Source organism: Sphaerisporangium sp. NPDC088356, assembly GCF_040685555.1.
In the GTDB taxonomy this organism is placed as follows: Bacteria; Actinomycetota; Actinomycetes; order Streptosporangiales; family Streptosporangiaceae; genus Sphaerisporangium.
In genome coordinates, this window is sequence record NZ_JBFBIK010000011.1 from 55,534 (window position 1) to 96,252 (window position 40,719).

General features: G+C 69.7%; 38 protein-coding genes (1 of these 38 only partly in view). 21 read left to right on the top strand and 17 right to left on the bottom strand.

Going from position 1 to position 40,719, the window contains the following annotated elements:
* Positions 1-53, bottom strand: the 5' end (the start) of a protein-coding gene (locus AB0O34_RS06985; protein WP_363913494.1) for a phosphotransferase. 937 nt of this gene lie to the left of the window's left edge; the window shows 53 of its 990 coding nt (coding positions 1-53); its start codon is at positions 51-53; its stop codon lies off the left edge, out of view.
* A gap of 71 nt (positions 54-124) precedes the next feature.
* On the opposite strand from AB0O34_RS06985, the gene AB0O34_RS06990 reads away from it, so the two are divergent.
* Positions 125-2,554, top strand: a complete 2,430-nt coding sequence (locus AB0O34_RS06990; protein ID WP_363913496.1) for an FAD-dependent oxidoreductase — start codon at positions 125-127, stop codon at positions 2,552-2,554.
* 202 nt (positions 2,555-2,756) lie between these two features.
* Complete coding sequence (locus tag AB0O34_RS06995; protein WP_363913498.1) at positions 2,757-4,064, top strand: cytochrome P450; 1,308 nt, start codon at positions 2,757-2,759, stop codon at positions 4,062-4,064.
* Positions 4,065-4,170: 106 nt separating this feature from the next.
* On the opposite strand, the gene AB0O34_RS07000 is transcribed toward AB0O34_RS06995, so the two are convergent.
* The 3 genes from AB0O34_RS07000 to AB0O34_RS07010 all read right to left on the bottom strand — a co-directional run bounded on the left by AB0O34_RS07000 (position 4,171) and on the right by AB0O34_RS07010 (position 6,726).
* Positions 4,171-5,058 carry a sugar kinase gene (locus AB0O34_RS07000; RefSeq protein ID WP_363913500.1) on the bottom strand — a complete coding sequence of 296 codons (888 nt, stop codon included), beginning with the start codon at positions 5,056-5,058 and terminating at the stop codon, positions 4,171-4,173.
* A 133-nt stretch (positions 5,059-5,191) separates the two neighbouring features.
* A complete protein-coding gene (locus AB0O34_RS07005; RefSeq protein ID WP_363913502.1) occupies positions 5,192-5,737 on the bottom strand; it encodes a type 1 glutamine amidotransferase domain-containing protein in 546 nt (181 codons plus the stop codon).
* A gap of 83 nt (positions 5,738-5,820) precedes the next feature.
* A complete protein-coding gene (locus AB0O34_RS07010; RefSeq protein WP_363913504.1) occupies positions 5,821-6,726 on the bottom strand; it encodes a helix-turn-helix transcriptional regulator in 906 nt (301 codons plus the stop codon).
* 259 nt (positions 6,727-6,985) lie between these two features.
* On the opposite strand from AB0O34_RS07010, the gene AB0O34_RS07015 reads away from it, so the two are divergent.
* A complete protein-coding gene (locus AB0O34_RS07015) occupies positions 6,986-7,486 on the top strand; it encodes an ATP-binding protein (protein WP_363913506.1) in 501 nt (166 codons plus the stop codon).
* A gap of 45 nt (positions 7,487-7,531) precedes the next feature.
* Here the strand turns inward: AB0O34_RS07015 and AB0O34_RS07020 are convergent, their stop codons facing one another.
* The 3 genes from AB0O34_RS07020 to AB0O34_RS07030 form a co-directional block, all read right to left on the bottom strand.
* Positions 7,532-8,395: a serine hydrolase gene (locus AB0O34_RS07020; protein WP_363913508.1), complete on the bottom strand. Its 864-nt coding sequence runs from the start codon at positions 8,393-8,395 to the stop codon at positions 7,532-7,534.
* On the bottom strand, positions 8,392-8,526 hold the full coding sequence (locus tag AB0O34_RS07025; RefSeq protein WP_363913510.1) for a hypothetical protein: 135 nt from the start codon (positions 8,524-8,526) through the stop codon (positions 8,392-8,394). Before AB0O34_RS07025 ends, AB0O34_RS07020 begins: the two co-directional genes overlap by 4 nt.
* A gap of 82 nt (positions 8,527-8,608) precedes the next feature.
* The gene (locus AB0O34_RS07030) at positions 8,609-11,485 is read right to left on the bottom strand and encodes an AAA family ATPase (RefSeq protein ID WP_363913512.1); all 2,877 of its coding nucleotides are present in this window, start codon (positions 11,483-11,485) and stop codon (positions 8,609-8,611) included.
* 408 nt (positions 11,486-11,893) lie between these two features.
* On the opposite strand from AB0O34_RS07030, the gene dnaK reads away from it, so the two are divergent.
* From dnaK to AB0O34_RS07075, 9 genes are all read left to right on the top strand, one after another.
* Entirely contained in the window at positions 11,894-13,804 is a 1,911-nt protein-coding gene (dnaK, locus tag AB0O34_RS07035; RefSeq protein WP_363913514.1) for a molecular chaperone DnaK, read from the top strand.
* A 1-nt stretch (position 13,805) separates the two neighbouring features.
* Positions 13,806-14,417, top strand: a complete 612-nt coding sequence (locus tag AB0O34_RS07040; protein WP_363913516.1) for a nucleotide exchange factor GrpE — start codon at positions 13,806-13,808, stop codon at positions 14,415-14,417.
* A 9-nt stretch (positions 14,418-14,426) separates the two neighbouring features.
* On the top strand, positions 14,427-15,437 hold the full coding sequence (locus tag AB0O34_RS07045; RefSeq protein ID WP_363913518.1) for a DnaJ C-terminal domain-containing protein: 1,011 nt from the start codon (positions 14,427-14,429) through the stop codon (positions 15,435-15,437).
* A gap of 98 nt (positions 15,438-15,535) precedes the next feature.
* Positions 15,536-15,856 carry a chaperone modulator CbpM gene (locus tag AB0O34_RS07050; RefSeq protein ID WP_363913520.1) on the top strand — a complete coding sequence of 107 codons (321 nt, stop codon included), beginning with the start codon at positions 15,536-15,538 and terminating at the stop codon, positions 15,854-15,856.
* On the top strand, positions 15,838-18,468 hold the full coding sequence (clpB, locus tag AB0O34_RS07055) for an ATP-dependent chaperone ClpB (RefSeq protein ID WP_363913522.1): 2,631 nt from the start codon (positions 15,838-15,840) through the stop codon (positions 18,466-18,468). The genes AB0O34_RS07050 and clpB overlap by 19 nt, the downstream gene beginning before the upstream one ends.
* A gap of 40 nt (positions 18,469-18,508) precedes the next feature.
* A complete protein-coding gene (gene trxA / locus AB0O34_RS07060) occupies positions 18,509-18,943 on the top strand; it encodes a thioredoxin (RefSeq protein WP_363913524.1) in 435 nt (144 codons plus the stop codon).
* Positions 18,944-18,998: 55 nt separating this feature from the next.
* Complete coding sequence (locus AB0O34_RS07065; RefSeq protein WP_363913526.1) at positions 18,999-20,678, top strand: FAD-dependent oxidoreductase; 1,680 nt, start codon at positions 18,999-19,001, stop codon at positions 20,676-20,678.
* A 720-nt stretch (positions 20,679-21,398) separates the two neighbouring features.
* Positions 21,399-21,965 (top strand): ATP-dependent Clp protease proteolytic subunit, encoded by a 567-nt coding sequence (locus AB0O34_RS07070; protein WP_363913528.1) that lies wholly within the window; start codon positions 21,399-21,401, stop codon positions 21,963-21,965.
* Between the two features lie 41 nt (positions 21,966-22,006).
* Positions 22,007-22,681 (top strand): ATP-dependent Clp protease proteolytic subunit, encoded by a 675-nt coding sequence (locus AB0O34_RS07075; RefSeq protein WP_363913530.1) that lies wholly within the window; start codon positions 22,007-22,009, stop codon positions 22,679-22,681.
* A gap of 94 nt (positions 22,682-22,775) precedes the next feature.
* Here the strand turns inward: AB0O34_RS07075 and glnII are convergent, their stop codons facing one another.
* Positions 22,776-23,807, bottom strand: a complete 1,032-nt coding sequence (gene glnII / locus AB0O34_RS07080) for a glutamine synthetase (protein ID WP_363913532.1) — start codon at positions 23,805-23,807, stop codon at positions 22,776-22,778.
* A 307-nt stretch (positions 23,808-24,114) separates the two neighbouring features.
* On the opposite strand from glnII, the gene AB0O34_RS07085 reads away from it, so the two are divergent.
* Positions 24,115-24,951, top strand: coding sequence for an NAD(P)H-binding protein (locus AB0O34_RS07085; protein WP_363913534.1), 837 nt, complete (start codon positions 24,115-24,117; stop codon positions 24,949-24,951).
* An 88-nt stretch (positions 24,952-25,039) separates the two neighbouring features.
* Here AB0O34_RS07085 and AB0O34_RS07090 read toward each other — a convergent pair whose 3' ends face one another.
* From AB0O34_RS07090 to AB0O34_RS07110, 5 genes are all read right to left on the bottom strand, one after another.
* Positions 25,040-26,029 carry a DNA polymerase ligase N-terminal domain-containing protein gene (locus AB0O34_RS07090; RefSeq protein WP_363913536.1) on the bottom strand — a complete coding sequence of 330 codons (990 nt, stop codon included), beginning with the start codon at positions 26,027-26,029 and terminating at the stop codon, positions 25,040-25,042.
* Positions 26,030-26,116: 87 nt separating this feature from the next.
* Positions 26,117-26,557, bottom strand: a complete 441-nt coding sequence (locus AB0O34_RS07095; protein WP_363913538.1) for a DUF6114 domain-containing protein — start codon at positions 26,555-26,557, stop codon at positions 26,117-26,119.
* Between the two features lie 79 nt (positions 26,558-26,636).
* The gene (locus tag AB0O34_RS07100; RefSeq protein WP_363913540.1) at positions 26,637-27,233 is read right to left on the bottom strand and encodes a DUF6230 family protein; all 597 of its coding nucleotides are present in this window, start codon (positions 27,231-27,233) and stop codon (positions 26,637-26,639) included.
* A 182-nt stretch (positions 27,234-27,415) separates the two neighbouring features.
* Positions 27,416-28,501, bottom strand: a complete 1,086-nt coding sequence (locus tag AB0O34_RS07105; RefSeq protein WP_363913542.1) for a Gfo/Idh/MocA family oxidoreductase — start codon at positions 28,499-28,501, stop codon at positions 27,416-27,418.
* 227 nt (positions 28,502-28,728) lie between these two features.
* A complete protein-coding gene (locus AB0O34_RS07110) occupies positions 28,729-29,670 on the bottom strand; it encodes an SMP-30/gluconolactonase/LRE family protein (RefSeq protein WP_363913544.1) in 942 nt (313 codons plus the stop codon).
* Positions 29,671-29,735: 65 nt separating this feature from the next.
* On the opposite strand from AB0O34_RS07110, the gene AB0O34_RS07115 reads away from it, so the two are divergent.
* Positions 29,736-30,194 (top strand): Lrp/AsnC family transcriptional regulator, encoded by a 459-nt coding sequence (locus AB0O34_RS07115; protein ID WP_363913546.1) that lies wholly within the window; start codon positions 29,736-29,738, stop codon positions 30,192-30,194.
* A 238-nt stretch (positions 30,195-30,432) separates the two neighbouring features.
* On the opposite strand, the gene AB0O34_RS07120 is transcribed toward AB0O34_RS07115, so the two are convergent.
* Entirely contained in the window at positions 30,433-31,053 is a 621-nt protein-coding gene (locus AB0O34_RS07120) for a DUF6879 family protein (protein WP_363913548.1), read from the bottom strand.
* Positions 31,046-31,315 (bottom strand): hypothetical protein, encoded by a 270-nt coding sequence (locus AB0O34_RS07125; RefSeq protein WP_363913550.1) that lies wholly within the window; start codon positions 31,313-31,315, stop codon positions 31,046-31,048. Before AB0O34_RS07125 ends, AB0O34_RS07120 begins: the two co-directional genes overlap by 8 nt.
* A 290-nt stretch (positions 31,316-31,605) precedes the next feature.
* Between AB0O34_RS07125 and AB0O34_RS07130 the strand changes: the two genes are divergently transcribed.
* The 6 genes from AB0O34_RS07130 to AB0O34_RS07155 are packed head-to-tail and all read left to right on the top strand — an operon-like array spanning position 31,606 to position 37,559.
* Positions 31,606-32,301 (top strand): response regulator transcription factor, encoded by a 696-nt coding sequence (locus AB0O34_RS07130; protein ID WP_363913552.1) that lies wholly within the window; start codon positions 31,606-31,608, stop codon positions 32,299-32,301.
* Positions 32,302-32,339: 38 nt separating this feature from the next.
* Entirely contained in the window at positions 32,340-33,893 is a 1,554-nt protein-coding gene (locus AB0O34_RS07135) for an ATP-binding protein (protein WP_363913554.1), read from the top strand.
* A 40-nt stretch (positions 33,894-33,933) separates the two neighbouring features.
* Positions 33,934-34,485: a hypothetical protein gene (locus tag AB0O34_RS07140; RefSeq protein WP_363913556.1), complete on the top strand. Its 552-nt coding sequence runs from the start codon at positions 33,934-33,936 to the stop codon at positions 34,483-34,485.
* Positions 34,486-34,508: 23 nt separating this feature from the next.
* Positions 34,509-35,594, top strand: a complete 1,086-nt coding sequence (locus AB0O34_RS07145; protein ID WP_363913558.1) for a peptidoglycan-binding protein — start codon at positions 34,509-34,511, stop codon at positions 35,592-35,594.
* Positions 35,594-36,277, top strand: coding sequence for an ABC transporter ATP-binding protein (locus AB0O34_RS07150; protein WP_363913568.1), 684 nt, complete (start codon positions 35,594-35,596; stop codon positions 36,275-36,277). Before AB0O34_RS07145 ends, AB0O34_RS07150 begins: the two co-directional genes overlap by 1 nt.
* 58 nt (positions 36,278-36,335) lie before the next feature.
* The gene (locus tag AB0O34_RS07155; protein ID WP_363913560.1) at positions 36,336-37,559 is read left to right on the top strand and encodes an ABC transporter permease; all 1,224 of its coding nucleotides are present in this window, start codon (positions 36,336-36,338) and stop codon (positions 37,557-37,559) included.
* Between the two features lie 61 nt (positions 37,560-37,620).
* Here AB0O34_RS07155 and AB0O34_RS07160 read toward each other — a convergent pair whose 3' ends face one another.
* The gene (locus AB0O34_RS07160; protein ID WP_363913570.1) at positions 37,621-38,604 is read right to left on the bottom strand and encodes a pyruvate kinase; all 984 of its coding nucleotides are present in this window, start codon (positions 38,602-38,604) and stop codon (positions 37,621-37,623) included.
* On the opposite strand from AB0O34_RS07160, the gene AB0O34_RS07165 reads away from it, so the two are divergent.
* Positions 38,548-39,687, top strand: a complete 1,140-nt coding sequence (locus tag AB0O34_RS07165) for an epoxide hydrolase family protein (RefSeq protein ID WP_363913562.1) — start codon at positions 38,548-38,550, stop codon at positions 39,685-39,687. The two genes, AB0O34_RS07160 and AB0O34_RS07165, sit on opposite strands and share 57 nt — an antisense overlap.
* Positions 39,688-39,988: 301 nt before the next feature.
* Here the strand turns inward: AB0O34_RS07165 and AB0O34_RS07170 are convergent, their stop codons facing one another.
* A complete protein-coding gene (locus AB0O34_RS07170; RefSeq protein WP_363913564.1) occupies positions 39,989-40,609 on the bottom strand; it encodes an L-threonylcarbamoyladenylate synthase in 621 nt (206 codons plus the stop codon).
* Positions 40,610-40,719: the final 110 nt, after the last annotated feature.

The following is a 40,719-nucleotide window of genomic DNA, read 5'->3' on the forward strand; positions in this document are numbered from 1 at the left end:
CGGCCGGCCCAGGCCGTGACGAGTTCGAGTGCCGAGCTGAGGACATCTGGCACGCGGGCCTCCTTTGGTCTACCTTCAGACCATTGATCCGATTCTGCGGGTTGGGTGTTACACGGGGGTACCGATGGTGAAACTTCCCGCCGAGGCGCAGGCCGTGGTCGTCGGCGGCGGCGTCGCCGGATGCAGTGTCGCCTACCACCTGGCACGACTCGGCTGGACCGATGTCATCCTGCTCGAACAGCACGAGCTGACGGAAGGGACCACGTGGCACTCGGCCGGATTCGTCGGCCAGCTCAGGTCCACCGTCACCCAGACCCGCATGATCATGTACTCGGCCGGACTGTATCCCGAGCTCAGTGAGCTGACCGGGCTCGACCCCGGCTGGCACGGCGCGGGCGGCCTGCGGCTCGCCACCACCCCCGAGCGGTACGAGGAGCTGCTCCGCCAGGCCGGCGCCGCCGAGACGTACGGGCTCGACATGGACGTCCTGTCGGCAGCCGACGCGCGGGACATGCTGCCGCTGATGGAGGTCGGCGACGTGCGCGCGGCCCTGTGGCTGCCGGGCGACGGCTGGCTCGACCCGGCGAGCCTCGCGCGAGCCCTCGCGGCCGGCGCGGAGAAGCTCGGGGTGCGCATCGTGACCGGCGTCCAGGTGACCGGGCTCGACGTCCAGGACGGGCGGGTACGCGGCGTCCGGGTGGGCGAGCAGGTCATCGCCACCGAGACCGTGGTCAACGCGGCGGGGGCGGCGGCCGGGAAGGTCGGGCGGCTGGCGGGGGTCGACATCCCGATCGTGCCGATCAAGCACCAGTACGTCGTGACGCGGCCGTTCGGGGTGCCGGCGACCACGCCGACCGTGCGCGACCCGGACAACATCGTGTACTTCAGGGAGGAGGGCGGCGGCATCCTGGTGGGCGGTTACATCCGGACCCCGGAGATCTGGGAGGCGGCGACGCCGCTGGCCGAGCCACGCACCCTCTTCGAGCCCAATATGCCGAAATTTCGTGAATCGTGGGAGTCGGCGGGCCGGCGCCTTCCGGACCTGGCCCGGATGGAGACCGGCGACGGGCAGGACGCCGCCGCCTTCGCCAAGGTCGTCCACGGGCCCGAGGCGTTCACCCCCGACGGGGAGTTCCTGCTAGGGGAGACCACGGTGGCCGGGCTGTGGGTCGCCGCCGGGTTCTGCGTCCACGGGCTCGCGGCGGCGGGCGGCGTCGGCAAGGTCATGGCCGAATGGATCGTCGACGGCTCGCCGGAGTACGACGTCTTCGGCATGGACATCCGCAGGTTCGGCTCCCACGCGCGCGGCTCCCGGTGGGCGCGCGCCAAGGCACTGGACTCCTACAGCAAGTACTACGACGTGGTGTACCCGGGCGAGGAGCGTACGGCCGCTCGCCCGCTCCGCCGCTCGCCCGCTTGGGCGCGGCACGTCGAGCTCGGCGCCGAGTTCGGCGAGAAGGCCGGCTGGGAACGGGTCAACTGGTTCGCCCCCGGCGACGCGCGCGAGGGCGAGGAGTTCCGGCCCGCCGGATGGGCCGGGAGGTTCTGGTCGCCCGCGATCCGCGCCGAGTGCCTGGCGACCCGCGACACCGCCGGGCTGTTCGACCAGACCTCGTTCTCCAAGCTGGAGATCACCGGGCTGGCCGGCCTCCAGCGGCTCTGCGCCAACGACATCGACCGGCCCGTCGGCACGGTCGTCTACACCCAGATGCTGAACGAGCGCGGGGGCATCGAGGCGGACGTGACCGTGACCCGGCTGTCCGGCGATCGATTCCGCATGGTCACCGGCACGGTCTTCGGCGTGCACGACGCGGGCTGGCTGCGTCGTCACGGGCTCGACGTGCGGGACGTCACCTCCGCGTACGCCTGCTACTGCCTGTGGGGGCCGAAGGCGCTCGACATCCTCGGCGAGCTCACCGACGACGACCTCACCTTCGGCTACATGCGGGCGCGGGAGATCAGCGTCGGGCTCGTGCCGGTGCTGGCCCAGCGCGTCACCTTCGCCGGGGAGTTCGGGTGGGAGCTCTACTGTCCTGCCGAGTACGGGCTCACCTTGTGGGACGCGCTGATGGAGGCGGGCCTGCCGCACGGCATGCGCCCCGCCGGCTACCGGGCCCTGGACTCCCTGCGGCTGGAGAAGGGCTACCGCGTCTGGGGGCTCGACATCACGCCGGAGACGACGCCCATCGAGGCCGGACTGGGCTTCGCCGTCCACGGGGACAAGGACTTCATCGGCCGTGACGCGCTGGGCGCGCCCCGGTACTCGCTGTGCTGCCTCGTGCTCGCCGACCCCCGGCAGATCTGCCTCGGCGGCGAGCCGGTGCGGGTCGGAGGCGTCCCGGCGTCCCGGGTGACCAGCGGCGGGTACGGGCACCGCGTCGACCGCTCGATCGCCTACGCGTACCTGCCGGTCGACGAGCCCGGCGCGACGAGCGCGGAGCTCAGCGGCCGGGTGGAGGTCGGCGTCAACGGCGGGTGGGTCACCGCCGAGATCACCGGCGGGCCGCTCTACGACCCGAGCGACAAGCGGGTCCGCCGCCTCCCCGGATCCTAGGGGCCGGCCGGGCATCGCCATGGGGCTACATCGGTTCGACAGTTCCGGTGAAGCAGGGTTGAGACATGCCAGGAACGCGCATGGCTCTACGCGGTCCTCTCGGCCGCACGGCGCACCTCCACGGGGGAGTCGAGCGCCGCGGAGCCGGAACCAGGAGGGAATCACCGGCGGATACATCACCCAACGCCCGAGGAGGGCAAGCATGGGCACTTCGGCCGACCAAAGCACGGCCAGCACAGGCACACGCGGTAGCGCGGGCTCCTCCACCATGGCCGCCACGGTCAACATGATGGACCTGGAGCTGATGAGGGACCCCTTCGGCGGCTACTCCCGGATGCGCGAGCAGGCACCCCTCGTACGGGGCTCCTTCTTCGGGCAGGGCACGCCGATCTGGCTGGTCACCAGGTACGACGACGTCAAGATGGTGCTGGGAGACACCCGGTTCGTGAACAACCCGGCCAGCGTGCCGGGGCTCGCCATCGAGAACATCCGCGAGAAGGAGATCGAGGCCCGGGGCATCCCCAAGGAGTACGCGCAGTACGTGCTGGACAGCGTCCTCGACGCCGACGGCGCCGACCACATCCGGCTGCGCAAGCTGGTGTCACGCACGTTCACCGCCCGCCGGGTCGCGGAGCTCCGGCCGCGGGTGGAGGAGATCACCGAAGATCTGCTCGACCGGCTCGCCGGTACGGCCGAGGGCGGTGTCGTGGAGCTGATGGAGCACTTCGCCTACCCCTTGCCGATCACCGTCATCTGCGAGCTGGTGGGGATCCCGGAAGAGGACCGCACGCAGTGGCGGGAATGGGGCAAGGCGCTCGTCACGCTGCAGTCGGGAGGCATGGCGACCGCCCTGCGGGACATGATCACGCACATCCACGAGCTGATCGAACGGCGCCGCGTGGCCCCCACCGACGATCTGCTCACCGGCCTCATCCGAACGCACGACGAGGACGGCGACAGGCTCGGCGACACCGAGATGGTCACGCTGGTCCTGACCCTCGTACTGGCGGGGCACGAGACCACGGCCCATCTCATCGGGAACGGGACCGCCGCCCTGCTCACCCATCCCGACCAGCTCGACCTGCTCAGGAAGGACCCGGGGCAGCTGCCCAGGGCGGTCCACGAGCTCATGCGCTGGTGCGGCCCGGTCCAGGCGACCCGCCTGCGCTACGCCGCCGAGGACGTCGAGATCGGCGGCATGCCGGTGCGCAAGGGCGAGGCGGTGCTGGCGGTGCTGGTCGGAGCCAACTACGACCCGAGGGAGTTCGACCACCCAGAAAGGCTCGACATCACCCGCGAGCCGGACGGGCGCCGGGAGAACCACGTGGGGTTCGGGCACGGCCTGCACTACTGCCTGGGCGCGGCTCTCGCCCGCCAGGAGGGCGAGGTCGCGTTCGGCGCGCTGCTCCGGCGCTTCCCCGGCCTGGCCCTGGGCGTCGACCCGTCCGAGCTGCGACGCCAGCCGATGCCCGGCTCATGGCGGCTGGCCACGCTGCCGCTGAGACTCTGACCCACCGGGCGGAACCGGGTTGGCGAGGGATCCGGCTCCACAGGTGGTCGCGCATGGCCCGCCCGTCGCCCGGGGGACGCCATTCCCGGGCGACGGGCCGGGGTTCTCAGAACGTGAGCGGTGGAAGCTCGGTGCGGGTGGGGAGGCCCTGCCAGGGGCTGGCGCTCGCCACCGCGAAGGCGGCCAGCGCGCACCCGCGGCGCAGCCGGTCGGTCGGGTGCAACTCCTCCAGGAGCCCGCTGAGATACCCGGCGGCGAACGCGCCTCCGGCTCCCACAGGGTCCACGACGGTCACGGGGGCCGCCTGCGCGTCGTACCGCATGCCGTTGATCGTCGCGCTCGCGCCCTTGGCGCCCCGGGTGACCACGAGCTCGCGGATCGTTCCAATCACCGGCTCGATGAGCTGCAGCTCATCTTGATTGGCGAACAGGACGTCGGCTCCCGTCGCCAGCTCGTTGAGGGCCTCGACGGCCTCCTGGCGGTCGATCCAGAGCTGCGGCCGGTAGTTGACGTCGACCGAGACGGCCGTGCCGGAGTCTCTGGCGAGCTTGATCGCGTGGTGGGCGGCGCTCCAGGCGGTGCCGCTCAGCGCCGGGGTGATGCCGGTGATGTGCAGGACCTTGGCGGACTGCAGGGCCCGCGGGGGGACGTCGCCCGGCCCGAGCCTGGACCCGGCCGACCCGCCGCGGTAATGGACGACGTGACCGACCCGGCCGATGCGCCGCTGCCTGATCGCCAGACCGGTGGGCGCGCCGGGGTCGGACTGCACGTGGGAGACGTCGACCCCCTCGCCACGCAGCACCGTGACGACCCGGGCGCCCAGCTCGTCGGCGCCGACCCGCCCCAGCCAGGTCACGGTGTGACCCAGCCGGGCGAGTCCGACGGCGGCGGTCAGCTCGGCTCCGGCGACGTCGAGACGTACGTCGGTGTCGTGGCGGAGACGGTCGGCGGAGACGACGCCCAGCGCCTCTCCAAGCGTGAAGACCTCGGTCATGTCAGGATCTTTCGTGCCATGCGGGAGCGCCTACCTGCCGCTGATGGCCGAAAGCATGGCAGAGACCGATGTCACTCACAATGTGATGACCACTTCGGCATCTCATGCGGCGTGGCCGCCGGTTCCCGAAGGCTCAGCCGCCGAAGGCTTCGACGGCGGCCTGACAGAAGGCCTTGAGGTCGTCGGGCTTGCGGCTGGTGATGAGCGTGTTCGGGCCGTTCGTGCAGATCATCACTTCCTGGTCGACCCAGGACGCTCCCGCGTTGTGCAGGTCGGTCTTGAGGCTGGGCCAGGAGGTCATCGCGCGGTCTCCCACGACGCCCGCCTCGATGAGCGTCCACGGCGCGTGGCAGATCGCCGCCACCGGCTTGCCGGCGTCGAAGAACGCGCCCGCGAACCGCACGGCGTTCTCGTTGAGCCGCAGGTTGTCGGGGTTGGCGACGCCGCCGGGCAGCACGAGGCCGTCGAAGTCGTCGGCGCTCACCTCCTCGACGGTGGCGTCGATGTCGAACGAGTCCGCCTTGTCGAGGTGGTTGAAGGCCTGCGCCTTGCCGTGCCGGGTGGAGATCAGCCGGGGGGTTCCTCCGGCCTGCTCCACCGCCTTCCACGGCTCGGTGAGCTCGATCTGCTCGATCCCCTCTGGGGCCACCAGAAAGGCGATCGTCTTGCCCTGAAGCATGTTGACTCCTTCTGAGCTGCGTTTCCTTCCTCGCTAGCCCGTGCCCGGCATTTTCCGGTGTATGCGCCGGAGCCTTCGGAGCCTCACATCTCCTTGAGGAGCGTCTCCAGGAACCGCCTCGACTCGGCGACCGTGGAGGCCTCGACGCACAGGCGGTCCATGACCTTCATGTACGGGTCGGTCTCCTCGCGCTTGTCGAGGTACAGGGCGCTGGTGAGCTGCTCCATGTAGACGACGTCGGGGATCTCGCGCTCGTCGAACCGCAGGATGGTGAACGGCCCGCCCGCCGCCGCGTGCCCGCCCTGGCCGAACGGGACGACCTGGAGGGTGATGGTGGGCGACGCGGTCAGCTCAAGGAGACGCTCGACCTGCGCGCGCATGACCTTCGAGCCGCCGAGCGGGCGCCGGAGCGCCGCCTCGTCCAGCAGGCCCCAGAACCTCGGGCCGTCCGAGGAGGTGAGGCGCTGCTGCCGGGCCATCCTCAGCGAGATGCGGCGGTCGATCTCGTCCTTGGGCGCGTCCGAGTGGCCGAGCACGATGACCGCGCGGGCGTAGTCCTCCGTCTGCGTGAGACCGGGGACGAACTGGATCTCGTACGTGCGGATGACCGAGGCGGCCTCCTCCAGCCCGACGTAGAGCTCGAACCACGTGGGGAGCAGGTCGCTGTACTTGTGCCACCAGCCCGGCGCGTTGGCCTGCTCGGCGAGCCTGAGGAACGTGGCGCGCTCGGCCGACTCGCCCACGCCGTACATGGTGAGCAGGTCGGCGACGTCGCGGGTCTTGAAGCCGACCCGGCCGAGCTCCAGACGGCTGATCTTGGCGTGGGAGGCGCGGATGGCGTCACCCGCCTGCTCGCGCGTGATGCCCTTGGCCGTGCGCAGCCGGCGTAGCTGGGAGCCGAGGAGGATGCGGAGGGCGGTGGGACCGCCTCGTGAGGGGGCGGCGGTATGACCGTCAGCGGATTCGTCAGAGCCCAGCGCCGAGATCATGCGAGCTCCCAGGAAGCCTCGGATGAATGGGCCGACAGTGTCTCATCCCGGGGCGCCGCCCGTATACCGCGTCTCACCCCGTGGGTCTTCTGGCACGGGTCCCGAAGGACCCCTGATTTAAGTGAATGTCACAGTTCCGTGGGAAAAGAGCAATCTGCACGTGCATCTGTTCTTGCATCCGTACGGCACGTGAAGAAAGATTGACTGTCCCACGTCATGTCCCGACCGCGTGAACGGCCCAAACGTAGTGAGGACCTTGATGACCGCACACCACCTGGCACGCCGGCAATCCGTTGTACGGGGCGAGGCTCCCTGGTGGCTGCTATCCGCTATGGAGGGCAACCTCTGGGAGCCGGTCGCGGAGCTGCGGGCCCTCGGGGGGCATACGAGCACGTCGGTCAAGACGGCACGGGACTTCACAGTAGCGACCCTGAACAACTGGGGGCTCGACGAGCTGACCTGCGACGCCCGCCTGGTCGTCTCCGAGCTGGTCAGCAACGCCGTGCGGCACGCCGGGGAGCCGACCAGGCTCCGCCTGCTCCACCGCGCGTCCCACGTGGTGTGCGCCGTCTCCGACCCCGAGGACCGGCCGCCGGTCGTCACGGAGGCCGACTACTTCGCCGAGAGCGGCCGTGGCCTGTGGCTGGTCGAGAGCCTGAGCTGCTCGTGGGGCTGGCGGCTCCAGGAGGGGCACGGAAAGCTGGTGTGGGCCGCCTTCACCGCTCCCTTCGCGATCGGCCGCGACCGCACCTCCGCCTGAAGCAGGCTCGCCGGGGCGTCCGACCTGCCCCGGCCTGCGCCGAGGTCAGTCGCGCCGCAGGGCCAGCGCGCCGATCCTCAGCCCGGCCTGCCGTACGGCCTTGACCAGGTCGTGCTCGCGGCCCGCCGGTCCACTGGCCAGCACGGCGTAGCCGACGGCGCGGGCTCCGACCAGCACGCCCACATCGGTCCGGACGCCGGTGTCGGTGCCGGTCTTGTTCGCCGCCCACACGGTGCCGGGCGGCGCCGCCGAGGGGACGTCGCGGTCCTCCGGCTCGTGGGGGAGAAGGGCGGGCACCAGGCTCCGGTCGGTGTTGTGCGCCATCCAGCCCAGCAGCAGCGGCTTCCACGGCGCGTCGTCACCCCGCGCGTCGTCACCCCGCGCGTCGTCACCCCGCGCGTCGTCACCCCGCGCGTCCGTTCCCCGGCCGGCTGCGAGCAGGAGGGTGGCGAACCCGGACAGCTCGGCGGCCGTGCCCACGGCGAACGCGGGCGGGTGCTCCGGCAGGCGGGGCTCGCGGATCAGGTCGAGGATGCGGGTGCGGGCGAACCCGAGATCGCCGGCCCTCTCGTTGACCCGGTCGAGCCCGAGCCGCCGCAGCAGCGCGTTGGTCGCCGTGTTGTCGCTCACCGCCGCCGTGAGCAGGGCGAGATCGGCCACGGTCCACCGGCGGGCCGACAGGCCGCCCAGCAGGCCCGACCCGCCCCTGTAGTCGCCGTCCAGCAGCGTCACCGGCTCGGCGGGGTCGAGCGACCCCGAGGCGACGCTCCTGGCCACCTCGGCGAGCAGCAGGAGCTTCCCGGCGCTGGCCAGCGGCAGCTCGACGTCCTCGTTCAGGGCGAGCAGGCCGGGCACGCAGACGGCGAGCGTCCCCGGGCACTCGTCTCCCAGGGATTCGAGGTCGATCATGTGGTGAGCACCGTTCCCGGGCGGGCGGTGGTCCGGGTGCCATCCCTGACCACGATCTGCCCGCCGACGATCACGGCGCCGATCCCGGCGGGAGGCAGGAGCGGCTCGCCGAAGGTGGCGCGGTCGGCCACTGTCGCGGTGTCGAATACTACGAGGTCGGCGTGGGCGCCGTCACGGGTCTCCGCCTCTACCCCTGAGCCTTGCCCAAAGCGGTCAGCGGTGGTCGAGTCCGCCGGGACGTTCCAGGTCGCGGCCCTGCTCGACGGCGAGGCGGGTCAGCTCGACGCGGGAGGCGATCCCCAGCTTGCGGAAGATCTGGCGCAGGTGGAACGCCACCGTGTGCACGCTGATGAACATCTGGTCGGCGACCTGGCGGTTGGTCCATCCCTGGGTGACCAGGAGCGAGACCGCGCACTCGGTGTCGGTCAGGCTGGCCCAGCCGGAGATCGGCCGCTCCGCGGTCGCCCAGTGCCGGTGGCGTACGCCCATCCTGCGCAGTCTGCGGCGCAGGCGGGCGGCGTCCCTGGTCGACCCGATCTCCTCGTAGCCGGAGAGCGCCTGGTCAAGGCTGCGGACGGCCTCCTGGCGGTCGCCGGACGAGGCCAGGACCACGCCGAGGTCCTCGGCGGCCGAGGCGCGCGCCCACGCGTCCGTCCCCTCCTTGGCGGCCAGGCCCAGCGCTTCGGCGTCTCCTTCGAGCAGCCCGCGGGCGTGCGTGGCGGCGGCGCGGAGCGTACGGAAGCCCGGGTTGCCGCCCGCGAGGCTCTCGGCGGCCGTGACCGCGAGCTCGGCACTGGCGCGGTCGCCCGCGGCGAGGGCGACGCGGACCAGCCAGGGGGCGCAGGCCGGGTCGCCCACGAGGACCTGGCACTGCTCACGAAGCTCGGGATACAGGTGCCCGACCAGCTTCATCGCGTCCACGGGGCCGTCGCGCGCCTCCGCGACCTGGGCGGTGAGCATCGCGCACCGCACGGGAGTGGTGGCGGCGGCGTGGCGGGACAGCCGGTCGCGGTCGGCCTCCATGTGCTGGGCGGCCGTACGCAGGTCCCCTCGCCGCAGCGCCACGGTGCCGAGCACGGACGCCGCCAGCGAGCTGAACAGGTGCGTGCCGAGGGTTCCCGCCAAATCGAGACCCACCTGGGCCTCCGCCACGGAGTCGTCCAGCCGCCCGGCCACCAGTTCCACGCGCGCGCGGAGCACGGCGGGGGCGGAGGCCCAGGCGCTGTGGCCGAGGGTTTCCACCTCTTCCCTGGCCTCCCTGACGACGATCTCCGCCTCGTCGAGCACGCGGATGTCGGTCAGCATCGACGCCAGCGCCAGCCGTGGGTGGGCGCGGCGTACCGCCACCGAGCCGCCCTGCGCCCGGCGCACGGCGTCGCGGACCAGCCGGAGCCCGTCGCCGAGCCGGCCGGAGTTCCACCGGATCATCCCGAGGACCACCATGGCGCCGACGACCACCGCCTCCCCGTGGCGCTCGGGGGCCGTCAGGACCGCCTCGGCCTCCTCCTCCGCCCGCCGGTCGCCGGGCAGGCCGGCGAGGCCGTACAGCAGGGCGAGCGTGGCGCGGTCGCGCAGGTGGCCGTACAGGCCGGGCTCGGCGAGCGCGGCCTCCGCCTCCGCGACGGCCTCCGCGGCCTGGCCGCTCATGAACAGGATGCCCGAGAGCGCGCAGCGCAGCTCGGCGGCGGCCGGAGGGGACACCGGCCGGGCCAGCGTCGAGCGCACGAGCCGCTCGGCGTCGTCGAGGCGTCCCGCCTCCGTGGTGGCCTCGATGGCGGTGACGACTCGGGCGAACCTGCCCGGGTCGGAGAGGTCGCTCAGCTCGACCGCCTGTACGGCGAGATCCGCGGCGGCGCACGGCGAGCACGCCAGGACCTCGGTGACGGCCTGGTCGAGGCCGACCAGGGTACGCGCGTCGCCGGGCCGGGTGCCCTCGATCAGATGGCCGGCGGCACGCATCGGCGAACCGCCACGGTCCAGGAGGATCTTGCCGATCTGGTGGTGCAGCGCGTGGCGCACGGGAGGGGGCAGGGCGGCGACGACGGCCTGCCAGACCAGCTCGTGCCGGAACTCCAGCGCGTCCTGCGTTGTCACGAGGATCCCCGCGTCCATGGCCTCCTCGAAGGCGGGGAGCAGCCCGGCCGGGGGCGTCCCGACCAGCTCGGCCGCGTCCTCGGGCGAGAAGGACCGGCCGAGGACGGCGGCCGCCTCGACGAGGTGCCGCGTGTCACGGTCGAGGCCGTCGAGCAGGTGCCGGACCAGGGCGTGCACCCGTTCGGGGGTCTTCGCCGGGAGCAGCCGGGTCCGGCCTCCCGCGACCTCGACGGCGCCCTCTTCGCGCAGGCCGGAAAGAAGCTCGGTGAGCAGGAAAGGGTTGCCTCCGGCGCCCGCGGCGAGGGCGAGCAGGTCCGGTTGCGGCACGGCGCCGAGGACGTCGGCGGCCACCTCGGCCACGATGTCGTCGGGGAGCGGCCCGAGCTCGACACGGATGGCTCCGTGTTTCTCCAGGCAGCAGAACAGGCGTTCCGCCTCGTCGCTGCGCGCCTTGCGGGGTCCGGACGCACCTCTCGCTCCCGGCGTCCAGGAGGTTCCCGAGGTCCAGGACGGCCCGGGAAGGCTCAGGGCCGACGACGCGCCCGTCACGGTGCAGCGGACCAGCAGCCACACGACCGGTTCGGCGATCAGCTCCCAGTGGAGTGTCCGCAGCGCCGCGAGCGTGGCGGGATCGGCCCACTGGAGATCGTCCAGGCCGACCAGCACGGGACGGGTGGCCGTGCAGCTCTTCAGCCGCACCCGCAGTTGCTCCACCAGTTGGATGCGGGGGTCCAGCTCCTCATTGCGGCGGGCATGGGCGGGCGGCTCGTCCAGGGCCATGAACAGCGGGGCCAGGGGGATGAACTCCTCCAGCTCCTCCGCCCCGCCGATCACCGGAAGGAACCCCTGCCGGGAGGCATGGGAGGCGGCTTCGGCGAGGAACAGGCTCTTGCCCGTCCCGGGCTCGCCCTCGACGAGCAACGTGCCCCCTCGGCCGTCTCCGGCCGCCCTCAGCAGATGGATGAAGGTGTGCCATTCGGGCTCGCGTCCACGCATGTCTCCCCCCATGACGGGGTTCCGTCCTCGGCGGGGGTCCTTCGACCTGCCGGGTGAGCGACCCCGCTCAGCCGGTGGCGTCCGCCCTCCACGCCGGCTCACCAGCCTCCAACCACAGTACACATGGCCAGGGAACGGCTTCTCGAACGGGGCGGCATCCTCAATTCGGCTGGCCACGGGGGTCTTCGGCTCGCCTCCTTCTCGTCCCGCGATCGGGATCTCGCCGGTTACCGGCCCCGCCGGGCGCGAGCGCCTGGCGGGGGGACCCCAACGACTAGCAGGTTGGAGGATGTGGGGCCCCTCTCCGCTGACAAGGGTCAGGGGTGTGGACGTACGCGCCATGGCACGCGGTGCCGGGGGTGTGGGCGCATCCCCGTGCCAGCGTGCACGCCGCTAGGGGAGGTAGAAATGGCGAAGGCAGTCGGGATCGATCTCGGCACGACCAACTCCGTCATCGCGACAACGGAAGATGGCCAGCCGGTCGTCATCCCCAACGCCGAAGGGCAGCGGACGACGCCTTCGGTGGTCGCGTTCACGGACACGGGTGAACGCCTGGTAGGCCAGCTCGCCCGGCGGCAGGCCATCCTCAATCCCAAGGGCACGATCTATTCCGTCAAGCGTTTCATCGGGCGCCGCTACGACGAGGTCCAGAGCGAGATACACGCCGTGTCCTTCGACGTCGTACCCGGGCCCGACAACGCGGTGCGGTTCAAGGTCAAGGACAAGTTGTACGCGCCGGAGGAGATCTCGGCCCTGATCCTGCGCAAGCTGGTCGGCGACGCGGCGAAGTTCCTGGGAGAGAAGATCACTGAGGCGGTCATCACGGTGCCCGCCTACTTCAACGACGCCCAGCGCCATGCCACCAGGGACGCCGGCAAGATCGCGGGCCTGGAGGTCATGCGGATCATCAACGAGCCGACCGCCGCCGCCCTCGCCTACGGCCTGGACAAGAAGGGCAGCGAGACGGTCCTGGTCTTCGACCTCGGCGGCGGCACCTTCGACGTCAGCATCCTCGACATCGGCGAGGGCGTGATCGAGGTCCGTTCCACCGCGGGCGACACCCACCTGGGCGGCGACGACTTCGACCGCCGGATCGTCGATTACCTGGCGGACGAGTTCCAGAAGCAGGAGGGCATCGACCTGCGGCGGGACCCGCAGGCCCTCCAGCGGCTGTTCGAGGCCGCGGAGAAGGCCAAGGTGGAGCTCTCGTCGGTCACCCAGACCACCATCAGCCTGCCGTTCATCACCGCGGACGCCAACGGGCCTAAGCACCTGAACACCACCCTCATGCGCTCCACGTTCGAGGAGATCACCCACGACCTCATCGAGCGCACCATGGGCCCGGTCAAGCAGGCCATGGAGGACGCCAAGCTGACGGCCGACGACCTCGACGAGGTCATCCTGGTCGGCGGTTCCACGCGCATCCCGGCCGTCCAGGCCCTGGTGCGCCGCCTCACCGGCGGCAAGGAACCGAACATGACGGTCAACCCGGACGAGGTCGTGGCCGACGGTGCCGCGATCCAGGCCGGAGTCCTGAAGGGCGAGGTCAAGGACGTCCTCCTGCTCGACGTCACGCCCCTGTCGCTCGGCATCGAGACGCTGGGCGGCGTGATGACCAAGGTCCTCGACCGGAACACGACCATCCCGGCACGCCGTACGGAGACGTTCAGCACCGCCGAGGACAACCAGAGCGCCGTGGACGTGGTGGTCCTCCAGGGCGAGCGCGAGCGCGCGGCGGACAACCGGGCACTCGGCCGGTTCCGGTTGGAGAACATCCGCCCGGCGCCCCGCGGAGCGCCCCAGGTCGAGGTCACCTTCGACGTCGACGCCAACGGCATCCTCAACGTCACCGCCAAGGACAAGGACACCGACGCCGAGCAGCGCATCACGATCAGCGAGAGCTCCAACCTCGACAAGGGCGAGATCGACCGGATGGTCCAGGACGCCGAGCAGCACCGCAGCGAGGACGCCAGGGTCCGCGAGGCGATCGACGCCAGGAACGAGCTGGACTCGGTGGCCTACCAGGTGGAACGCCGCCTGGCCGAGCTCGGGGACACGGTCCCCGTGCACGAGAAGGCACGCGCCGAGCAACTCATCGCCGACGCACGCCAGGCGATCAAGGAGGAGGCGCCCGTCGAGCGGCTGCGCGACCTCAGCTCGGAGCTGCAGCAGGTCTACCACAGCCTCAGCGCCGTCCAGGCGCCGCAGGGTGAGGCCCAGGGCGCGGAGGCGGGAACCGCCGGGGCGTCCGCCCAGCAGGGTCCGTCCAGCGGTGGTGACGACGACGTCATCGACGCCGAGTTCACCACATCGGACTGACATGACCGGCCACCACGACGAGACGCCTCCGGGCGCGGGCCCTCCCGGCGGGGGCTGGACACCGGCAAGCCCGTCCGCCGCGGGCAGGGACGCGGGCCTCGGTGCCGACGCGCCCGGCACGGACGCGGGCCTCGGTGCCGACACGCCCGGTACGGACGCGCCCTCCGCCGTCGCGGAGATGGACGCGAAGATCGCCGAGCTGGAGGACCGCTGGCTGAGGTCGGCCGCCGAGCTGGACAACCTGCGCAAGCGCATAGCCAGGGACGCCGAGCGCATCCGCGACGAGGAGCGTACCCGGGTGGTGAGGGAATGGCTGCCGATCGTCGACAACCTGGACCTCGCCCTCAGGCACGCCGACGCCGACCCGAACGCCGTCATCCAGGGGGTACGCGCGGTACGGGACCAGGCCGTGGCGCTGCTCGCCCGGCTGGGGTTTCCGCGCGACGACGAGGTAGGCGGGCAATTCGACCCCAGCCGCCACGAGGCCGTGAGCACGGTGGCGGACCCGGACACCGCGCCGGGGACGGTGGTCGAGGTCGTACGGCCCGGCTACGGGGATGGTGAGCGGCAGCTCCGCCCGGCGGCGGCGGTCGTCTCCACGAAGCCGCAGTGAGGCGGGGCGATGGCTGCGCGCGATCACTACGAGGTCCTGGGAGTGCCGAGGACGGCGAGCCAGGACGAGATCCAGCGTTCCTACCGCAAGCTCGCCCGCACCTACCACCCCGACGTGAACAAGGATCCCGGCGCCGAGGAGAAGTTCAAGGACCTCTCCGAGGCCTATGACGTGCTGTCCGATCCCGACAAGCGGCGGCGGTACGACGCGTTCGGCGCCGACTGGCGCTCGGTGCCGGAGGACATCGATCCGGAGGCCTGGTCCAGGTCCCGGGCGAGGGCCGGAGCCGGGGCGGGCGCGGGCTGGGGCGGTGGCGGAGGCTTCGGACGCGCGGGCGGCCGGCGTACGTCCGGGCAGGGCCAGGGATTCCGGTTCACCTCCGACGAGGGCATGGACGTCGACCTGGAAGACCTCCTCGGGGGCATGTTCGGCGGAGGGGCCCGAGGAGGGCCACGGGGAGGCGGGCGGCGCTGGGGACCGGTCCCGGGCGCCGACCAGGAAGCCGAGATCACCCTCACGGTCGACGACGCCTACCACGGCGGGCGCCGCACGATCACCATCCAGGGGCCAGAGGGGCCGCGCACCCTCCAGGTCACGATCCCTCCCGGGGTCACGGACGGCCAGCGCATCAGGCTGGCAGGTCAGGGCGGCCACGGCGCCGACGGCGGGCGGGCGGGGGACCTGTACCTGGTGGTCAGGATCTCCGATCCCCGCTACCGCGTCGAAGGGCGCGACATCTACGTGCCGCTGCCGCTGGCCCCGTGGGAGGGGGCGCTCGGCGCGACCGTCGCGTTGGACACGCCCGGAGGCGAGGCCAAGCTGAAGGTGCCGCAGGGCACGTCCACCGGCCGCCGGCTGCGCCTGCGCGGGCGCGGGCTGCCGAATCCGAGGGGCAAGCCCGGTGACCTGTACGCCGAGGCGCAGATCATGGTGCCGCCCAGCCTGACCGACGAGGAGCGGAACCTGTTCGAGCGGCTGGCGGCGGTCTCCGACTTCAACCCGAGGAGGACGACGCGATGAGCTCTCGCGGAGCAGGGCGCCGCGAATCCGCGCGCAGCAGTGGAGTCCCGCAAGTACGCGACCAAAGCCGACGGCGCGGTGACAGCGCGCAGAGGTCCGTGACGACGGCTCTCGTGCGGATGCCCGGCATCAGCCTGGAGTCGTTCGCGCGCGCCGGAGGACTCCACCCCGACCAGGTGCGCCGGCTGGTCACCCTCGGGCTCCTCGACCCCGTGGCCGACGCCCGGGACGACATGAGGTTCCCGCCCTCGCAGCTCATCCTGCTGGGCCGGATCGAGCGCCTGCACGCCGGCCTCGCGCTCAACTACGCGTCGCTCGGCTTGGTGATCGACCTGCTCGACCGCATCGCGGAGCTGGAGTCGGCTCTGCGGACCCGCTCACGACCTACGGGAGTCTCATCGTGGACCCGAACCGACTGACCCAGAAATCGCAGGAAGCCCTGCACGACGCGCAGACCAAGGCCATCCGGTACGGGCACACCGAGGTCGACGGCGAGCATCTGCTGCTGGCGCTGCTCGAACAGCCCGATGGGCTTGTACCCCGCCTGCTGTCCGCGGCCGGCGGCGACCCCGACAAGCTACGCCTGGAGCTGGAGGCCGAGCTGGAACGGCGTCCCAGGGTGAGCGGCCCCGGCGCCTCTCCCGGGCAGGTCTACGTCACCCAGCGCCTTTCCCGCGTGCTCGACCTCGCCGAGCAGGAGGCCAAGCGGCTCAAGGACGAGTACGTCTCGGTCGAGCACCTGCTGCTCGCGCTCGTGGACGAGGGTACGGAGACCGCGGCCGGCCGCCTGCTCCAGGGCCACGGCATGACCCATGAACGGCTGCTGGAGGTGCTCACCCAGATCCGCGGCAACCAGCGCGTGACCTCCGCCAACCCCGAGGTCGCCTACGAGGCCCTGGAGAAGTACGGGCGCGACCTGGTGGCCGCCGCCCAGGCCGGCAAGCTGGACCCCGTCATCGGACGTGACGCCGAGATCCGCAGGGTCATCCAGATCCTGTCCCGCAAGTCCAAGAACAACCCCGTGCTCATCGGCGACCCCGGAGTCGGCAAGACCGCGATCGTCGAGGGCCTGGCCCAGCGCATCACCAGGGGCGACGTCCCCGAGGGGCTGAAGGACAAGACCATCTTCAGCCTCGACATGGGCTCCCTGATCGCCGGCGCCAAGTACAGGGGCGAGTTCGAGGAGCGGCTGAAGGCGGTCCTCACCGAGGTGAAGGCCTCGGAAGGACGGATCCTCCTGTTCATCGACGAGGTGCACAACGTCGTCGGCGCGGGCGCCACCGAGGGTGCCATGGACGCCGGCAACATGCTCAAGCCGATGCTGGCCCGCGGCGAGCTCCACCTGATCGGCGCCACCACGATCGCCGAGTACCGCAAGTACATCGAGAAGGACGCGGCCCTGGAGCGCCGCTTCCAGCCGGTGTTCGTGGACGAGCCGTCCGTCGAGGACACCATCTCGATCCTGCGCGGCCTGCGTGAGCGGCTGGAGGTGTTCCACGGCGTGAAGATCCAGGACAGCGCGATCGTCGCCGCCGTGGTCCTCAGCCACCGCTACATCTCCGACCGCTTCCTGCCCGACAAGGCGATCGACCTGGTGGACGAGGCCTGCGCGATGCTGCGCACCGAGATCGACTCGATGCCCGCCGAGCTGGACGAGCTCACGCGCCGGGTGATGCGGCTGGAGATCGAGGAGGCCGCCCTCGCCAAGGAGGACGATCCCGCGAGCCGGCAGCGGCTCGAAGCGCTTCGCAAGGAGCTGGCCGACCTGCGGGCCGAGGCCGACGCCATGCGCGCCCAGTGGGAGGCCGAGCGTCACGCGCTGAAGAAGGTGCAGCAGCTCCGCCAGGAGATCGAGGCCGTGCGGCGCGAGGCCGAGCAGGCCGAGCGCATGTACGACCTGAACCGCGCCGCCGAGCTGATGCACGGCAAGCTCCCCGAGCTGGAGCGGAAGCTGCACGCCGCCGAGGAGCAGCTCGAGTCCAAGCAGGGCGGCCACCGCCTGCTCCGCGAGGTCGTCACCGAGGACGAGATCGCGTCGATCGTGTCCAGGTGGACGGGCATCCCCGTCAGCCGCCTCAAGGAGGGCGAGCGGGAGAAGCTGCTGCGGCTCGACGAGATCCTGCACGAGCGGGTCATCGGCCAGGACGAGGCGGTGCAGGCGGTGGCGGACGCGATCATCCGCGCCCGCTCGGGCATCAAGGACCCCCGCCGGCCGATCGGGTCGTTCATCTTCCTCGGCCCGACGGGCGTCGGCAAGACGGAGCTGGCCAAGGCACTGGCCGAGGCGCTCTTCGACACCGAGGAGAACATGGTCCGCGTCGACATGAGCGAGTACCAGGAGCGCCACACGGTCAGCCGGCTGGTCGGCGCGCCTCCCGGATACGTCGGCTTCGAGGAGGGCGGCCAGCTCACCGAGGCGGTGCGGCGCAAGCCGTACTCGGTCGTGCTCTTCGACGAGATCGAGAAGGCGCACACGGACGTGTTCAACATCCTGCTCCAGGTGCTCGACGACGGGCGCCTCACCGACGCGCAGGGCCGCACGGTCGACTTCCGCAACACCGTGATCATCATGACGTCGAACATCGGGTCGCACTACCTGCTCGACAGCGTGACCCCCGAGGGGGAGATCGATCCGGAGGCGCGCGAGCTGGTCATGGGAGAGCTGCGCTCGCGCTTCCGCCCCGAGTTCCTCAACCGGATCGACGACACGGTGCTGTTCAAGCCGCTGACCCTGCCGGAGATCGAGCAGGTCGTGTCGCTGATGTTCAACGACATCAGGGCCCGGCTCGCCGACCGCCAGATGACGCTCGAAGTCACAGAGCCCGCGCTCCGCTTCATCGCCGAGCAGGGCTTCGACCCGGTCTACGGCGCCCGCCCGCTGCGGCGGTTCATCGCCCGCGAGGTCGAGACCCGCATCGGTCGCGCCCTGATCGCGGGGGACGTCCGTGACGGCGCGGTCATCCGCGTGGACCTGGTCGGCGACCATCTCACGGTCTCGTACGAGAACCGGGCCGGTCAGGAAGCGGCCTAGGGATCCATGTAGTCGTCTGAAGTGAGGGAGGCCCCGGCGGATGTCCACCTCGACAATCGTGAAATGCCCAAACTGCGGGCACAAGAACCGTGTGCCCGCGGCGGCCGACGGGATCCCGCGCTGCGGCAACTGCCACGAGCCGCTGCCCTGGATCACCGAGGCGGGGGACGACGACTTCAAACAGGTCGTCGAGGCCGCGTCCATCCCGGTCATCATCGATTTCTGGGCCGAATGGTGCGGTCCTTGCCGAATGGTGACTCCGGCGCTGGAACAGCTGGCGGGTGACCTCGCGGGCAGGGTCAAACTCGTGAAGGTGAACGTCGACCAGGCGCCCAAGCTGGCCGAGCGGTTCGGCATCCAGGCCATCCCCATGCTGATGATCATGAACAAGGGCCAGGTCGTGGCCCAGCGCGCGGGCGCCGCGCCCGGCCCCGTGCTGCGCGCGTGGACGGAGGAGGCCCTCGGCACGAGCTGAACGCCGGGCCGACCAGCCAGAGCGGAGGTAGGGGACCTATGACGCGAGGAACGGCATGAGCGAGCAAGTACAGGAGACGCCCGACCTGTACGGGGCCTACCCCCGCCTGGGCGACGAGGCGATCGCCACCCTCGCACGGCACGGCGAGCGGCGGCCCACACAGGTGGGAGAGGTGCTCTTCCGGGAAGGGGAGCCGTGCCCGACGTTCTACGTCGTCCTCTCCGGCAAGGTCGCGGTCGTCGAGCGGTACGACAACGAGGAGCATGTGCTCGGCGTCCACGGACGCGGCCGGTTCCTCGGAGAGCTGGGGCTGCTCACCGGACAGGCCGGGTTCCTGCGGGCTGTCGTCCGGGAGGCGGGCGAGGTGCTCGCCGTGCCGGTGAACGAGCTGCGCGCCCTGGTCGCCAGGGAGCCCGATCTGGGCGACCTGATTCTGCGCGCCTACCTCATCCGGCGCACCCTCCTGATCGAGCTGGGAGCCGGGTTCCGGATCATCGGGTCGCGCTACTCGCCGGACGCCCGGCGGCTCCGCGAGTTCGCCGCACGCAACCGCGTGCCCCATAAGTGGATCGACCTGGAAGAGGACAAGGAGGCCGACCAACTGCTCCACCACCTCGGCTTCACGCCGCAGGACACCCCCGTCGTGATCCTGCGTGGCGAGCGGGTGCTGCGCAACCCGTCCAACGCCGAGCTGGCGCGGGCGATCGGCCTGTCCGTACCGCTGGCACGCAAGATCGTCGGCGACCTCGTGATCGTCGGCGCGGGACCGGCGGGTCTGGCCGCGGCCGTGTACGGGGCGTCGGAGGGGCTCGCGACCGTCGTGATCGACGCCGTCGCGACGGGCGGCCAGGCGGCGACGTCCTCGCGCATCGAGAACTACCTCGGCTTCCCTTCGGGGATCTCCGGGGGAGAGCTCGCCGACCGCGCGGTCATCCAGGCCGAGAAGTTCGGCGCCCAGTTCTCCGTGCCGGTCGAGGCGCTCTCGCTCGGCCAGCGGGACGGGTACTACGTGATCGGCCTCGACGAGGGCAAGGTGGCCAACGCCCACGCGGTCGTCGTCGCCACGGGCGCGCGGTACCGCAAGCTCGACGTCCCCCGCCTTGAGGAGTTCGAAGGCGAGGGCATCTACTACGCCGCCACCCTGTTCGAGGCGCAGCTCTGCCTCCGCGACCCCGTGATCGTCGTAGGGGGCGGCAACTCCGCGGGCCAGGCGTCCATCTTCCTCGCCCCGCACGCCGCGCGCGTGCGGCTCCTCGTGCGCTCGGATGACCTCGGCAAGGACATGTCCCGCTACCTCGTCGACCAGATCGAGCGGAACCCGGGAATCCAGGTCCTCCTCAACACCGAGGTGAGGGAACTGATCGGCGACAAGGTGCTCCAGGGCGTCGTCGCCGAGAACAACCGGACCGGGGAGCGGCGCGAGATCGAGGCGAAGGCCGTCTTCGTCTTCGTCGGCGCGGACCCCCACACCCAGTGGCTCGCCGACGAGGTCGCGCTGGACGACAAGGGGTTCATCCTCACTGGGCCCGACGCCGTACGCGCCGGGGGCGACGGCGAGCGGTGGGACAAGCCCGGAAGGCCGTACCCCCTGGAGACCAGCCGGATGGGCGTCTTCGCCGTGGGGGACGTGCGTAGCGGGTCCATCAAACGCGTCGCCTCGGCCGTCGGCGAGGGGTCCATGGCCATCCGCCTCATCCACGAACACCTGGAGACCGGGGGCCTCCCTCCCGTCTGACCGGCTGCGATGGCTCACCCGCCTGTCCGGTGGGGGCGTCATCGCGCGCGACGTCACGCTCGGCGTGGCGTCGCTGGTCGTGAAGCTCGTCTCTGGGACTCACCTCTGCCCCCACGGCCGTACTGGTCTTCGTCGGCGTGACCATGGGCACCCGGGCGCTCGTCGTCGCCCGCCGCGCCCGCGCCCTTCCGGCCTCTTCCGTCACCGCCCCTGCCGTTCCCGCGTGAACAGGCCTGGTCGGTGAAGGTGGTCACGGCGGCTCGACGCGATTTTGGTCGTACGCTGGTAAGTCCAAGGTCCGGGTGGGGAGTAGCCCCCGTGCCCCGTCACGGTTGACGACGGGGAGACCGATCACTCCAATCGTCGCCACCCCAGACGACAAGCCCCCGTCGGTCAGGTGTTCGTGGCAGGTTTTCCCCTCCCGCCGGTAACTCGGCGTGTGTGATCACCTAAACATTGTCAAGCGAAATACGTTATAAGCGGAATACGTTTGAAGCGGAATCCGTCGGTAGTGAAAATGTGCCGACAGTGAAAGAGCTGTCGGGGCGGTGTGATTTCTGGCAGCGTTAAACTCAGCATTTCGCGGCACGTAAAAGCCGCGATTACCAGCGACTAATCTGGGAGCAGGTGGCAACGGTGACCCCGAGGCGTTCCAGCCGTGACCCGTTCGCGGCGACCTTCGAGTCCGGCTCGCAAGCCGTCGAGGTGCCCTCACCCTCGATGATCGATCCGATCGGCCGGCGGCTGCTTCGCGAGCGCATCATCTTCCTCGGCCAGGAGGTCGACGACGAGATCTCCAACCGGATCTGCGGTGAGCTCCTGCTGCTCTCCGCTGAGGACGCCAAGCGAGACATTTTTCTATACATCAACTCGCCGGGTGGTTCTGTAACGGCGGGCATGGCTATTTACGACATCATGCAATATGTCCCCAACGATATCTCGACGGTGGCGATGGGCTTGGCCGCCTCGATGGGGCAGTTCCTGCTCTGCGCCGGCACGGCCGGCAAGCGCTACAGCCTGCCGCACGCCCGCATTCTGATGCACCAGCCGTTGGGCGGTATCGGCGGCACGGCCTCCGATATCAAGATCCAGGCCGAGCAGATGCTCTACACGAAGAAGATGTTCGCCGAGCGCATCGCCTTCCACACCGGCCAGTCCGTGGAGCAGATCGAGCGCGACTCCGACCACGACCGGTGGTTCACGGCCGACGAGGCCCAGAGTTACGGCTTCGTCGACCACGTGGTGCGGAGCGCCAACCTGGTTCCCTCCGCGGGTCCGGTCTCATGACCGGCCGCACAGCATGACCTCGAAGCACAAGTGGAGGCACTATGAATGACCTGAGCCGGCCCGGGATCCCCGCCGGAGTCGTCCCCATCGAGAGCCGGTACGTCATCCCCACCTTCACCGAGCGCACGAGCTACGGCACGAAGGAGATGAGTCCCTACAACAAGCTCTTCGAGGATCGCATCATCTTCCTCGGGGTGCAGATCGACGATACCTCGGCCAACGACGTGATGGCCCAGTTGCTGACCCTGGAGTCACTCGATCCCGACCGTGACATCAGCATCTACATCAACTCGCCGGGTGGCTCGTTCACCGCGATGGCGGCGATCTACGACACGATGCAGTTCGTCCGCCCGGAGATCCAGACCGTGTGCATCGGCCAGGCGGCGTCCGCCGCGGCCGTGCTCCTCGCGGCCGGCACGCCGGGCAAGCGGGCGGCGCTGGCGCAGTCGCGCGTCCTGCTCCACCAGCCCTCCACCGAGGGCAGCTTCGGGCCGACGAGTGACATGGAGGTCCAGGCACGCGAGATCATGCGGATGCGCGCGATGCTCGAAGGCCTCATCTCGACCCACTCGGGCCGATCGCTCGAGAGCGTCCGCAAGGACATCGAGCGCGACAAGATCCTCACCGCCGAGGAGGCCAAGGAATACGGCATCGTGGACGCCATCTTCGTCAGCAGGAAGCGGAAGCCCGCCCTGCTGAAGTCCGCGGCGAAGTGAAATGCCGGTGGCGCCGCCCGCGAGCCTCTCCTCGCTGGTAGCGGCGCCACCTGTCGCGCTGTTTGTTCGACCCGGCCGTGTGGGCCGGGCTCGGTCAGACCTGCCCGGCCTTCTCCAGGGCGGCGCAGCAGGTGCCCACGATCAGCCGCGTCACGACGTACGGGTCGCAGTTGGCGTTGGGGCGGCGGTCCTCGATGTAACCCTGCTTGTCGACCTCGACCTGCCACGGGATGCGGACCGACGCGCCGCGGTTGGACACGCCGTAGTTGAACTCGCTCCACGGGGCGGTCTCGTGCATGCCGGTGAGCCGGTTCTCGATCTCCGCGCCGTACCCGGCGATGTGCTCCTCGGCCTTCTCGCTGAGGGCCTCGCAGGCGGTGATGATCGAGTCGTACCCGGTGCGCATCGCCTGGGTGGAGAAGTTGGTGTGCGCTCCCGCGCCGTTCCAGTCGCCCTTCACGGGCTTGGGGTCGAGCGTGGCCGAGATGCCGAAGTCCTCGGCGATGCGGTACAGCAGCCAGCGGGCGACCCACAGGTGGTCGGAGACCTCGAGCGGCCCGGCGGGGCCGACCTGGAACTCCCACTGGCCGGGCATGACCTCGGCGTTGATGCCGGAGATCGCCAGACCGGCCTCGAGGCAGGCGTCGAGGTGCGCCTCGACGACCTCGCGGCCGTACACCTCGTCGGCGCCGACGCCGCAGTAGTAGAAGCCCTGCGGGGCGGGGAAGCCGCCGACCGGGAAGCCGAGCGGGCGGCCGTCCTTGAAGAAGGTGTACTCCTGCTCGATGCCGAACCACGAGTCCTGGTCGGCGAAGCGCTCGGCGACAGGGGAGAGCTGCGCCCGCGTGTTGGTCGGGTGGGGCGTCATGTCGGTGAGCAGGACCTCGCACAGCACCAGCACGTTGTCACCGCCCCGGATGGGGTCAGGACAGGTGAACACCGGCTTCAGCACGCAGTCGGAGGCCTTTCCAGGCGCCTGGTTGGTGCTCGAACCGTCGAAGCCCCAGATCGGCAGCTCCGCGCCATCGGCAAGAATCCTGGTCTTCGACCGAAGGCGGGCGGTCGGCTCGGTGCCGTCAATCCAGATGTATTCGGCCTTGTAGGTCACGACGATCCCTTCAGACAAGGCAGACCCCACACGTGTCCGCAACGCCGACATTGTCAACCCGCCGTTTCGAAGCTGTTGCCCATATATGAACGCCATGTGAAATCGTGCACGAGCCCGGCGTGTCCTTGCTCACACATCATGCCTGGTCAGGTACCGGGGGCGGGTGTCGGAGGGGAACCGTGTGGATCACCGGTTCGGTGAGAACGCCCCCCAGCTGCACCACTGCCGATCACCCTCCTTAGGCTGAGATCGCGATTGAAGCCATCCGATTCCGCCGCGCCCCCGTGGTCCGGCGATCGTGGTCACCCCACGTTGGAGGAAGCTCATGATCCTTGTAACCGGAGCCACCGGTAACGTCGGCAGGAACGTGGTCGAACAGCTTCTCGCGGCAGGCCAGGAGGTCAGGGCCCTCACCCGCGATCCCGGCAAGGCGCACGTGCCGGCCGGGGCCGAGGTGATCCGCGGGGACCTGTCCGAGCCCGACACCCTGTCTCCCGCGCTCGAGGGCGTCACCGCCGCCTTCCTGTACGCCGTACCGGGCAGCGCCCCCGCTTTCCTCAAGGCCGCCAAGGACGCCGGCGTGCGCAGGGTCGTCCTGCTCTCATCCCTCGTGGTGGACGACGACGCCGAGGTGCAGCCGAACGCCATCGCGGCCCTCCACGCCGTCGTCGAGGACGCGATCGAGGAGTCCGGCCTGGAGTGGACGTTCGTGCGGCCCGGCGCTTTCGCCACCAACGCCTACCAGTGGCTGGGCCAGATCAAGGCGGGGGACGTCGTACGCCTCCCGTTCAGCCAGGCGGTGACGGCGCCGATCCACGAGGCCGACATCGCCGCCGTGAGCGTCAAGGCACTGACCTCGGAGGGCCACGTAGGCGCGCGGTACAAGCTGACCGGCCCGCAGCCACTGACCCTGAGCGGGCAGGTGCGGATCATCGGCGAGGCCGCCGGCCGGCCGCTCCGCCTGGAGGAGGTGCCGCCGGAGGCCGCCCGGCAGGTGATGATCCAGCAGATTCCCGAACACCTCGTGGACACGTTGCTGGACCTCCAGGCCAGGTCCGTCGGCCGCGAGCCCCTCGTGACGCACACCGTCGAGCAGGTGACCGGCCGGCCGGCCCGTACGTTCGCCCAGTGGGCGGCGGACCACGCCGACGACTTCCGCTGATCATCGGCACGCTGCTCGCCGGCCTGCCTTGATCGAAAGCTCGGAAAAATTATTCACACTCGCCGTTCCGCCGGGGCTCCGGAGCGCGTCACTCGCCGGTGGAAACGCGCAGCCAGTACGGGGAGCGGGCGCCGGGGACGTACGGGCCGTCGAGGCGTTTGGCGATGATGGCCGGAAACCCTTGCTCCCTGGCCACCTTGAGCACGGGCTTGCCGTCGCCCGGGAACCAGGGAGTCGTCTGCCAGTGCGGGCCGCGCAGGCCCAGGTGGTCGAGGGTGCGGCGCCGGTCCCTGTAGACCCGGTCGAGCAGGACTCCGCCGTTGAGGCGGAGCACGTCGAAGATCATGTAGATGGGGGTGCCTTCCATCTCGACGATCTGGCCGTCGAGAATGGTGGGAAGCCCGAGGAGGTTCTTGCCCAGGCCGCCGAGGTCGGGGTGGTCCAGAGGCGTGCCGTCCTCGGAGAAGAGGCTGACCTGGCCGTTCTCGATGCCGGCGAGGGCGCGCGTGCCGCCGAGGTCGAACTCGAAGCCGTAGTCGTCCTGGTCGCGGGGGAGGCGCTTCCGGTCCTCGGGCAGCATGGGACGCAGGTCCGCGGCGGTCGGCAGTCCGGGTTCCGGCGGCGGGTCCATCCGGTGGATCATCCAGTTCTTGCCGTCGGTCGGGAACAGCACGTAGCGGCCGGAGGCCCGGGACCCGTGTATCACGATCTTGACCTCGCGGTCCGTCCACTTCTCGGTCTCGTAGGTGCCCCGGTCCCAGACGAGCATCAGGCCCCCGCCGTACTCGCCCTTGGCGATCTCCCCCTCGAACGTGGCGTACTCGATGGGGTGATCCTCGGTGTGCACGGCCAGGTGGTTGGTCTTGGGGTCGAGGGGGAGTCCCTTCGGGATCGCCCAGGAGGCCAGCACGCCCTCGCGTTCGAGACGGAGGTCCCAGTGGAGGCGGCGGGCATGGTGTTCGTGGATCACGAAGGTGTCGTCCTGGCCTGTGGGGAGAGGCCCCGGCTCGGGCACGGGCTCCGGCGTGCGGGCGGCGTCGCGCTTGCTCCGGTAGACGTCCAGCTTGTCGGCCGACATTGCCGTTTATTACCCACACACCGGCATACCGCACCCACTGCAGACGGGTCGGGTGTCACGTCTGGTTGGAGCCTCGCCAGCTCGCTGTCAGAGGCTGCGTGTCTCGCCGCTGGGCGCCTGGCTGCTCTCGGCGACCTCTGGACGGGGTTCTTCGCCGCTTTCACGCGCAGGTGGATCCGCGCCGGAGCCGGCCGCGGGCGTGATGGGAGTCCACGCGGCCGACAGGGCGCCACCGAACAGGCCCAGGATCATGCCGAGCAGGAAGCCGCCTATGTTGGCGTACAGGATGGACATTATGGACAGGAGGCTGGCCATGACGCCCAGGAAGATCCGCTGCGCCGGTTGCGACCAGATGAGCACGCCCAGGATGATCATCGCTATGGAGATCAAGTAGATCAGCCCCGCCTGGGCCGAGTGGATGACCAGGGGAAGCGCGTTGACGGCGAGGGGGATGCTGAGCAACTCCAGCCCGGCCAGGAGGGTGAGCAGACCACCCCAGAACGGGCGAGAACGCCGCCAGGACTTCACGATCTCCTCCCTCTCGGGATGTACGGCCGGTCGCTCACCCGGCGACCGGGAGCACCATGAGCACTAGACGCACCTCAAGCTAGAAACACTCCTGCACGCCGGGCAGCACCCGCAGCAGGGATGCAGGGACGCCGAGCCTCTCGGCACTCGTGGCCAGGATGATCTGCCGGGAGTTCTTGACGACGACCATGGAGGACACCTGGCTGACGACCCCGGGCTGACCGGTGATCTCCGGTACGGTGCTCGCGGTGCTGGCGTCGCGCCCGATCTGGATGTTGGTGTAGTGAGTGTCGCCGGCCAGCATGCGCGCGTAGATGACCTGGTTGTCGGCCGTCACCGGGTCCTTGCCCGTGCCCCCGGTGGCCTTGAAGGTCACCGTGCCCACGGGCGTTTCGACCACGTAGCTCTGGCAGAGATTGAACACCTCCGAATGCCTGTTCGTGGTGACATATACGGGGATCTGCTTGCCTCCCTTCGTCTCCACCACGCCGGGGAACTCGGCGACGTCCCACGCGCGGGTCAGGTCGGCGGAGACCTTGATCTTTTCCCCGGCGACCACGAACGAGGCGCCGATGGCACCCTGGGCGACGGCACCGACCAGCACCGACGCCACTGCCGCCGCGGGTATGAAGACCAATGCGAAGCGCTTCCAGCGCACCCGCCCCTGTTCACGCATGGCACACCTCATGCCGACTGCCAGACCGATGAGTCACCACACCGTGAGCGACCACACGGCTTCCCGCCGAGCATGATGATCTTCGTACCTGGCCTCAACCGGACACGCCGGATATCACGGTAAGTTGCCCTCGCGCGCACCAGGCGATGACGCCTCGGCGCTCCATGAAGGGGCCAGGCGGGTCAGCGCGCCCAGGCCTCGCGGGTGGTGGTCACGTCGGTCGCCGTGCGCAGCGACTCGCCGATCGCCAGGCTGATCAGATGGTCCTGGCAGCCGTCGGCCAGGGGGTACGGCTCGGGCGCCTCGCCCCTGACCCAGGCCGTCATCTGGCACAGCAGAGAGACGACGGCCAGGTCGTCCTCCGAGAACCGCGCCCCCTTGTACTCGTTGCGGTAGACGATGCGCCCGTCGAAGCTGATGTGATCGAGCTCGAAGCCTTCGAGGTTCAGGTCGATCCCGGTCTGGCGCCGGGCGAGGTGTGACTCCACGGGGGTGGCCGGGTCGGCCAGGCGCACGACGCGGTCGTCCACCAGCTCGCCCAGCGAGCCGCGGATGACGATGCGCCGGGTGCGCAGCGGGTTCCACCACTGGTTGTCGGTGAAGTCGTACAGCCCCATCCCGCCGGCGAACTCCAGGGTGGCGATCGTGGTGGCCGCCTTCTTCGGCGACGCGTCACCCGTCCAGCCGTCCGGGGTCAGCGGGTCGGCCAGCGGGGCGGTGAACGACCTGGCGTTCACCGTGGCCTCCTGGAAGCCGACCCCGAGCATGTGACGGATCATCGACACCGCGTGGTAGAGGTGCGTGGAGGAGACCTGCACGGATGTCACCTGCCCGATGACGCCCTCGCGGATCAGCGCCAGCCTCGCCGCGTGACCCGGCATGTGCAGATACTGCTCCGCCACCTGCACCAGGCCGCCGGCACCGACGGCGGACCACAGGTCGCGCAGCCCGTCCAGGTCGGCCGCCGGCGGCGTCTCGGCCAGTGTCGGGACGCCGAGCTCGACGAGCTCCTTGGTCACCTCCGGGGTCACCGGCCACGGCACCGAGGGGATGACGAACTCAGGACGTCCGGCGGCGAGCATCTCCCCGACGGAGCGGAATGTCGGCACCCCCCATCGCGACTCCACCTCGGCTCCGCGCTCGGCCGATCTGGTCACCACGCCCGTCACCGACAGCCGCTCGGGCAGCTGCCTGGCCAGGCGCAGGAAGAACTGTGAACGCCACCCGCTGCCGACCAGGCCGAAGCGACCCGCTGACTCTGAGCTCAAGATGCTTTCCTTCTCGTACGCGGGACGCTCCGCGAGGGCCCCCGTGGTCTCCCTGTACGGCACACCACACACTGCACGGGTTCCCCTCAGAGATCAATACTCCGACTCTCCGCACAAGCGCCGAAATTTCACTACATCATGCGACTTTTACCGAAATGAGCCTGGAGCATAATCGATCTCACGCAACAGATCACGCTCAAGAACTGACCCTCGCTCGATGAAGGGGGTCACCGTCCAGGGTGGCCGCCTTCCGCCGTGGAGACGCCCTTGTAGACAGGCCTGGCCCCGCGCACGTTGAGCATGATCGCGTAGACGGAGGTCGAGGCGGTCATGAACAGCCAGTTGCGCTTGAGGCCGCCGAACACCAGGTTGGACGTCGTCTCCGGGAGCTTCAGCCTGCCGATCAGCGTGCCGTCCGGGGCGAAGCAGTGCACGCCCTCGTGCGTGGCGGCCCAGATCCGGCCGGCGTCGTCGAGCCTGATGCCGTCGAAGGAGCCCGCCGTGCACTCGGCCAGCACCCTGCCGCCCGACAGCGTTCCTTCGTCATGCACGTCGAACACCCTGAGGTGCCTGCGCCTGGTGTCGACGACGTACAGCTGCGCCTCGTCCAGGGAGAAGGCCAGCCCGTTGGGCCGGACGAAGTCGTCGGCCACGACGCGGACCTCGCCGGTGACCGGGTCCACACGGTAGACGTGGTCCCCGCCGATCTCGCTCTCGGCCCGGTGCCCCTCGTAGTCGCTGGTGATGCCGTACGAAGGGTCGGTGAACCAGATCGAGCCGTCCGACTTCACCACCACGTCGTTCGGGCTGTTGAACCGCTTGCCCTCCCACCGGCCGGCGACCGTGGTGATCGAGCCGTCGTGCTCGGTTCGGGTCACCCGGCGGGCGCCGTGCTCGCAGGAGACGAGCCGGCCCTGGGCGTCCAGAGTGTGGCCGTTGGTGTAGCCGGCGGGAACGCGGAACGGGCCGACGTTACCGGTCAGCTCATCCCATCGGAGCATGCGGTCGTTGGGGATGTCGCTCCAGAGCAGGTATCGGCCCGCGGGCACGTACACGGGCCCCTCGGCCCAGCGGCAGCCCGTGTGGATCCGCTCGACCCGCTTGTCACCGCCGACCGCGGCGAAGCGGTCGTCCAGCGCCTCGAACTCGGCGGGAATGGTCTCTGTCATATGGTAAGCAAAGCTCACCATATGACATCACGTCAAACCCCAATAAGCCCTGATAATATTCGGTCATGGATGACATCGACAGGATGTTGATCGGTCTCCTGCAGAAGGATGCCACCCAGTCGTACGCCTCGCTCGGGGCCGCCGTGGGCCTGTCGAGCGGCGCCGCCCACGAGCGGGTCAGGAAGCTACGCGAGCGCGGGCTCATCCGGCGCACCACCGTGGACGTCGACCCGGTTGCCGCCGGCCGGGGCGTGCTGGCGTACGTCATGATCGACGGCAACACCTGGATGGGCGACACCGCCGAGGCCCTCAAAGCCATCCCAGAGATCGAAGAGGCCCACGTGATCGCCGGCCCGGCCACACTGCTCGCCAAGGTGCGCGCCTCCAGCACCCAGGAGCTGCAGAGCCTCCTGCGCAGGGTGTTCGACATCGAGGGCGTGGCCAGAACCCAGACCATCGTCGTCCTGGAAACCTTCTTCGAACGCGACGTTCACATCCCACTCCCCATCGCCGATCCCACTTGAACGGCTGCGTCTACCCGTCCAGCCGATCAGCGATCCTGCGCATGAGCGCGGCGACTCGCGTGGCGCGCATCTCCGAGGGACGGTCGAGCGTGGGGGTAGCCGCGATCGACTTGTCGTACTCCTCATCGAGAATCGCGTGAAACCTCCGGGCCTTTCGTGTCTGGGAGGTTTCTTGCAGTACTAAGGAAACAGTGATCGCGGCCAGCGCGATGCTGAGTCTGGGCGGTCATGCCGCCTTTCATACCCCCTGTGGAGTGGGTGGGGGAAGGCATTCGATCTTCCTCGGGAAGTATCGGCGGATGTCTTCTCCGCGTTGCCAGTGGTCGCTGATCTGGCGGCGGCAGGTGTCGATGAGATCGCGGTCGGTGAACTTGCGCGCACCCGCCAGAACGCCGTCTGCGTACTGGATGTCGTACATGACGGGGTCCCTGGTGCGATCGCCGAGCACCACGACCTCCGGCAACTCGCTTCGCGTCTCCAGGTGCGCGATGGCCTCCAAGGGGAGAATCCTTATCTGCTCACCTAGCTCGGCCCAGATCGCGAGCAGGTGCAGCTCCCACTGGAGGTAGGGAGTCGGTGGCTCGCAGACGAACCGGATTCGCCGTTGTACGATGCCGCAGCGGTCGAGCTCGCGTTGATGCTCGATCCTGTCGGCGCGCATCTCCTCGACGAGACTCAGGGACTTCGCCCAGTCACCTTCGGTCATCGCAAGCCAGCTGGGCAGGGAAGGCTCCTTGAAAGTGATCTGCCTCTCCAGCTTCCAGGTCATGTCGGCTTTCCAGAAATTATCCTGGAAGTCGCTCTTGTAGGCGCCGAGATCGAGATCCTGCGCTGGAAGGCGGCCGAGCTGGTCAAGCATCGGGGATATCCGGCTTCGCGCTGGTGAGAAGGTGCCGTGGAATCATGACGAGACGCTCGTCAGCGCGAATGGTCACGTCGCTGGGAAGCCTGCCCGCATAGCTGGCTGTGACGTCACGTCCGACCACGGCTATGTCTCCGTTCGCCATCTCCCAGATGTCGGGGCAACCATCGGTGTTGGCCGTGCTTCCCAGCTCGCGCATCGACTTGCCGATTCTACGCAGGAATTCTGTTCCCGTCTCCGCTTCCCAGGGCGTATTCATGCGTCGCGCCTTCCCATTATTGGCACCTTACAGGTATAGCGTCACACGGGCTGTAATGGGCGTCAATATTGTCGAATAACCGGTCATATATCGCAGGCCGTAACCGTGTTTTGAGTTTCTTCCGGTGGTGTGGCGCGCCGATTTCTTGCTCAGGCTGGTACTGATACGGCGGCGGAGTGTGCTGACGTGTGAGCCGAGCGTTCTGTCCGTGCGACCCGGATGATGATTGACGCATGTGGATCTGCCTGCTTTGAGCTGGCGTTGAGGTGGGTCAGGTAGAGGTATGGGTTATGGACCGGCCTGACAAGGTTCTCGTCGTTGATGATGAGCCGAACATCCTCGCTCTGCTGTCGCAGACCCTGCGCCTGGTGTCGTTCGATGTGAAGACGGCGGAGTGCGGGGCCGACGCGTTGAGGGCCGCGGCCGTGTTCGAGCCGGACATCGTGGTTCTCGACGTGATGCTGCCCGATCTGGATGGTTTCGAGGTGGCGCGCCGGCTCGGCGAGGGGGTGCCCGTGCTGTTCCTGACGGCGCGGGACACGGTGGAGGACCGCGTCCAGGGGCTGAGCCTCGGCGCGGACGACTACGTCACCAAGCCGTTCAGCCTGGAGGAGGTGGTCCTGCGGATCAAGGCCATCCTGCGCCGGAGCCGGGCGGCCGGGCCGTCCACGGACCACCTGCTCAGGTACGCCGACGTGGAGCTGGACGCGGACGCGCACGAAGTGCGGCGCGGCGGCGTCCCGGTGGACCTGTCGCCGACCGAGTTCAACCTGCTGGCTTACCTGCTCACCAACGCCGGCCGGGTGGTGAGCAAGACGCAGATCCTCGACAGCGTCTGGCGCTACGACTTCGGCGGAGACTCCAGCATCGTCGAGTCCTACGTCTACTACCTGCGCAAGAAGATCGACCGCTGGGATCCCCCGCTGATCCACACCGTGCGGGGGGTCGGCTACACGCTCAAGCTGCCGCGAAAGGGTGACGCGTGAGCCCGTTCGCAGGAGATGCGAAGCCGTCCGGAGGAGATGTGAGGCCTGTCACGGGAGATGTGAAGCTGTTCGGAGGACGGTTGAGGCCGCCGGGACACTGGACGCTGCGCGCACGGCTGGTGGTGGCGGCGGTGGCGCTGACGGGGGTCGCGCTGGTGCTGGCCAACGCGGTGGGTCTGACCCTGCTGCGGAACTACCTGGTCGACCGGCTGGACGACCAGCTCGACGCCACCGTCTCACCGGCCGTGGCCGGCGTCATGGCGATGCCCAAGGGGCTGCCGCTCCCCGCGTCCCCACAGCCCGGCCAGAAGCCGATCCGGATCCTGGTGTCCGAGAAACAGATCGTCCAACGGATGATCGGCGACAGGAGGTTCTACGTCTTCGCCCCGGATGGGAGGCTGGCCGGCGAGATTCCCGGGGCGCTCCCGAACAGGCCGGAGCTCGGCCCCTACGACCAGATTCAGAAGGGCGAGCCGTATACGGTGCCCGGCACCGACGGGCCGTCCTGGCGGGTGAAGGCGATGGACCTCCCCGACGGCGGGACCGTGGTGATGACGGCGTCGCTGGCCGAGATCGAGGCGACCCAGCGGTGGCTCATGGCCATCGACGCCGCGGTCATGGCGGTGGTGCTGGTCCTGCTCGGCGTGGCCGCCGCCGCCCTGGTACGGCTCGGCATGCGCCCGCTGACCAGGATGGAGGAGACGGCCGCCCAGATCAGCGCGGGTGACTTCAGCCGCAGGGTGCCGGAGACCGCCCCGCACACGGAGCCGGGCCGTCTCGGGGTCGCGATGAACGTGATGCTCGACCGGGTGGAGTCGGAGATCGCCGCGCGCATCGAGTCGGAGGCGCGGATGCGACGGTTCCTCGCCGACGCCTCCCACGAGCTGCGTACTCCGCTGACGTCGGTGCAGGGCTTCGCCGAGCTGTACCGCAGGGGTGGTACCCCGCCGGGGCCGCCCATGGACGAGACCATGCGCAGGATCGAGGACGAGGCCACCCGCATGGGCCTGCTGGTCAACGACCTGCTCGTGCTGGCCCACCTGGACGAGGAACGTGCCCTCGACAGCCATCCCGTGGACCTGCTGGAGATCGCCGTGGAAACGGTGCGCGACGCGCGTGCCCGCCTCCCCGAGCGGCGGATACGGCTCACCGGGCTCGGCTCCGCGTTGAGCCCGGTCATGGTGATGGGGGATGAGGCCCGGCTGCGGCAGGTGGCGGCCAACCTGGTGACCAACGCGCTCGTCCACACCCCACCGGACGCGAAGATCACCGTGCGGGTGGGGGTGGACAAGGCCGCCGTCTCACCGGCCGCCGCGGTCGGCGAGGGAGCGCACCGGATCATGGGAGTGCTGGAGGTGTGCGACACCGGCCCGGGAATCCCCGAGGATCACGCCCCGCGCGTCTTCGAACGGCTCTACCGGATCAGCCAGAGCCGCTCGCGTGCCGAGGGCGGGGCAGGGCTCGGGCTCGCCATCGTGGCCGGGATCGTCAGGGCGCACGGCGGACGGGTCGAGCTCGAGACCTCCCAAGGAAAGGGCGCCGTCTTCCGGGTGCTGCTGCCGCTCGAAGATTCCGAGGTTGCTCCGAGGTAGCTCGGGGGTCGCTCCGATCCGCGCTCGGCAGCATTCGGGCATGAGAAGAACACTTGTGGCGGTGGCGTTCCTCGCGCTAGCCGCCGGATGCGGACAGTCGGCCACGTCCGGCGGGGTGGCTTCGGTGCAGGGCACGAAGACCGCCTCCCCCAACGGCGCCACCCCGGCCGCCTCGGTCGACCCCGCGGAGCAGGGCAGGAAGTTCGCCCAGTGCATGCGGGACCACGGCGTCGACATGACCGACCCGGAGGCCGCCGGTGGCAGGATCGCCATCAGGATTCCCAAGGGCGCCGACCGGGCCACCATGGACAAGGCCATGGAAGCCTGCCGCAGCCTGAGCCCGATGGGCGAGAAGGGCCGCACGATACCGCCGGAGGATCAGGAGAAGTTTCGCGCCTTCACCCAGTGCATGCGGGACCACGGCGTCGACATGCCCGACCCGGACTTCTCCAAGGGCGGCGCCATCAGGATCGGCGGTCCGAACAGCAAGATCAAGCCGGACGACCCGACGTTCAAGAAGGCCCAGGAGGCCTGCGGCGACAAGCTGGACGGCCCCGGCGGGGTCGCCAAGCCCATGGGATCCCGAGGGTGAGCGACACGCGAACGGAGCGGCCCGTGAACTCGACGGACGAACCGGAGGCCCCCCCGCGGCGCCGGCGCAGGCGGGGCAAGGCGGTCGTGGTGGCCGTGGCTTGCGGAGGAGTGCTCGCCGCCTCGGTGGCGGCCGCGATCGGCGTCGGAGGCGAAACCGGCACGCCCGTCGCCCAGCGGACGCCCCCGGCGACGGCCCAGGTCACCCGTACCACGCTGACCGAGACCAAGACCGTCGACGGCACCCTCGGCTACGGCGACACCGCCACCGTCTCGGCCGCCTCCCGTCAGGGCACGATCACCTGGTTACCGGCTGCCGGCGCCGTCGTCACCCGGGGCCGGGCCGCCTACAGTGTCGACGCCGACCGGGTTCCGCTCCTGTACGGGAGCACGCCCCTTTACCGCACCCTCGAGAACGGGGTCGAGGGCAAGGACGTCAAGCTGCTGGAGACCAACCTGGCCAAACTCGGCTACGACGGCTTCACCGTGGACGACGAGTTCACCTGGACCACTCGTGAAGCTGTGAAGCAGTGGCAGGAGGACATCGGCGTCCCGGTCACCGGCCGGGTCGAACCCGGCGCCGTCGTCGTACACGACGGCGCGTTCCGGGTCGCCGAGCTCAAGACCACACTCGGCGCCACCGCCGGCGGCCCCGTGCTGACCTACACCGGTACGACCCGTCAGGTCACCGTCCCGCTGGATGTCGCCGACCGGCATCTGGTCAAGAAGGGCATGAAGGCGACCGTGGAACTGCCGGACGGCTCCACCGTGCCGGGCACCATCAAGGACATCGGCAAGGTGGCCACCGAGAGCACCACCCAGGACGAGACGACGACCACGATCGAGGTGGTCGTCTCCATCCGCGCCGGCAAGAAGCTCAACACGTACGACACCGCCCCGGTGAACGTCACGATCGTCTCGGCGCGGCGTAAGAACGTGCTCGTCGTTCCGGTCAACGCGTTGCTCGCGCTGGCCGAGGGCGGGTACGGCGTGCAGGTCGTGGAGGGCCCGGCCACCCGCTACGCGGCGGTGAAGACGGGCATGTTCGCCGACGGCAAGGTGGAGGTCACCGGGGTCGACGAGGGTGCGACCGTGGTGGTGCCCAAGTGATCGTCTCACTCAGCGAGGTCAGCAAGCTCTACGCCGGGGAGGTGGCCGCCCTGCGCGGGGCCACGATGGAGGTCGGGTACGGCGAGCTGGTCGGCATCGTGGGCCCGTCCGGCTCCGGCAAGTCCACGATGCTGAACATGATCGGCACCCTGGACCGGCCATCGGGCGGCACCGTGCGCATCGCGGGCCATGACGTCGCGACGCTCACCGACCGGGAGCTGTCGGCCCTGCGCGCGAGCACGATCGGCTTCGTGTTCCAGCAGTTCCATCTGGCAGCCGGGGTACCGGTGCTGGACAACGTCGCCGACGGGTTGCTCTACTCCGGCGTCCCCCTCAGGCGGCGGCGAAGGAAGGCGACGGAGGTGCTGCACAGGGTCGGCCTCGGACACCGCCTCGACCACCGGCCGCACGAGCTGTCCGGCGGGGAACGGCAGCGGGTGGCCATCGCCCGCGCCGTGGTCGGCGACCCCGAGCTGCTCCTCGCCGACGAACCCACCGGCAACCTCGACTCCAAATCAGGTGGCGCCGTGATGACCCTGCTACGCGACCTCCACCAGGCCGGCACCACCGTCCTGATCATCACGCACGACCGGGACATCGCCGCGGCCCTGCCCAGGCAGATCGAGATGCTGGACGGTCGCGTCGTCCACGACTCCCGGGCCGATCGGGTGTCGACATGGTGACCGTCCCATTTCAGGTGAGGTGGGCGCCCGTCATCTCTCAGACCAGGCGAGGGACCACATGGTGACGATCTCCGAAGAGCGGCGCGGCACGCGGCTGACGCCCTCCCGCCTCAGCCCCCGCGACGTGCTCAGGGTCGGCGGGGCGGGGCTCAGGTCACGGCCGCTGCGGGTGTTCCTCTCGGCTCTCGGTATCGCGATCGGCATCGCGGCGATGCTGGGCGTGGTCGGCATCTCCGCCTCCAGCCAGGAGGACCTCAACCGGCAGCTGTCCGCGCTCGGCACCAACCTGCTCACGGTCTCACCGGGCGACACCATGTTCGGTGAGGGATCGCACCTGCCCGCCGAGGCGGAGAGCATGATCGGCCAGATCGGCCCGGTGACCTCGGTGACCGCCACCGGAACCACCAGCGCCAAGGTCTACCGGAACGACCACATACCGGAGAGCCAGTCCGGCAGCATCACGGTCCAGGCCGCCCGGCTCAACCTGCTCAAGGACGTCGGGGCGACGGTCGTCAGCGGCACCTGGCTGAACGAGGCCACCCACCGCTACCCCGCGGTGGTCCTCGGATCGAGGACGGCCGACCGGCTCGGCGTCGCCCAGGCGGGACCCGAGCAGCGCGTCTGGCTCGGCGGCCAGTGGTTCACCGTCGTCGGCGTGCTCGCCCCGGCGCCCCTGGCCCCCGAGCTCGACACCTCGGCCCTCGTCGGCTGGCCGGTGGCCGAGGAGCGGCTCGACTTCGACGGCTACCCGACGACCGTCTACACCCGGGCAGAGGAGGAGCACGTCGTCGAGGTCAGGAACGTGCTGGCCGCCTCCGCGAACCCCGAGCACCCCGACGAGGTCGACGTCTCCCGTCCTTCCGACGTGCTCGCCGCCAAGCAGGCCACCGACGCGACGCTCAACGCGCTGCTGCTGGGCCTCGGCGGCGTCGCGCTCCTGGTCGGCGGGGTCGGCGTGGCCAACACCATGGTCATCTCCGTACTGGAGCGGCGCGCCGAGATCGGCCTCCGCCGCTCCCTGGGCGCCACCCGGGGGCAGATCCGGCTGCAGTTCCTGGCCGAATCGCAACTGCTGTCGGCCCTGGGCGGTATCGGGGGAGTGGTCCTGGGCATCGGCGTGACCATCGCCTACGCCACCTCCCAGGGCTGGCCGTCGATCATCCCTGCCTGGGCGATGGTCGGCGGCGTGGTCGCGACACTGATCATCGGGGGCATCGCCGGCTTCTATCCGGCGGTCCGCGCGGCCCGCATGCCACCGACCGAGGCTCTCGCCACCACCTGAGGCGAGCGGCCGTACGGCTTGCCCGGCGGCCCGCCCACCCCGGCGGCCCGCCGGACATGGTTCAGCCCAGAGCGGTGCCAGTGACGTGAGGTGCGCTCCAGCGCCTGATGAGCTCGTCGACCGAACTCACCGCGCCGACCGCGTTCCTGCCGAATACGGTCTCGTAGGACAGGAGGACACCTGCGCATCCCTGGGCGAGCCAGTGGGCCAGATCGCAGATCTCCGCCCGGGTGGGGATGGAGAACCGCTCCAGTCCTTCCGCGACCTGCGTGGCGAGTATCCAGGGTATGCCGGCACCCGCTGCGACTTCCGCGATCCGTTTCACTGCTTCCGGCAGATCGACCCATGGGATGCTCAGGGCCAGGTCACCGCGTGCCGCCATCACCATGTCGGCCACGGTGCAGATCTCCCGGATGTTGGCCACTCCGAGCGCCGTCTCTATCTTCGCGATCAGGGTGATGTCGCGTCCCTCAAGGAGGTCGCGTGCCTCCATCACATCCTGCGCGGACGAGACGAAGGACACGGCGACGGCGTCGAACTCTTCGTGTTGTGCGACGAACCGCAGATCAGACCGGTCCTTGGTCGTGAGCGCCCTTGGCCGGAAGTCATGTCCGCGTACCGTCAGTCCTCGCGCCTGGTCGATCACCCCGGTGGAAACCGCCTCGACCATGGCCGAGGCGCCGTCGAGGTCGACGACTGTCAGCTCCGCGCCGCCATCGCCCACCGTGATGACGTCCCCGAGCGTCAAATGACCGAAGAAGCGCTGGTCCGGTACGGGCAAGACCCCGTCACGCTCCGGATCGGACCTTGCCCCGGATGCCAACGTGAAGCGACTGCCCGGTGCCACGGGGATGGACGGCCGGCCGGTGAACTCGCCGAGCCGGGCCGCATCGACGGTCCCGGACGAGTTCCCAGGGACGGCGCGTTCGTTCCCGACATCGCTTCGTACGGCCCGCGTGGCCTTGACCTCCTCGAAAGGGAGATTTCGATGACCCTCACCCCGTCCGCCGGCGCGATCCGCCCGTTCCGCATCGACATCCGGCAGGCCGAGGTCGACGACCTGCGGGACCGGCTGACCCGTACGCGCTGGACCGGTGAGGTCCCCGGCACAGGGTGGAGTCGGGGAGTGCCCGTGGACTACCTGAAGGGCCTGGCCGACTACTGGGCCACCAAGTACGACTGGCGGGAGGCCGAGGCCCGGCTGAACGAATTCCCGCAGTTCATCACCGAGATCGACGGGCAGGACATCCACTTCGCGCATGTCCGCTCGGACAGGGCCGACGCCACCCCGCTGCTGCTCCTGCACGACTGGCCGGGCTCGTTCACGCAGTTCACCGAGGTCATCGAACCGCTGTCGCGGGACTTCCACGTGATCGTCACCTCCACGCCCGGCGTCGGATTCTCCGGCCCGCTCGCCGGCCCCGGCTGGAACACCGGCAAGATCGCGAGCGCGTTCGTCGAGCTGATGGCCCGCCTCGGGTACGACCGGTACGGGGTCCAGGGCGGCGGCGGGGGCGCGTGGATCGCCGCGGAGATGAGCCGCCAGGCACCCGCCCGTGTCATCGGCATCCACCTCAACGGCCTGGTCACCTTCCCCTCCGACGACCCCGCTGACTTCGCCGGCCTCACGGAGGGCGAGCAGGTACGACTGGCGCGACTGCAGAACTTCCGCGACGACATGATGGGCTTCAACGCCATCCAGTCGACCCGGCCGCAGACCCTCGCGTACGGCCTGCACGACTCGCCGGTGGGGCAGCTGGCCTGGGTTACCGAGAAGTTCAAGGAATGGACCGACACCGCCGCGGACCTGCCCGAGGACGCCGTCGGCCTTGACCACCTGCTCACCAACATCAGCGTCTACTGGTTCACCGGCACCGCCGGATCCTCGGCGAACCTCTACTACGAGATGGCGCACGATCCCGCCGCCTGGGGTCCTAAGGAGCGGGGCACCGTTCCCACCGCCGTCGCCGTCGCGCTGCCCACCGACGTCGCCATCCGCCGCTTCGCCGAACGCGACCTCAACATCACCCGCTGGACCGAGTTCGAGCGCGGCGGCAACTTCCTCTCCCTGGAGCAGCCCGAACTCCTCGTGGGCGACGTACGGGCCTTCTTCGAGTCTCTCGACTGACCTCATCGGGAAGGCCCGTTCAGGCATCGCACCCACTCGGGCCGGTGATCGATGACGCCGTGCTCGGCCCACCTCACGTCCGGGAGGACGGGGCCACGGCCACGTCGGCGAATGGCAGAGCACGGCCGCGACGCCCGCCCTGATGGCGGCCGCGCAGCACACGGTGGTGAACGAGCCGGGGTCCTACGTCGAGGACATGCCAAGCCCTCCGCCACGGAACGCCGACGTTAGCGTCGGGCTCGCGGCGCGGGGATCGCGCCGAGGGTGGGGTGGCGGCGGCGCCTTCATGACGGCGATTGTTTTACTCGAAACGGGACGGGTCCCCTGCACCTCGGCGGAGGATCTCCGGTTCGTCCCGCGAGAAGTCGATGACCGTCGTGGGCACGGCGCCGCACTCACCGGCGTCGATCACGGCGTCCACCACGTGGTCGAGCCTTTCCTTGATCTCCCAGCCCTGTGTCATGGCCTCGGTCTCGCCGGGAAGGAGCAGGGTGCTGGACAGCAACGGTTCGCCGAGTTCGGTCAGCAACGCCTGCGCGACGACGTGATCGGGGATCCGGACGCCGACGGTCTGCTTTCTGGGGTGCATCAACCGGCGCGGCACCTCCTTCGTCGCCGGCAGGATGAACGTGTAGCTGCCGGGAGTCGCCGCCTTGATCGAGCGGAACAGCGCGTTGCTGACGTGGACGAACTGGCCGAGCTGTGCGAAGTCCTTGCACACCAGAGTGAAGTGGTGGTGACTGTCGAGTTGGCGGATCTCCCTGATCCGGTCGATGCCGTCCTTGTTGCCCACCCGGCACCCGAGTGCGAAGCACGAGTCGGTCGGGTACACCATCAGCCCGTCCGCGCGGACGATGTCTGCCACCTGACGGAGCACCCGAGGTTGCGGGTTGTCCGGATGCACGTCGAAGTACTTTGCCATGCATGGGAGCTTAGTACTCCAGCCGTAGATCGTGATCTTCGTGCTGGTTAGCTGCGCAGCAGCACCGGTCGGAAAGCTGCCCCTATGAACCGGTAGCGTCTGGGCATGAC

Excerpts from the sequence above, each read along its gene's own strand:
- dnaK (WP_363913514.1), top strand. The coding sequence starts at position 11,894 with ATGGCGAAGGCAGTCGGGATCGATCTCGGCACGACCAACTCCGTCATC.
- AB0O34_RS07165 (WP_363913562.1), top strand. The coding sequence starts at position 38,548 with ATGACCCTCACCCCGTCCGCCGGCGCGATCCGCCCGTTCCGCATCGAC.
- AB0O34_RS07020 (WP_363913508.1), bottom strand. The coding sequence starts at position 8,395 with ATGATCGACCTCGAATCCCTGGGAGACGAGTGCCCGGGGACGCTCGCC.
- AB0O34_RS07140 (WP_363913556.1), top strand. The coding sequence starts at position 33,934 with ATGAGAAGAACACTTGTGGCGGTGGCGTTCCTCGCGCTAGCCGCCGGA.
- AB0O34_RS07005 (WP_363913502.1), bottom strand. The coding sequence starts at position 5,737 with ATGCTTCAGGGCAAGACGATCGCCTTTCTGGTGGCCCCAGAGGGGATC.
- AB0O34_RS07065 (WP_363913526.1), top strand. The coding sequence starts at position 18,999 with ATGAGCGAGCAAGTACAGGAGACGCCCGACCTGTACGGGGCCTACCCC.
- trxA (WP_363913524.1), top strand. The coding sequence starts at position 18,509 with ATGTCCACCTCGACAATCGTGAAATGCCCAAACTGCGGGCACAAGAAC.
- AB0O34_RS07015 (WP_363913506.1), top strand. The coding sequence starts at position 6,986 with ATGACCGCACACCACCTGGCACGCCGGCAATCCGTTGTACGGGGCGAG.
- AB0O34_RS07000 (WP_363913500.1), bottom strand. The coding sequence starts at position 5,058 with ATGACCGAGGTCTTCACGCTTGGAGAGGCGCTGGGCGTCGTCTCCGCC.
- AB0O34_RS07010 (WP_363913504.1), bottom strand. The coding sequence starts at position 6,726 with ATGATCTCGGCGCTGGGCTCTGACGAATCCGCTGACGGTCATACCGCC.
- AB0O34_RS07040 (WP_363913516.1), top strand. The coding sequence starts at position 13,806 with ATGACCGGCCACCACGACGAGACGCCTCCGGGCGCGGGCCCTCCCGGC.
- AB0O34_RS06995 (WP_363913498.1), top strand. The coding sequence starts at position 2,757 with ATGGGCACTTCGGCCGACCAAAGCACGGCCAGCACAGGCACACGCGGT.
- AB0O34_RS07045 (WP_363913518.1), top strand. The coding sequence starts at position 14,427 with ATGGCTGCGCGCGATCACTACGAGGTCCTGGGAGTGCCGAGGACGGCG.
- AB0O34_RS07125 (WP_363913550.1), bottom strand. The coding sequence starts at position 31,315 with ATGAATACGCCCTGGGAAGCGGAGACGGGAACAGAATTCCTGCGTAGA.
- AB0O34_RS07120 (WP_363913548.1), bottom strand. The coding sequence starts at position 31,053 with ATGCTTGACCAGCTCGGCCGCCTTCCAGCGCAGGATCTCGATCTCGGC.
- AB0O34_RS07030 (WP_363913512.1), bottom strand. The coding sequence starts at position 11,485 with ATGCGTGGACGCGAGCCCGAATGGCACACCTTCATCCATCTGCTGAGG.
- AB0O34_RS07110 (WP_363913544.1), bottom strand. The coding sequence starts at position 29,670 with ATGACAGAGACCATTCCCGCCGAGTTCGAGGCGCTGGACGACCGCTTC.
- AB0O34_RS07155 (WP_363913560.1), top strand. The coding sequence starts at position 36,336 with ATGGTGACGATCTCCGAAGAGCGGCGCGGCACGCGGCTGACGCCCTCC.
- AB0O34_RS07170 (WP_363913564.1), bottom strand. The coding sequence starts at position 40,609 with ATGGCAAAGTACTTCGACGTGCATCCGGACAACCCGCAACCTCGGGTG.
- AB0O34_RS07085 (WP_363913534.1), top strand. The coding sequence starts at position 24,115 with ATGATCCTTGTAACCGGAGCCACCGGTAACGTCGGCAGGAACGTGGTC.
- AB0O34_RS07090 (WP_363913536.1), bottom strand. The coding sequence starts at position 26,029 with ATGTCGGCCGACAAGCTGGACGTCTACCGGAGCAAGCGCGACGCCGCC.
- AB0O34_RS07130 (WP_363913552.1), top strand. The coding sequence starts at position 31,606 with ATGGACCGGCCTGACAAGGTTCTCGTCGTTGATGATGAGCCGAACATC.
- AB0O34_RS07070 (WP_363913528.1), top strand. The coding sequence starts at position 21,399 with ATGATCGATCCGATCGGCCGGCGGCTGCTTCGCGAGCGCATCATCTTC.
- AB0O34_RS07075 (WP_363913530.1), top strand. The coding sequence starts at position 22,007 with ATGAATGACCTGAGCCGGCCCGGGATCCCCGCCGGAGTCGTCCCCATC.
- AB0O34_RS06990 (WP_363913496.1), top strand. The coding sequence starts at position 125 with ATGGTGAAACTTCCCGCCGAGGCGCAGGCCGTGGTCGTCGGCGGCGGC.
- AB0O34_RS07100 (WP_363913540.1), bottom strand. The coding sequence starts at position 27,233 with ATGCGTGAACAGGGGCGGGTGCGCTGGAAGCGCTTCGCATTGGTCTTC.
- AB0O34_RS07115 (WP_363913546.1), top strand. The coding sequence starts at position 29,736 with ATGGATGACATCGACAGGATGTTGATCGGTCTCCTGCAGAAGGATGCC.